Raw genomic sequence first — 54,374 nt, 5'->3', positions numbered from 1 at the left:
CTAGACTTGGACTATTCGAATCCGATACTATTCAGCTGGTGCTTACCTCATATCTCATGATTGAGCAGTATGGCCAAAACCTGGTCTTGATGGAGGGGACGGGTACACACTCACCTTTCGTCCGAGGAGCGGTTGATCCATATGCCGGAAGGCACCGCGGGAAACGTTATCGTCATGTACCGAAATACCGCTCGTGAAATCAGAACAGCGATAACCGCGCTTGAGCGTATCGCAGCGAACTAATGCCACTCTACCAACTTTCTTCACCCTTCCCCGCTATACCCTCCCCATGACCTGTTTTTTTGAGCCCAGGCCATTGAACTTCCCTGCGCCGCAAAGTGTTGTATGGTGCGACGGGAGTACCTCCTAAGGCGAGATACAGCATGGTGATCGTTTATCCTGTGGCGGCTTTGATCGGCGGCCTTATCGGCTGCGCCCTGCTCTGGCCCTATGGTGCGGTCATCGCCGTTATCAGCATGCCCTTCATCGGCAGCTTGTTCGCCCTCTTCGTCGCTGTCTTGATTTACGTGAGATCCTCCGGCGAGGGGCAGGTGAACAAGGATCGACCAACCGATGTCGATCCATTCCAATCGTCCCAGGCTGCCGATAGCTACCGGTAAGCCGCCACGTAAACTGTAAATTGATCCAGTCTGTGGCATCGGGAGATATGACCTACTCCCGCGACACCACCGCCATCTCCGAACTCACCGGCCAACCCGTCAGCACCTGGTCTGAGGAATGACGGACTCCATAAGGCGCATTTCGCGCAAGTCGACATCGCGATCACTGCGCGCGAAGCTGAAGCGGAGCCTGTGAGCCTCCATAGAGATGAAGGGACACAGGATCGGCCATACGGTATGATGCTGTGGTGGGGCTGGGACACCTGCACGGGAGGCGATCATGCCTGCACCGACGTCCTACACCTTCTACGGGGTGGTTGAGGATCCATTCGCCAATGACTTTATCACCGTCGATCCGGCAGCGTTCGGCTACACGGCTAGGCAGAAGATCACCGGAAGCCTGACTCTCTCGGGCGCGATTGCGGCTCTCTGGGCAAGCGGCTCGGAGGAGCGCAACCTGTCGACCCAGGATTTCTCGGAAGTCGGGTTCTTCTTCGACCAGGCGGCCACCGGGAACTGGACACAGGCTGACTTCACCACTGATCTGCTGCTGTCATCAAGTGACGACCAGCGGCCACTCGACCAACTCCGCTCCACCCTGTTCCATTCCGCTGATCCGGATGGCCCGACCCTTCGCCTGGACCAGATGCAATATGGAGGGGCGCTGCTGACCAACGACGATGACCGCTCGGCCTTCGTCTACGGTGCCTGGGGTCCGGCAGGCGGGATCCCAAACCTTGTCTATGGCACCAATAACGAGGACAGGCTGGTGCTGCGGGGCGACGTGTCTCTGGCCTGGGGCGGATTGGGGGAGGATACCATCCGCGTGAGGAGCGGTGCAGCCTTCGTCTGGGGCCAGCAGGGCGATGACCGCATCTCAGGAGGGCGTGAACGTGACATGCTGTTCGGCGGGGTGAGCGATGACACGATCAGCGGTGCAGGCGGAGCCGACTTCCTGAGCGGCGACTATGGGGACGACACAATCTCGGGCGGCGCGGGTGATGACCGGGTGGAGGGCGGCCTTGGCAACGATCTGATCCGGGGCAACGACGGCAGGGACATCCTGGATGCCGGTGGCGGCGTGGACAAGGTCTTTGGCGGCTCTGGCAATGACGTGATCTTCTCCGGGACAGGGCAGTTTGACGAGAACTTTGAGTTGGAGCGTTCGATCAGCGATGGCGGCTCGGGCGATGACGTCATCTTTGCCCGCTTTGATGCCATCCTGACTGGCGGGCGAGGAGCCGACATTTTCGCACTGGGCAACCCGTTCGGCACCCTGGACAACCTCGGCGGGCTAACTGTGAAGGACTTCCGGCCCGGGACTGACAAGTTGGTCATCTTTGCTGGAGAGCCTGGCCAGTATGACACCTTTGAGGAGATCATGGCGCGAGCCCAGCAGCTCGGGGACGACGTGGTGTTCGACTTCTTCCCCACCAGCGTCAAAGACCTGCCATCGCTGGTGCTGGAAGATGTGAGAAAGAGCCAATTGACAGCCGGAGATTTCCTGTTCGGGGATTTCTGACACGGCCATATTGCAAAAGGGGTTCCGCGTAATTCTTCGCCTCCCGAGCAGATCATGGAGACGATGCGGCAGCTGCAAGAGACTCGTAACCAGTGCAAGTGAGCTCCCGTTCCATCAACCCCTTTTTGCGAATCGCACCGCCCCATACGCGACTTTAGAAGCCCAAAAGAGACATGATAAGTCTGGGCGCAATCTGCTAAACCGCTCATTATGACACCTACGGGATCCTTCCGCTGGCTCGCATGGTTGCTCGTCTGCGCTATTGCGGTCTTCACCCTTGCGCCGATTAGGTTGCGGCCTGTTACTGCGGCTCCGGTCAGTTTGGAGCGGTTTGCTGCATTTGCCGCTGTTGGAGTCGCGTTCTGCCTCGGCTATCCGAAACACCGCCTCCACATTCTTGTGGTGCTGATAGGGATTGTCGGGCTTCTTGAAGTCGCCCAAAACCATGTTCCAGGCCGCCATGGGCGTCTTCCGGATGGTATTGTGAAGGCGTCAGGCGCTCTCCTCGGAGCCGCATTTGCCGCGTTCATGACCCGTCGGAGGCCTGTTCCATAAAGGCACCTTTTCCGAAACTCTCGGCTTGCCGAGGAGATCATAGAGACCGCGCTGGCTGCAAAGCCAAGAAGTAGACCTGGCCAAGTCCACCTTTAGCGGTGTCAAAGCCGGTGGAACTCTGCGATGATGCCAGCTGCGGCCGCAGGAGACGCAATCCAAATGAGTGGAAACATCCCAGGCCTCTTCACCTATATCCTTCTGGCTCTCGTTTGCGTCGGACTGCTCTTGTCTCCGTATATCGTAGATCTCATCCCACAATAGAGCTGTTAGCTGAGGCGATTATGGGAACGGTAAGGCAGTTGCAGGAAGTCCGCAGCCAGCGCGGATAGCCGCCACCTAATCGCGGGTAGAAGCCAGTTCCCTCACATTGCGGGACTGTTCGAGACGCAGCCTCCACCGGCCACAAGACACCTGAGCTGGTACTGTGGGTGTGCGCGCACAGGATCATGCGGGTGTACACGCCCGTGGGCGGCAGCTGGCTTAACATGGCCGAGTCGATCCAGCGCGTGCTCAAGCGCCGCGCGCTCGCCCGGCAGCATCCGCATAGTCCTGCCGAGATCGGGAGCTGGTTCGAGCAGACGGCACGAAGCTGGAATGCCCAGCCGACGCCGTTCGTCTGGAACGGCAAACGCCGACAGCGGCGACGGCGCTGTGCGAAGGAGCAGATCTATCGCGTTGCCGGCTCCGGAGCCTGCACCGGCCAACCGCTTCCTCAGCCGAGATCACAAGTGCAAGCAGAATGCCAGATTCGACGGCAGACGACCCACTAGCGGATCAGCCCCATCCGCTCCGCTATGCTCTCCTCCACGTGTTCGTGAGGGCGGATCTCTACCATATGACAGCCATCGTCTCGGGTGTAAGATTTGCGGGGCTTGAAGAGCGTAGGATGGTTAAGCCTTGCCAAACCGAGTATTCCGGAGCCATTCATAAAACGGGACGTACGCTGGCGTCCTCAGTATGGAGAACGGACGTGTTTCGTGCGGTATTCGCTACAACAGTGCTTGCAGCCGGTGTTATGTTTGGGGCGGTACCGGAGGCTCAAGCGCAGAACCTGGTCCCCTGTGCCCAAGAAGGCGGCTTCTGCCGTGTTCCCTACCCGACACGGGTGATCTATGGCAGTCAGGGACGAAACGTTGAGGTTTTTGTCAGAGGAGGAGGTATCCCCTGTTCTAACCGGGCGTTCGGCGATCCTGCACCTGGTAGAGCCAAGCGCTGCGCCTTTGTGGCACGCGGTGGCAGAGGATGGGACGGCGACCGTCGTGGGCCTCCGCGCGGATATGGCCGTGATCGTGGCTTCCTAGACGATGATCGTTTCGATGCACCGCCTCGTGGTCGTGATCGTGGGTTCAGGGACGACAACGGTTTTGGCGGGCCTTCCCGTTCTCCTAATGTCTACTGATCCGGTACGGCCACCAAAAAGCCCCGCGCGATCATCTTGCCGGGACACCCTTACCAAAGCTAACGCAGTACTTGCGGCTTCAATCTTACAATCCGAGCGCTGCCTTGTGTTGATCTGGGAATGACTGTTGAGACCCTCAATGGGACCTATGGCCACCACCATGCCGATTTCCAAAGGCAAGCAGCTGATAACATTGTGAGAAAAGCATGATGAGCGGTAGACAGGTTCACGATGACAGAACGTGAGCATTCGACGTCGGCCACGACTGAAAAACACCAGAAAATAAGGGGTTTCACAGTCGCGCACCGCGTTCGGGACGTGGGGGTCGCAGGTTCAAATCCTGCCACTCCGACCATTCTTCTCCCGCAAAATCAACGGTAGCATTTCCGTATAGGTCATCGGGCAAACCAAGCCCGGGGCTGCTGTGCCCATCGAGCTCGGCTCGGCCTTTTGATGCTTTAATGCGTCGAGAAGCGGCCGTCTTCCTGATAGGTCTCGTAGTGCAGGGTCTGGGCCGGTATGGCCTCGAGCTGGCGTGGCGCCCTCGGCCAATCCTGCGGAACCTCGTTGGTCTGGGGCATGTAGCGGGGGCGGAAGCGCAGGTCGACAAGGCTGCGTAATTCGGGAGCAGCGAGATCCAGAACATTGGCATCCCGCCAGCGGCGGTGCAGCTTGGCCCTGCCCGTCATGCGCCCCCAGAGACCCGCGACCTCTTCCTCGACTTGCAATACAATGCGCCCGGTCCAAGTCTTGCGCAGATTAAAACGCCCTGTCAGAGCCATTTCACGCTCCTCAACTCTTTCTATCACTTCAAAATCTGAACGCCAAAGCCGCGACTGCTTATGCTATCAAGCCTGGCAATTCGCGGGCCCGGCGCTCGGCTGAATCCATTCCTTTAGCCAATGCCTTTGCGAACCAAGGGTTCCGGCCCACACATCCATCAGCCACAGATGTCACATCCAGGATGTGCGTCAGGGCACGAGCGGCCGCTTGTGAAAGTAAATAATTAAGCTTTGCAAGAATTCAGGAGATGGGACGATTAATATGGAGGGAGAAAAATAGCAGTTGGTTCTTTGAAAAGATCCCGTGAAATCGGAAAGATTTCCGAATGGTTTTGTCAGCCCCGGCGCGGCTTTGACGTGAGATCGAGGGTGACGAGTTGCCCGGTTTTCGGATCGAGGATGGTCATGAAGGCCCCCTGTTCTGTTGGCATAGGAGAAACGCCGCAAGACCTGAACGGATCAAACGCTCTTCGGAACGTGGTAAGCAATTCGTTACTGCAAGCTTTGCTTTAAGGGCTGGGAACGGTCCGCCTGAGCTTGTATCCGGTTGCTCCCTCCTCGGCTGATCGGCACCGCCGATCGCCCCTCCCCACAATCCGGAGACTGACCGATGAACACAGCTCATCTCGAGACCGTTTGGGCGCCACGCCTTCTCAGCATCCTGCGCATCGTCGCAGCGCTCATCTTCATGGCACACGGAACGCAGAAGCTCCTCGGCTTTCCTGCCTCTCCCAATCCTGCTCCGGCGGCTTTCACCCTGCCCTGGATCGCCGGTGTGCTCGAGCTTGTCGGCGGCGCGCTGCTGATCCCGGGTCTCTTTGTCCGGCCCGTGGCGTTCGTCCTCTCCGGCCTGATGGCGTTTGCCTATTGGCTCGCCCATGCGCCGCGCAGCCCCTACCCCGTGTTGAACGGCGGCGATGCTGCAATCCTCTACTGCTTCGTGTTCCTGTTCCTCGCTGCCGCCGGCGGCGGTGCATGGAGCCTGGATCGCACATTGCGCAAGGCTTGATGCCACTGAGTAGGTGAGAGGCTACAGCCTCTCACCTACTCAGGTTTCGTGCCGGTGGGGCGACGCAGGCGCTCGTCCTCCACCTCAACATGGAGCGTGTGGTCGTTCCCATCCTCGTCGCTGTCGTCGAGCGGAATCGGCATCAGATCCGTGATGAGCCCGGTTGTGGTCGAGGCTGCGGCACCGATGGGTGGAGCCGGCGCCTCGTCGAGGCGCCTCTTCTCGTCACCCGACTCGACCTCACCCTCGTCATCGAGAATGTTGACCACCCTGTCCATCTGAGCGTCATCGACCTTCACGGTCACGAGCGCCCCACCGCGGCGCACGCCGTCCGCATAGGCATGCGCCTCCTCATCGCTGAGGCCGGCATCGGCCAGCGCACCCGCAAGACCACCCACCGCCGCGCCCGCACCGGCACCGACCAAGGTCGAGACGATCCAGCCGGCTGCGATCACCGGTCCAAAGCCTGGAATGGCGACCGTTCCGAGGCCTGCCAGAAGACCCGCGCCAGCTCCCGCGACTGTTCCGGCTGCCGCCGTGGCTCCGGCGAAGGGATGTGAGGATCCATCCGGCTCGAAAGACTGCGACGCATGATGCGAGTAGGCATCGTTGAAGTTGTTGGACACGAGACTGATCTCGAAATCCGGCATGCGGGCTGCCTCGAGCCGCTGCACCGCCCGTGCGGCCTCCTCATAGGTGTCGAAGAAGGCGGTAATCCTGCGCTCGGCCATGAGAGCCCTCCGGTCGTTCTGCCTGTGCGAAGCTAATGAGCGGCCTCAGATGCGGTTCCCTGCGCGGCCATGACACCTTTCAGCCGGCTCAACTCCCTGGTAAGTTCAAGCAAAAGGTGCCCGAAAAGGGTGACTTGGGGGCTTCCCGTGATGAGACACATTCACCTCGACGATGGCTTGCGGCTGCGTTTTCCCGGCCGCAGCGAAGATTTCGACCAGGGCGTCGAGATCGGCATGATTGCCGTTCTGATGGACCAGGCTTCTCCTGAGTTCTCGCGCTGGATCGCCCGCTCCAACCTCAGCCAGGTTCAGGCCATCGCCAAGCAGATGGGCTACCGCATCGAGGAAGGCAGCGGCGACGAGGAATGGGTGGACGTCACCTTCCTGCACAGCAGCGTCAAGGCTCGTCCGAAGCTCAAGCTCGTTCATTCGGTCGGCTGAACGCCACCAATCCCAGTCTCTTAAATCCTGAAAAAGAAGAAGCCGCCCGGAGGCGGCCTCTGAAGTCTCTTGCCTGAAGGCTGGATCAAGCCTTGCCACCGCGACGGGTCACGGACCAGGCGGCCTGCATGAGGGCCACGGCCAGGGCTGTCTTGACGATGGTAGCGGCCACGAACGGGGCGGCGCCGACCGTCCAGGCCTTCGCGAAGGGCATCACCAGGGACAGCTGAGACAGGCCGAAGGCGAAGATCACCGCGTGGCCGATGCTCATCATTACGATAACGCGCAGGAGCGAACGGTCCCAGCCGCGCTCGGCCATGAAGCCCATCACGAGAGCAGCGGCCAGGAAGCCGAACAGGAAGCCGCCGGTGGGGCTCATGAAGTAGCCGATACCAGCCGCCAAGGGAGGGGTGTTGGCGAAAACCGGCATGCCCATGGCGCCCTCGGCCAGATAGAGAGCCACGGTCGCGCCCCCGAGGCGCCAGCCATAGGTTGCGCCGATCATCAGCACGACTAGGGTCTGCAGCGTCATCGGGACGTAAGGCAGCGGCACCTGAACCTTTGCGGAAACGGTGAGAAGCGCGGTGCCGACAACCATCAGCACGATGGCACGGAGCGCAACGAAGCGGGCATCATCCCGCGACGGCCAGAGGAGGCCGACGAGGGTCGAGGGCGAAGACAGCGAAGGGGCGCTGGTCGTCATACGGGCAATCTCCAGATCATTCCGCCATGCGCGCGGCGGCTCATGAAGCCTTATAGGAGGGTCCGGCCCCTGCCTCAAGCCGCCGTCTTGAGCATTCGCCGCGGCTGTGGACACCCTTTAGTTCAAGACAGGGTGCGGAAAACAGGGTCCTCTTTTCCGCCCGATGCGCTAGGAACGGGCGATGTCCTGACGGCAGTTGCAAGGATCTCCCATGGCAGACGACCTCACCTTCGACACAAGCCCCCCGGCCGTGGCCGAGGAATGCGTGCGTGTGAGCCCGCTCGTCCGCCGGGTCGTCGCTAACAATCCGGGGCCCATCACCTTCACGGGCACCTGCAGCTACATCGTCGGCACCGGGAATGTCGCCATCATTGATCCCGGGCCAGACATGCCGGATCATGTGGAAGCGATTCTCCACGCCGTGCGGGGCGAGACGGTCACCCACATCCTCGTCACCCACACCCACAAGGATCATTCGCCGGCGGCTGCCGCCATCAAGGCCGCCACGGGAGCCCCCATCGTCGGCTGCGCCCCCCATCATAGCGCCCGCCCCCTGTTCACCGGCGAGGTCAATACCTTGGAGGCGAGTTCCGACAAGGATTACGCGCCCGATCAGGAACTGAGCGAGGGCGATGCGATCGAGGGCGCCAGTTGGACCCTGGAGGCACTCGCCACACCCGGCCATATGGCCAACCACCTCGCGTTCGTGCTGCCCGAGGAGAAGGCGCTGTTCTCCGGCGATCACGTCATGGCCTGGTCCACCACGGTGGTCGCTCCGCCCGACGGCTCCATGAGCGCGTTCATGGCCTCCCTAGACAAGCTTAGGGGCCGAAAGGAATCCCTCTACTGGCCGGGCCATGGCGGACCGGTGCTGGAGCCGCAGCGCTTCGTGCGCGCTCTGACCCATCATCGCCGCCAGCGGGAGGCCTCGATCCTCAACAGGCTGAGGGCCGGCGACCGGACGATTCCTGAGATCGTGGCCGCCATCTATCAGGGCCTGAACCCGGCGCTGGTCGGCGCCGCCGGCCTGTCGGTGTTCGCCCATCTGGAGGATCTGGTGGCCAAAGGACAGGCTGCCGTCGATGGCCTTCCCGCCCTCGACAGCGAGTATCGCCCCGCCTGATCAGCGAACGGCGATTGCCAGGTTGGAGGTTTCTTCGAGGAAGTCGCGGATGTGTTCCGCGTTGGCGCCCAGATCATGATTGCCGAAGCGGGAGGCCGAGCGGAGGTCGATGCGTGTGCCGTCGACACGCGGGCGGACCCGCACCGTGATGTCGGAGGGGACCCGAAGGATGAGCGATCGGTCGACTGCCTCCAAGCGCCCGAGACCGGCGCGTCCCCCCGGCGGAACGGCTTCGATCACGCGCCACCCGAGATTGTCCGCCGCCTTGCGCACGAGGGCAAAGGCCTCGTCTGGGCCAATGTCGAGGGTGAGCGGCGCGATCTGAACATAGGAGGCCCGCTGCATCTCCCGCATCTCTGGTGCCGCATCTGTGGGAACGCGCCCATCGCGTGCCTCGAGCGCTGCCCGGGAGCGGGAAAAGGCGGGCGGATCGTCCGTGTCGGTGGTCGCATCGGTGATCGCCGGCAGGGTGACGGCCTTGAGCGCCATGAAGCCGGGATAGGCGAGCACCAGCAATGCTATGATCAATCCCTTGATCGCGCTTCCCAGCCCCTGTCGTCCCTCCTGCCAGATGCGAATGAACCCGGCCAGAGCGCACAGAACCGCCACGAGAGCGATCGCGATGCCTGCCCCGAGGGCGATGAAGCCGGATTGGTAATCGATCCGGCCGAAGCGGATCAGCAGCACCGCCAGGATGGTCACGGCGAGCGCGAACCAGGCCAGCGTGGGCGACCACTTCGCCGGCCGCGAGTAGGGTTCTTCGATGATGAGGCGACGCATCAGGTGGTCTTACAAATCTCTTTGAGCGCGCGCCACTGCTCATCTGAGAGCAGAGGCGCGCCGGGACGGGACGGCACCTGATTTTCCAAAGCTTTCAGCCGTTGATCGGTGACGGGGTGGGTGGAGAGAAAAGCCGGGACCTCGAAATCGTTCCCGTCGTCGTCCTCATGCTCGTCCTCGATCCGCTTGAGCAGCAGGGCCATAGGATGGGCGGGACGCCCGAGGGCCGTCATGGCACTCCCCGCAAAATCATCGGCCGCCACCTCCGCCTCCCGGGAATATGCGCTGTCCACCAGGTAGCGGCTGACGACCACGATGGCGCCGCCTCCGGTGACATCGCCCAGCAACAGACCGAGGAGATAGGATGTGCCGCCTGCTTGGATCAACTTGCGCAGCCCATCCCGGTGGGCCACATGGCCGATCTCGTGGGCCAGCACGCCGGCGATCTCGTCAACGGATTGTGCCTCATCGAGAAGCGCCTTGAACAGATAGATCCGCCCTCCCGGCAGGGCGACGGCGTTCGGCACTTTCGATTCCAGCACCAGCACATCGACATCGACCTGCGAGCCCTGTGCTCCGCGCAATTGTGCGACGAGGCCTTCGAGCGCCGCGAGCCCCCGTGGTTCCTTGCAGATCTTGCCGCTGAAGATCGTGCGGATCTGGTTGTCGACCGCCGTGCCGAGGCGGCGCTCGTACGACGCCGGAATGAGCGGCGTCAGCCGCTCGGCCACAATGGGAAGCAGGACGAAGACGCAGAGCAGGATCGACACAGCCGCCGCCGCGGACCAGAACAGGATCCGGCCCGGCCTCTCCCGGTGAACAGTATCATCGAGATGCCTGCAATGCTGCCTGATGGCCGCCTGCGTTTCCGCATCCGCGACGTCGAGGCGAACCAGGGAGGGCGCTCCTTCGCGCGTCAGCCGCAGAATGCCGTCAGGAGCGTCGCGCCTTCTGACCTCGCCGACAGGCCAGGAGGCGACCCATTCAGGCCCTTCCTGAAGATCGATGGACGATGGGGTGATCTTGATCGAAACCGTTCTGCGACGGGCGCTCTCGCCGTCATAGAACACCGCATCCGCCATCGCTCACCTCATATGCCGACGTTGAAATCGAGTGCGTCGGCCAATCCTTCTCCGAGAACGCCCGCCGGCTGCCCGGCCGCCACCACGGCATCCATCGCCTGCAGGTTGGTCACCGTCGTGGAGGTCACGATCGCAGCCCACAGGCCCCGTCCGAGGAAGTAGCGTTGAAGGACGCCGAGACCGAGCAAGGCAACCAGATATCCGAGGACCGCCAGAACGCCAATGCCAAACCCCGTCCAGGAAAACTCCTCCATCTCTGCGGCAACATTGGCCAAGGAGGAGGAGAAGCCGAAAACGACGAGTCCTGCCAGAAGCCCGAATGCGATAAGGAAACCAAGGGAGGAAAAGATTAGCTTGAAGAACAGGCCGTAATATGTGCCAGCCCGAAAATTGCTGGTCGCGGTCACTTCGCCGAAGCGCAAACCATCGATGTGCCACCGGGTGCAAATCGCCATCGCCAACGGCACAAGCACCACGATAAGCAGACCGATGAGAACCGCGATGCCCCGCAAGGCGGGCTTACCGCTGCCTGTGGCAATGTCGGAGGCGACGAAGAGGAAAAAGGTGAGGGCCAGAAGAATGAGCCCGAGCGCCCAAACCCACCATCCGCGCTTGAACAGGGACCAACCGGTTCCGACGAAGCCGCCTTGGATGCTGCCGATATAGGTGTGGCGCATCCGGTAGCGCTCGAGGGAGGCCATGGCCCATGGCAGTGCAAGGCCGAGCGTGAGAAGGGTCGCGAGATCCCACAGGATGGCCCGCACGGCATAGGCCCAGCCCGCGCCCTTCATCCAGAAGCGAACGCCCCGGAAGATCGTTCGGCTCGCACGGTACTTGCGGGCGCGATAGGTGCCGAAATGAGCCAGCACATACATGATGACCACGAGCGGCACACTGGCGAAGGCAACCTGTTCTTCGAGGATGATGCCCAGGATGCCATAGGCGATGTAGAGGGGGACGAGAACGGCCAGGGCGACGAGGAAGCCGATCAGCAGCTCCTTCGCCGTGCCGGTATATTCGAAAGCCTCCCCGTCGATCTGCGTGTTCGCCCAGAGATGCCGCCGCAGCTTCGTGATCAGCCAGAAGCGGTAGAAGCCGAAAGTCGGGATCTGGAACAGGCTTCCGGTGATCAGAAGCCTGAGGAAGTCCCCGCCTCTGCCCGAGAAGGACATGGACGTGTTCTGCGAGGGCGGCGGTGTCAGGGGCAGATTGGTGGCAAGAGAGGCGATCATGGGGTGAGGCTCACTGCTGGTCGCTCAAGATCTACCACAATTGTGAAATATTAGAACGCCATGCGATCAGCCACCCCCTTTGCTCCACTGGAAAGGCGCTGGAGAGACCCCGGATGCCATGGCGCAAGGGGTGACGAGGTGAATGGTCTCGCTGTAAACTATCCGTCTTGTACCTGGAGTTAGAAGCTTTGACGTTCCCCTCTTCCGCCTCTGCCGAGATCGAAGCTGCCGATCCTCTGAGGATCTGGTTCCGGATCATTCGCCTGAACCGGCGAGCAACGAATGCAGTGGCGGCGGAACTCAAGGCGCTCGGGCTGTCGATTCCTCAATTCGACCTGCTGTCCACTCTCACTGAGCGCGAGGGCTCGAGCCAGCAGGAGCTGGCGGAACGGCTCTATGTCACCAAAGGCAATGTCTCGGGCCTGCTCGACCGCATGGTCGAAGCCGGCCTCGTGGAGCGACGCGCAATTCCCGGCGACCGGCGATCCAATGCTCTCTATCTCACGGCGAAAGGGCGCGACCTCGCCAACCAGGGGATTGCGGCCCAGCGCTCCTATGTGATGCGGACCCTCGGAATGCTCCCGCGGCAGGATCTCGTCGAGTTGGAGCGGCTCGTCCTGGCCTGGCGCGACCGGGCACGGGCCGATGAGGATGCTTCGCCCACCCAGGAGCGGTAGAGGCACCGATGTTCGATGCCGTGGCATTCGCGGGCGGCGGCAACCGCTGCCACTGGCAAGGAGGCTTCTGGGAGGCCGCGGCGCCGCTGCTCGGATTGAAGCCGGAGATGGTCGTCGGCGTGAGCGCAGGCGCCTGGTCCGCCTGCTACAGCCTTCTCGGCCTCGGACGGAAGGTCAACGAGATGGTGGCCGACGGCTGCAGCCTCGGGCGCCGCAATTTCGAATGGCGTGCCTGGCGCAGCGAGGGCTCTCCCTGGCCCGTCTCGCTCATGTATCGCAGCCTCATCGAGAGCATCATCGACGAGGCTGCCCTGGAGCGCCTGAAGCAAGGCCCCAATGTCCTGATCGGCCTTGCGCGCAAGCCGCGCCGCCTGCCCCTGTCGCTCGCCGTTCCGCTGGGGATCGCCACTTACCAGATCGAGAAGAAATGGCGCTCCCCGATGCACCCGAGAGGCGGCCGCGCCCTGGGCTTTCGCCCGGAATTCGTCCGTGTGCAGGATCTTGCGTCCCCGGCGGAGCTCTCGGCAGCCCTGATGGCCAGCGCCAGCGTGCCGCCCTTCATGCCGGTCGGTCGCATCGGCGGAATGGCGGCCCTCGATGGCGGCCTTGTCGACAACGTGCCGACGGACCCCCTGCTTCCCGTCGAGGAGCAGGGCGGCAAGACCCTGGTGATCCTCTCCCGGCTCTACCGGTCTTATCCTGCAGTGCGGGGCCGCACCTACATCCAGCCTTCCCAGCCGGTCCCGATCGGACAGTTCGACATCACCAATCCGGCTGGAATCCGCAAGGCCTATGAGATGGGCCTGGGGGACGGCGAGAGCTTTGCAAAAGGTGTGGCTGCGCACAGCTTCTGAAGAAGCGTCGCTTTAGAACATCCGAAGGTGACGCAACGACAAGATGGGCAGTATTCACGCTGCAGATGGCGAGAAAACTGCACCGTTAAGTGTTGATTCACCTTGAGGCATGCATCTGCAGCCAAGCCAACACATGATCACCGGTCTGCCCCAAAGCGGTCACAGCCCTGGAGATCATAAAGGCAGGTTGCAGAGACAGCCTGTGTTTTCCAGAGAGGATCCATGACCCAGAACGCTTCAAGCCGAGACATCCGTTCAGGCCAGCAGAATGCCGCGCAGTCCATTCCGGCCTTCAAGGACGTCGCCCTGCCGGCTCTCGCAGCCGCCGTTCAGGCCGCCAAGCTGCAGCAGAACCGTCCGAAGGTCTCCGAGCTTCCCGCGTTCCTGCGCAAGGAAGCCGTGCTGGGCCAGTGATCCCAAACAACCGATCCAAAACAAAAGAGCGCCCGAGGGCGCTCTTTTCATGTCAGGTTTCGGGCTGCGCTCCGGTCTTACCGGACGATGACTTTCGTGTTCACCGGCACGCGGTTGTAGAGGTCGATTACGTCGATGTTGCGCATCCGGATGCAGCCCGACGAGACGGCAAAGCCGATCTTCTCCGGCTCGTTGGTGCCGTGGATGCGGTAGAGGGTGTCCTTGTTGCCCTCGTAGAGGTACAGCGCCCGTGCTCCAAGCGGGTTGCTCGGTCCGCCCTTGGTGTATTGGACATGCGTCCAGCGCGCCTTCATCTCGGCCGGCGGGTTCCAGTCCGGCCACTCGGCCTTGCGGGCAATGGTGGAGGTGCCAGTCCAGCCATAGGCCTCGTCGCCGACCGCCACGCCGTAGCGGATCGCCTTCCGGTTGGGCTGCACGAGATAGAGCTGGCGCTCCTTCGTATCGACCACGATGGTCCCGGGCGCCTCGCCTGTCGGATCGTCGATGAGGTAGCGGCCGAAGCGCGGATCTTCCTCGGCTTTCGGGATCTGCGCTATCCACTCGGCATCCCGCGCTGAGACCTGCGGATCAGGCACGCCTTTGTAGTTGCAGCCCGCCAGGGCCATCATTGCCAAAAGAAGGGGCAGACTCAAAAGGCGCATCGTGCAAAGCTCTGAAGACTCAGCGGAACTGAGGTGAAGGGTGGTTTCGGGCGGGTTTATAGACCGGACGGTCGTCAACGCGAATCGAAACACACCATGGCACGGCTCCGCTTTCAAAGGTGTTGCATCGCAACAACATAGACAGACCCATGTGACGCTGCGAAATTCAGCAGCGTTCCTTACTCAAGAAAATCCATGTCCACGCTTTACATTGCCCACCCGGCCTGCCTCGACCATCAGACGCCGTTCGGTCATCCCGAGCGCCCCGATCGCATCCGCGCCATCGAGCGTGCCCTGGAGAAGGAGCGGTTCACATCGCTCATCCGCGAGCAGGCGCCGATGGCTGAGATGGACTCTCTCGCCCTCGCCCATCCGGAGGACCACATCGTCCGCCTTCGCGACATGAGCCCCCGGGAAGGGATCGTTCGCATCGACGAGGATACGGTGATGTCGCCCGGCACCTATGAGGCGGCCCTGCGGGGCGCCGGCGGTGCGGTGCTGGCCGTTGACGAGGTGATGAGCGGCAAGGTGAGGAATGCCTTCGTGGCCATGCGCCCGCCGGGGCACCATGCCGAGCGCGTCCGTGCCATGGGTTTCTGCTTCTTCAACAACGCGGCGATCGCAGCCCGTCATGCTCAGAAGAAGCACGGTGCCGAACGCGTGGCGATCTTTGACTGGGACGTGCACCACGGCAACGGCACCCAGGACATCTTCTGGTCGGACGGAACCGTGCTCTATTGCTCGACCCACGAGGCGCCGCTCTATCCCGGCACCGGCGCGCTCTCCGAGACGGGCGATCACGGCACCATCGTCAATGCGCCCCTGAACGCCGGCGACGGGAGCGAGGCCTTCCGCGAAGCGGTGGACAATGTCATCGCGCCGCGCATCGACAGCTTCGCGCCCGATCTCATCATCATCTCGGCGGGCTTCGACGCCCATTGGCGCGATCCGCTCGCCAGCCTTAATCTGACCGAGTCGGATTTCGCCTGGGCGACGCAGAAGCTCATGGATCTCGCCGACCGCCATTGCGGGCAGCGGATCGTGTCGGTTCTCGAAGGCGGCTACGACTTGGAGGGCCTCGCGAAGTCTGCGGCCTTTCATCTCGATGCGTTGATGGGGCGCGAGACGGGGACCTAGGCTTAGGTCCTACTCACTGTCATTCCGGGGCCGCGCAGCGGAGCCCGGAATCCATAAACGCTGACAGTGCAAGGAATGTTGTGACGCAGATCGTTTTTACTTCATGCGTCGTGGTTATGGATTCCGGGCTCGACCTGCGGTCGCCCCGGAATGACAAGAAGGAAGCCGATCACCCCTCGATCGGCTCCTGCCCCAGAAGCTCGATGCCGAAGCCGGAGAGGCCCACGTAGGAGCGGCTCGAGGTCGCGAGGTTGCGGATGGACACGACGCCAAGATCCTTCAGGATCTGAGCCCCGAGGCCGATCTCGCGCCACTGGCTCGAGCGCATGGCCTCCGATTCCGTCTCCTCGGTTTCAGCAAAGGACGTGGTCGGCACGCCCGCCGTGCCGTCGCGCAGGTAGACGAGAACGCCCCTGCCCTCCTTCACGAAACGCTGCAGGGAGGCGTTCACCGCCTTGCCGCCCTCGAACACGTCGGTGAGCGCGTTGGCCCGGTGCAGGCGCACGGGGATGTTGGTGCCGTCGCCGATGCGGCCATGCACGAGGGCGATGTGCTGCACGCTGTCGAACGGCGTCGAATAGGCATAGCCGGTGAACGAACCCCATTGCGTCTCAACCGGGAAGGTGGCGATACGCTCGACGAGCTTTTCCCGCGCCTGGCGATAGGCGATGAGGTCCGCGACCGAGATGCGCTTGAGGTTGTGGGTCTCGGCGAAGGCATCAATCTGCCGGCCCTTCATCACCGTGCCGTCGTCGTTGGCCAGCTCGCAGATCACGCCCACCGGCGGCAGGTCGGCGAGCTTGCACAGGTCAACGGCGGCTTCCGTATGACCCGAGCGCATGAGCACCCCGCCGTCCTTGGCAATCAGTGGGAAGACGTGGCCTGGCCGCACGAAGTCGGTCGCGCCCATGTTGTTGTTGGCGAGCGCCCGCACCGTATTCGAGCGCTGCTCGGCAGAGATGCCGGTGGTGAGCCCGTGCTTCACGTCGACCGTGACCGTAAAGGCCGTGCCGAGCGGCGCATCGTTCGAGGCCACCATCGGATCGAGCCGCAGACGGCGGGCTTCGGCGGCGGTGACGGGCGCGCAGACGATGCCGCAGGTGTTGCGGATGATGAAGGCCATCTTCTCCGGCGTGCAGAGGGAGGCGGCAACGATCAGGTCGCCCTCGTTCTCGCGGTCGTCGTCGTCCGTGACGATGACGATCTCGCCGCGGGCGAAAGCCTCGATGGCATCGGTGACGGAATTGGGCATCAGGGCCTCCTTGGCGGCCGGGGGCAGGAAGTCGTTGGGCGTGACAGCTCCACGGGTTTCACGGGCGATCAAATCCGCCGTATCCCGCGAGAGCCAAGCCTGTTCGGAATTGCACATCTGGGTGATGGCGCCGGGCGTGACGCCTATCCGCCGCGCGAATTCCACACGCGAGACGCCGTTGCGGATGAGCCAATCAGCCAGTTTCATGAGAATGGCTTAGCCGATGGCGGGATTTTAGTAAAACTAAAATCTGCCGACAAGCCTTTGCATAAATGCTTTGTCCTCACCCTGAGGACTGCGTGTGATCGTCTGCTATGGCCTCAGCCCTGAAACGGCCAGGCCGCGCTCTGCCCCACCTGCCCCCGGTGACGGAGCACGTGGTCGGCCAGAACACAGGCGACCATGGCCTCGCCCACCGGCACGGCACGGATACCGACGCAGGGGTCGTGCCGGCCCTTGGTCATCACCTCGGCCTCAGCGCCTGAGCGGGTCACGCTGGCGCGGGGCGTGAGGATCGAGGAGGTGGGCTTCACGGCAAAGCGGCTGACCAAAGGCTGGCCCGTGGAGATGCCTCCGAGCACGCCGCCGGCATGGTTCGACAGGAAGGTCGGCACACCGCCATTGCCCGGACGCATCTCGTCGGCATTCTCCTCGCCGCGAAGAGCCGCTGCGGCGAAGCCGTCGCCGATCTCCACGCCCTTGACGGCATTGATCGACATGAGCGCGGAGGCGAGGTCCGAATCGAGCTTGCCATAGATCGGGGCGCCAAGGCCCGGCGGCACGCCCTCGGCCACGATCTCGATGACGGCACCGATGGAGGAGCCGGCCTTGCGCAGGCTGTCGAGATACTCCTCATAAAACGCCGCTGCCTTGGCATCCGGGCAGAAGAACGGATTGCGGGCGACCTCGTCCCAGTCCCAGTTGCCCCGGTCGATGACGTGCGGCCCCATCTGCACGAGGGCGCCGCGGATCGTGATGCCGGCGAGCACCTTGCGGGCAACGGCGCCTGCGGCCACGCGGGCTGCCGTCTCACGGGCCGAGGAGCGGCCGCCGCCGCGATAATCGCGGATGCCGTACTTCACGTCATAGGTGAAATCGGCGTGGCCTGGGCGGTAGGAATTCTTGATCTCGGAGTAGTCCTTGGAGCGCTGGTCCACGTTCTCGATCATGAGCGCGATCGGCGTGCCGGTGGTCACCTGCCGGCCCGTGCGCTCGTCCGTGAACACGCCCGAGAGGATTTTGACCTGATCCGGCTCCTGGCGCTGGGTGGTGAAGCGCGATTGCCCCGGTCGGCGCCGGTCGAGCTCCGCCTGGATCTCGTCCGCCTCCAGCGGGATCATGGGCGGGCAGCCATCGATCACGCAGCCGAGGGCCGGCCCGTGGCTTTCGCCGAAGGTGGTGACGCGAAACAGGTGACCGAAGGTGTTGTGGGACATGGCGCTTCTTCAGGGTTCACGGCGTCATAAGACCAAAGCGCGCGAGTGTCACGTCCGGCCCGAGCCGACTGCCATCCCAGACGGCGGAGCCGACACAGGATCGCGGGCAGGATAAGGTGTTGGATCCTCGCCGGTGTCATCCCCGCGCAGGTGGGGATCCATAACCACGACGTTTCAGAATAGAGCGAACAGCGTCGCGCCTCGTTCTGCACCGTCAGCGGTTATGGATCCCGGGCTCTGCTGCGCAGCCCTGGGATGACGGTGCTTTACTCGTCGTACGATCCCGGATCAGCCTTGCCGTCCGGGATGACGCGGGTGGGGTGGCAAAGAGCCAGCACCTTGGGGCCCGCAGCGGGTGCTGCGAGCCTGAAGGGTGATCGAGGGTGGCGCTCCGGGCAGCCCAGCTCGATGGTTGATGTTGAATGGAAGAGCCAGACTACTCTTGGCGCACGGTTTGTTTCAGCGGACCTGGAACAAGCCAGGATCGGCCACCCGCGATCACAGGGGTGCGAGCCCTGCGGCGGGACCGTGCCTGCTCCCACACTGCGACACCTCGCGAGCGCGCCCCTCACAGGAGCAGGTCTACACAACGATATAGCCGAGCTTAGAGCAACCGTCAAGAACAAAGTGAGAACAAACTCTCAACCTCCTTCCCTCTCCCCTATGCGGGAGAGGGTGGCCTGCGCAGCAGGTCGGGAGAGGGGCCGCGCTCAACCGGATTGCCCCTCTCCCGGCTCACCCCGTTCGCTACCCCCCGCAGGGGGAGGATTCGCGCACCATTCTTGCCCACGCCTCGCTCTAATCCTGAGAGACTGGCTCATAAAGAGGAACACGCCTCGGCTTTCGTCATGGCCGGCCTTGTGCCGGCCATCCCGATGCTGAAAAGCACGGCGCTTCAAGCCATCGGGATCACCGGCACAAGGCCGGTGATCCCGTCAGGAGTGTTGCCGGTCCTTTATGAGCCAGCCTCTGAGGAGGTCACGCAGTGACCGTCTCGAAGGAGGCTCCAGAGAGCACTGGACGATCCTTCGAGACGCAGCCTGACGGCTGCTCCTCAGGATGAGGGCGGAGTGGTGGACAGCAAACACGGGGATCCCCCACCAAGTCCGGGGATGACGTAGAAGGCGATCACGGGCGACCATCCGTGAACTGAACGAGGTCCCACAGATTGCGGTAGAGATCCCTGAACACGGCGACGATGCCGTAATCCGCCTGCTTGGGCTCCCGAACGAATGTGATGCCGGCCTCGACCATGGCGGCATGGTCGCGCCGGAAATCGTCGGTTCGCAGGAACAGGAAGATACGGCCGCCGGCCTGGTTGCCGATGAAGCTCTCCTGATGAGCATTGGACGCGCGTGCCAGCAGCAGGGATGCGCTCCCCTGGCCCCGCGGCCTGACGACAACCCAGCGCTTGTCCTGCTCCGGCTGGTATGTGTCCTCGACCAGTTCGAACCGCAGCTTGTTCACATAGAAGTCGATGGCCTCATCGTAGTCCCGGACCACAAGGGCGACATGAGCAATCCCTTGATTCACGGCGGTCTCCTGCGTGGTCGGAGGAAGCGGGCAACCCGGCAGGGGCAGTTCCCTTGGGGTCGATGATCGACCTTATTCCAAGCGGATCCGATCCGTACAGGGCATGGGCGTCTGGGGCCTTAGCGATACGGGTAGCAACGGCTTCGGTCGAGCGTCAGGCCGAAATGCTCGCCGAGCTTGGCGATGGCCTCATCGTGCTGGAGGTATGGATCCCGGTTTTCGGGACCGACGATGATGGTCCGAAAGCTTGGTTCATGGCGCCCGCCCGGCGGCAACATGGCCGTGACGAGCGCCTGCCCCTCCGCATCGCGCAGGGTCAGGAACAGGGGCATGACGCGCTGAATGTGGGCCTTGAGGCCGATATTCTTCTCGACGAAGGAACTCGAGGTAGAACGGTAGCTCTGAGCGGCGGCCTCCCAGGCCAGACGGAAGTGCTTCTCGACCGCATGGTGCATGGCATCGGATTCGAGCGCAGCCTCCCCTTCGGTTTCGATGAGAAACCAAGTCGTCGAGTCCGGAGCGTCGCAGATGTATTGCATATTCTTCAACGCGGGAGCGCGGCGATGGTTGTCGTGGTGAAGCCGTCACACCCAGCGGTAACTGCGCCCTTCGATCATGAGGATCTTACCCTGCCAGATGTCCATGCTGGCGGCTTGGCGGGCGTTGACGCCGCAGGCGATGGCGAGGAAAGCGCGGGCGACGCCGCCATGGGCCACCACCACCGTGTCGCGGGTGACGTCATCGAGGAACGGGCGGATGCGGTCGACCAGCATGGCGTAGCTCTCGCCGCCGCCGGGCGGTGCGTAGTGCCACTTGTCCTGCTCGCGCAGGGCCGCCAAGGATGGCTCGGCCTTACGCACTTCCTTCCAGGTCATGCCTTCCCAGATGCCGAAGGTCAGCTCCACGAGGCGCTCGTCCAGCTTGTAGGATTCCGGGTGCAGGCCCAGGGTCCCCCGCAGAATCTCCATGGTCTCGCGGGTGCGGGTCATGGGGCTCGCCACATAGGCGAGGTCCTCGACATGAGGCGCGAGGGCCTTCAGCTTGCGGCCCGCCTCGTCGGCCTGGACACGTCCGACATCGTTGAGCGGAATGTCCTTCTGCCCCTGAAGGCGCCCTTCTAGGTTCCAGTCCGTTTCGCCATGGCGAATGAAGTAGATCGTGTGGCGGGACGGGGTCACGGGAGAATCCGGTTACGCGTTGACTTAAGGCTCAGTCTTTATCGAGGGAGAGATCCGGGGCTTCCGGGTTCTTCATGCCGACCACGTGGTAGCCCGCATCCACGTGCAGGATTTCGCCGGTCATGCCGCGGGACATGTCGGACACGAGATAGGCGGCGGTCTCGCCCACCTCCTCGATGGTGACCGTGCGCCGGAGCGGCGAGTTGTACTCGTTCCACTTCAGGATATAGCGGAAGTCGCCGATGCCGGAGGCGGCGAGCGTCTTGATAGGGCCCGCCGAGATGGCGTTGACGCGGATGTTCTTGGGGCCGAGATCGGCCGCCAGATAGCGCACGGACGCCTCGAGCGCTGCCTTCGCCACGCCCATGACGTTGTAGTGCGGCATCCACTTCTCGGCGCCGTAATAGGTGAGCGTGAGGAGCGAGCCGCCCTCGTTCATCAGCTTCTCGGCGCGCTGCGCGATGGCCGTGAAGGAATAGCAGGAGATCAGCAGAGACTTGGTGAAGTTGCCCTCGGAGGTCTCGACGTATCGGCCCGTCAGCTCGTCCTTGTCCGAGAAGGCGATGCAGTGGATCACGAAGTCGATGGAACCCAAGAGGCGCTTCACCTCCTCGAACACCGCATCGATGGTGGCGCCGTCCGTTACGTCGCAATGGCCGACCACATGGGCATCGAGCTCCTTCGCCAGGGGCTCCACGCGCTTCTTCAAGGCATCGCCCTGATAGGTGAAGGCGAGTTCCGCCCCGTGCTGGCGGGCCGCCTGCGCAATGCCCCAGGCGATGGAACGGTTGTTCGCCACGCCCATCACCAAGCCACGCTTGCCGGCCAGAATGCCGGTGGCCTTTGTCTCCGCCATGATTCACCTAGATCGTCGCTGGATCGTTCAAATAAGAACGGCCTCTTTAACCGACCCGGCAGCCACGGGGAAGCCCTCTTGAGGCGGCTTGGGCAATCTGGTGCTTGGGGGCTGTTCCGAATGCCATTCCCACTGTCATTCCGGGGCGCCGAAGGCGAGCCCGGAATCCATAACCGCTCACGATACAGAACGACGTGCGACGCTTATTATCTCTTCCGGAAGCGTCGTGTTTATGGATTCCGGGCTCCGCTGCGCGGCCCCGGAATAACAGTGGAAAGTTACGCTAGGGGAGATCAGACCCCGCCGAGGACGTGCTTCTACTTCGCCTTCGCCGAGAGGCGCCTGCGGGCGTAGTCCATCAGGTCCTCGTCCACGATCTCCGGCAGCTTGATCTCCGTGGTCACGAGAAGATCGCCATGACCGGTCTTGCCCGGCAGGCCCTTGCCGCGCAGACGGAAGGTGCGGCCGGAATTGGTGAGAGGCGGGATCTTCATCTCCACCGAGCCGGTGAGCGTCGGCACCCGCACCGACCCGCCGAGGACGGCCTCCTCGATTTCGACCGGCAGCCGCAGCCGCAGGTTGGAGCCTTCCGGGGTGAAGCGCTCATGGGGCGCGAACGCGATGGTGAGCAGTGCATCGCCCGGATCGATCCCGGGAGCGCCCTGCCCTAAGCCGCGCAGGCGGATCACCTGGCCGTCGGCGACGCCTTTCGGGATGACCACGTCCACGTCCCGGCCCGTGGGGAGCCGGACCCGCTTCTTCGCCTCGGCGGCGACCTCTTCAAGCGTCACCGTGAGCGTGGCCTCGACGTCCTCGCCTTTCTGCTTGGGATGGCTGCGGGCCTGACGCGGGCTCTCGCCCCCCTGCCGGAAGGCGTTCTCGAAGATTTGGGAAAAGAAATCCTCGCCCGGATCGGCCCCGAAGCCGCTCCTGCTGCGCCGTCCGCCGAATGGATTGCCTCCCCCAAAGCCGGAGAAACCCTCAGCCCCGCCCCGGCTGCCGCCGAAACCCTCGAAGCCGGAAAAGCGCGGCTTGCCCTCGGCGTCGATCTCGCCCCGGTCGAACTGGGCTCGCTTGGCTGCATCGCCCAGGATCTCGTAGGCCGAATTGGCTTCGGCGAACTTGTCCTTGGCCTTGGGGTCGTTCGTGTTGCTGTCGGGATGATAGGTCTTGGCGAGCTTGCGGAACGCCTTCTTGATGTCCGCTTCGCTCGCAGAGCGGGACACGCCGAGAACGTCATAGGGGTTTCGCATCGTGGAATCCTGAACCGTCGGATTGGGAGCCTAAAGGCTCAAAGGTTTGACGGTCATATGGGCAAAGTGTTGCCCCTTTGCAACGCCTCAACCGGACAGGGCTAGACTTTGGCCGAGCCCTTCAGCGGCTTGACCTCCTTGAGCGTCCATTCGCTTCCCGAGGGCCGGCAGGCCGTGCCCTGCAGGGCGCTCACGGATGGGCCGCTCAGATGGGCCGAGAAGCTGCGGCAGATTTCGTCGTTCTTGACGAAGGGCGCTCCCACCGGGGTGAAGGTGCCCTTGCGGGTGGTCGCCGGGTTGTCCCAGGAGACCTGGGTGCCGGGCCCCTGCGGGTCGAGGGCGACGGCCAGCGCCGCCTTGGCCCGGCGCCAGTCCTCCTCGTCCAGATAGGCCGAGAGGGTGATGTCGCTCTTGGAGGCGATTGCGCCCGTTGCCTTGGGTCCATCCTCGTCCAGGGCCGACAATCCCAGGGACATGCCGCAGGCGCCCGTTGACAGGGCGATCAGCCCAGCCGCAAGCACTTTCAGCGCTTCGCTGATACGAGCATCTGATCTATAACGGCGCGGATCGATCCACGTCACGCGTTGGGTCCCCCAGAACCAAAAGTCACATAACGAGATAAAACAGTGAGCGGGTTAATAACTGGTGACTTCACGGAGTCGGACGAGCCCTTCGCCCTCTTCCAGGCCTGGTTGAAGGAGGCGGAAGCCTCCGAGCCGAACGATCCCAACGCCATGGCGCTCGCCACCGTGGACGAGACCGGGCTGCCGAACGTGCGCATGGTTCTGCTGAAGGGCTTCGACGAGAACGGCTTCGTATTCTACACCAACACGGAATCCAACAAGGGCCGCGAGCTCCTGGGCCAGCAGAAGGCCGCCATCGTGCTGCATTGGAAGAGCCTGCGCCGGCAGGTGCGCGCCCGCGGCCCCGTGACGCTGGTGAGCGACCAGGAGGCCGACGCCTATTTCCAGAGCCGCCCCCGCGACAGCCGCATCGGCGCCTGGGCGAGCCAGCAATCCCGCCCGCTGGAGAGCCGCTTCGCGCTCGAGAAGGCCGTGGCCCTGAACACCGCAAAATTCGCCGTGGGCGAGATCCCGCGCCCGCCCCACTGGACGGGTTTTCGGATCGCCCCCGTTTCCATCGAGTTCTGGCAGGACAAGCCGTTCCGGCTCCACGACCGCGTGGTGTTCAGCCGCGACGGCGACGGCTGGCGGAAGGTGCGGCTCTACCCTTGATCGATATTCTTGGCCGTAGACCCTGACCCTGAACAGGTCTAAGGGTCGGCACCCTCTCACGAGAGATCTCCCGATGTCCTCTTCGCCCAGCAGTTCCCGCCGCATCATGCTGCTCACCGGCGCGAGCCGCGGCATCGGGCATGCCACGGTCAAGCGCTTCTCCGCGGCCGGGTGGCGGGTGATCACCTGCTCGCGGCACGGTTTCCCCGAGAACTGCCCGTGGGAGATGGGGCCGGAGGACCACCTGCAGGTCGATCTCGCCGATGCCCAGGACACCCGCCGGGCCATCGCCGAGGTGAAGGAGCGTCTGGCCGTCGAGGGCGGCTGCCTGCACGCGCTCGTCAACAATGCGGGCATCTCGCCCAAGGGCGAAGGCGGCTCGCGGATGGGAACCCTCGATACCCGCTACGAGGACTGGCTGCGGGTGTTCCAGGTGAACTTCTTCGCCTCGATCATGCTGGCCCGGGGCCTCCAGGACGAACTCACCAAGGCCAAGGGCTCGGTGGTCAACGTGACCTCCATCGCGGGTTCGCGCGTCCATCCCTTCGCGGGCGCCGCCTATGCCACCTCCAAGGCAGCACTGGCCTCCCTGACCCGCGAGATGGCGGGTGATTTCGGCCCGCTGGGCGTGCGCGTGAATGCCATCTCGCCGGGCGAGATCGACACCGCGATCCTGTCGCCGGGCACGGACAAGATCGTCGAGCAATTGCCGATGCGCCGTCTCGGCACCCCGGACGAGGTGGCAAAAGCCATCTACTTCCTCTGCACGGACGCGAGCTCCTACGTGACCGGCGCGGAGCTTCACATCAACGGCGGCCAGCACGTCTAAAGCCTCGGACCCAAAAGTGGACTTGCACTTTTGGGACAAATCCGATGCTTTCTTCTTGAATGAGAGCATCGTGTGACCGGACCCAGCGGGCCGCGCTAGCGAAAACCGAATCCACTTTTCACTGGCGTGGCCCGCTGGGTCCGCACGATGCTCTAGAGGTGATTCATGCCCCGACGCCGGATGCAGAGCCTTGTCATGGCGTCGCTGATGATCGGCTCAGTGACGGGAGCGTCGGGCCAGGAAGCCCCTGACAGAACCCCCTTCGCCGATCCCGACATGCACCCCTCCTATCGGGCGCAATGCCATGAGGTGCGGGAGCTGACGAAGGATCGCGAGACCGGCGAGACCCGCGTGGATTTCAGCGTGACGGGCGCCCTCGCCCTCGTGCATTTCGACGGGACGCTGGCCTATCTCGGCCTGTGCGGCACCGCGCCCGCCCCGAAGGTGCTCTGCGTCACCTACCAGACCAACGACATGAAGGTGGGCGACGTGGTGACGGTGGCCGGCGGCTACAGCCGCCCGAACCCGGATTTCATCGTCCTCGATCCGTGCTTGGCTCAGCGTCCGGACGAGACGGCGCAGTAGGGAGCGCCACGCCGCCCGCGCGGGCCGGGCTATGCCCCATCACGACGGCAGACCGCGCCGCTCTCTCTAGAAGGAGAGTGGGGTGGAGCATCCAGCAGGCACTCGGCTTACCATGACGGCTTTCATGATGCCGCCCAGCAGGAGCCGTTGTTCTCAAAGGTTACAAGTCTCCCATGACCCACTTCCGCGGCACCACCGCCATCTCCGATCTCAATAGCGTATGGAAATTGCACGGCGATAGATCTCGGCGTGATTGGGTCTTGGATTAGGACAGCGGTGTTCCGGGAGGTGCTTCCTTGAAGCAGCGGCACAGGTGCTTCTCGCAGCCAAGATTGGTGTCGATTAGGACCTGAGAGGCCTTGTGCTCGACGCATCTTGCCTCAACCAACATCTCGACGAAATTCACGGCCGAGTAGCGTTCTGCAAAGCCCCCAACAAACTCATCGTTGCAGAAAATCAGCCAGGCGCCATTGTTGTCGATGAGTTTGTAAGTTGCGTAGGAAGAGGACAACGACAACATCAAACTTGCTCCGCGCCGTTTTTGACGCTGCTAGACATATCATCTGTCGCTCGCTCAAACTAGATGGCGCTGCTCACTACTCCCGAAGGGGAATAGCAATTTTTCCGCCGGCAAGAGACAAATATTAACGACGGGTTAATCCCGTTGAAGGGGGAAGCAATGGCCAAGTTGGACACCCAAGCTGTCCATGCCGCGACAGACGAAACACTCTTGGCGGCAAACCAAAATCACGTTCCAAACCGGTCGCTCACTGATCCAGAGGCCCAAATCCTCCTCCTGATCGCAGCAGGCAGGCAAATCACCGAAATCTCTGTTGCCGTTGAAGCGGACCAGGCTGCTGTGAAGCAACACATCAAATCGATCTTACGGAAGGCTATGGCCTCCAGGCGCGTAGCCAACCGTGCAACGACGAATGATCTCCGCCCCTCAGAGTTGGCATGTGAGATGGCGAGCCCCTTCATCGCGTAGTGCGAGGCAGTGCTCACCCTCTCTTCACCCGTCCCTGCTATAGCCCTCCCCACGGATTCTTTTACTGAACGGAGATCGGCCTTATACTCAGCCTCACCCTGACCTTAGGGATAAGAGGGTCTGCTCAGGCAGATGGCATTGCTGGGCCCGGCAATGCATCAGGGGCGATCGTCATTTCTAACGGCCGCCCTGCTTTGGGGTGGCTACAACCAACGCAGGGCGTAACGACCTCCGACTTTCTCAGTTCTCCAGCCACGCTCGCCAGGGCTTAGGTGGGGGACGCACATGTTGGATCCAGGTTGCGACGACAGGCAGTGCGGTGAGCTTGTCCTGGTCCCTCTCGCTTGGAGAGATGTCGGGCTTCGGCGGGCACGGGACACTCCCTCTCCTAGTCCCATGACACTGCGACAACCCTTCGTGACAATCCCTCAAAATGGCACGCTGGATTAAGCCGCCGTTAATCGGATCAGGCGGAGACTCGGGCATCATCTGGAGGAAACCAGAATGGTCTCCGCTTCCCGTTCCAAGGCCACAATCCTTGTTGTCGAAGATGATGCGCTCACCCGAGAACTCCTGACTCAGCTGCTCCGTGCAGGTGGCTTCGATGTCATCGCTGTACCGGCAGGAGATCGGGCTTTGCTGATTCTTTGCCAGTTGGGCGAAGAGATCGACTGGCTCGTGAGCAAGGTCAGCTTGCCTGGACTCGTCTGCGGATGGATCCTCGCGGACGAGTACCATGAGCATCACCCCCATCGGCCTGCCCTTCTGCTCTCGGATCTGGACCCGGCAGACAAGCCGTTTGCGCACGCGGTCTTCATCCCGCCGCTGGCGCCCATGAGGGTTCTTGAGGTGCTGCAGGCTCTGAAGAATCCTGAACCCGCTCAGGTGCTCCCGTTCCCGATCACACAGGCAGCATGATCTAGTCCCGCGGCACCCCGGCCGTCTCCGAGATCACCGGCCTGCCATTGCCCGAAATTGCCCTCTCCAATCGCCAAGCTAGCGTGCTAGCGTCGCTTGATCGGCTTCAGATGCAATGACAACCAAGAGGCGAGATGATGGATCAGGGTTCGGGAGACAGAGCACTCGTCCGGCGGGCTGGCGAAGGCACCCACAATCAAACCTTCGATCTGCAGCGCACCTTCCTGGTTCGCTCCGATGAATCCAAGGGGGCCTTTTCCCATTGGATTGAAAACGTTCCGGCCGGGGCTGGTCCGCCGATGCATGTGCATCACAGGGAGCAGGAGATGTTCCGCGTCCTCGCCGGCCAATTCCGTTTCTGGTGCACGGGCGAGGTTCAGGACCTGACGGACGGTGACACCGTCCTGATCCCGAAGGGGGCTCCGCACACCTTCAAGAACATCGGCCCCGGCGAGGGGCAACTGCTGATCACCTTGACCCCTGGTGAAGGGGACGGCTTCTTCCTCGAGGTCGAGCGGCTCGGCCTCACCCCGTCGCGGGACATGCCGCAGATTGTGGAGATTGCAGGCCGCTACGGCGTTGAGTTCCTCGGACCGCCGCCCGCGTGAGGGAGGGACAGTCGGCAGGATCACTTCAGCGCTTGCTGTTGGCCTGCGCTCCACTGGAGTTGCGGATAGCGTCCACCGGCAAAGCCACTGGCGAAGATGCCTATTGCGGCGAAGCTCACTGCACAGAATACCGTGAAGGCCAACACGAAGGCTGCCCCTTGCCTTTGCATCCGCCATAAGGACGGGACGAACGGAGCCAAAAGCAGGGATCCAAATATCAGGAGCAGCAGGAAGAAGGCTTGGAGATCCGGGTCGCCGTAGATGAGATCCACCTGCACGCCTTTTTCGCGTGGCGGCTCACCAAGGAAGAATCGAGCGAGTACCTCGAACATCGCATTGCCCCGAGCGGGGTTATTTGGGTTTGCTGTCGAAACGACAGATGTGCACCAGAACCACCCCCGTTGGTCCTAACGCCCGCCCTCACCATGCAGGAAGGTTGTGACGCATCTAACACGGCCGCTTAAAAATTGGCCATATCCTCGTTAGTTGAACGCAAGTAGCCGCTGCTGGAAAGCCAAAGCGGTCCTGAGCACCTTCCTGAACATTGGGCTTTCGTACACCACCGACCAGACCCAGCCCGTCGGCAATCGGCCTAGACTGGCGGATCCAGACCGAGGCCCGGACCCTCCTCAAGAATTTGCCCCTGCTCGCCGCCGATGTCACGACCCTGCGGGTGATCGCGAACTCGTCCGGCGGTTCGCCCAGCATCGATGGGCCGCCGGCCGTGATGGAACGGGCCTATGGACTGCCCCTGGGTGCCGCGTTTACGCTCTTCGCAATCGGGCGCACGGCCGAAGGAGCCGGTGCAATAGAGCCGATCAGGCCGCTTTTGCAGGCCAAGCTCCCACATAGCGCGATTGCGGCCGGATGATGCGGCCCGTGCGGGTCTGCTCGATGGCATGGGCCACCCAGCCCGCCGAGCGGCCTGCCGCGAAGAGCGGGGTGAAGCCCTCGCGCGGGACGCCGAGTGCATCGAGCAGGATGGCTGTGTAGAACTCCACATTTGTGTCGAGCCTGCGCCCGGGCTTGCGGCGCTCCAGTACCGTGAGGGCCGTAGCCTCGACGGCCTCCGCAAAGGCAATGCGGTTGCTCTTTCCCTTCAGCCGTCCTGCGGCCGCTTTCAGCACGTCCGCCCGCGGGTCGCGAACCCGGTAGATGCGGTGGCCGAAGCCCATGAGGCGCTCGCCTCGAGCCATGGCGTCGTCGAGCCAGGCATCCGCGTTCTCGATGGTGCCGATGGCGTCCAGCATGTCGAGCACGGGACCCGGCGCCCCACCGTGCAACGGACCTTTGAGAGCGCACAGCCCGGCCACGACGGACGAGAGGGTGCCCGCCTGCGTCGAGGCGACGACCCGCGCCGTGAAGGTGGAGGCATTGAGGCCGTGGTCGATGACGGTCACAAGATAGGTGTCGAGGCCCTGCGCCTCCTCCGCCGAGACGGGCGTATCGCGCATCATGCGCAGGATATCTGCTGCATGGCCCAGAAGTGAATCGGGCGCGACCGGCGCGAGGCCCTGGGCTCCCCGCACCGCCATGGCGGCTGCGACGCCCGCTGCCCCAACCGCAAGAGCCGCATGATCCCTCTCCGCATCGGGCAGGCTCGCCAGGAGCAGGCGCATGCCCTCCACAGGTGTGAGGTTGGCAAGCCGGGAGCTGAGAGGTGCGAGATGGACATAAGCCCTCTGCCGCGCTGCGCTCAGGAGGGCCTTCGTGTCAGCTGCGGCGTCTGGAACGAAGCCCTCCCAGAGCATCGCCGCCACATCCTCGAAGGATACCCGCCCGGCCAGTTCCTCAAGATCATGCCCGGCGATGATCAGGCGGCCCGCCTCACCGTCCACATGGCTCAAGCTGGTCTCGGCCGCGACCACGTCGTCCAGTCCGATCATCATGAATGCTCTCCTTGGTTGAGGGGAGCTTCGCGCCGGCCTTGCAGAACCGTCAATCTTGAATCAACATATCAACATATGGGCGCCGCATCCCTTGATCTCACCTCGGCCGAAGAGGCCTCGTCCCGCCTGGGCATCAGCCGCGCGAGCCTCTACGCCTATGTGAGCCGCGGCCTGATCCGCTCGTTCTCCTCGCCGCACGATCCGCGCCAGCGCCTCTACGCCCTCGACGACGTGGAGGCCTTGGTAGAGCGCAAGGCGCGCTTCCGCCGCCCGACAGTCGCGGCCGCGACTGCCCTCGATTGGGGTCTGCCGGTGCTGGAGACAGGCATCACCCAGATCAGGGACGGGCGGCTGTTCTACCGTGGGCAGGATGCCATCGCTCTTTCGCAGACCGCCAATCTCGAGGATGTTGCGCACCTCCTGATCGGCGCCCTCGACGAGGACACGTTCAACCGCCCTTCCCCTATGCCGCCATCCCTGCCCGGCCCTGCCTTCGGGCCTCATGGCTTCGTGGCACAGGCCATCCGCCTCCTGTCGGAGCCCGCCGGAAGAGAGACCCGGGCGACCGAGGTTGCGGCGATCCTGCGCATGACGGCGGTGGCCGCGAGCGGCACCAATCCTGGCACGGAACCGCTCCACCGGCATCTGGCCTCAGCCTGGAAGGCGCCGCCGCAGGCGGCCGGCGCGATCCGGCGCGGACTCGTTCTCTGCGCCGATCACGAGCTCAGCTCCTCGGCCTTCGCGGTTCGGGTCACGGCCTCGACCGGCGCCTCCCTGCGCAATGCGGTCATCGCGGGTCTCGCGGCCCTGAGCGGTCCCTATCACGGGGGCATGACCGAGCGGATCCGGGCTTTTCTCGATTCCCCCGGAACGGCACCCCACCCTGGCTTCCGCCATCGCCTTTATCCGGAAGGCGATCCTCGGGCTCGGGCCCTGCTGGAGAACGTGCCCCTGCTCGCCTCGGACGCCACGACCCTGCGGATGATCGCGAACACCTCCGGTGGCCTGCCCAGCATCGACGTGGCACTGGTCATGATGGAAAGGGCCTATGGACTGCCGGTGGGTGCCGCCTTTACGCTCTTTGCCATCGGGCGCACGGCCGGGTGGCTCGCCCATGCCATCGAGCAGCGCACCCAAGCGACCCTCATCCGCCCCCGCGCCCGCTATGTTGCGGCTGGCGGCCTCTCCGAGCAGCTCTCCTCATGACCAATGACCGCTTCTATCCCGCCCGCCCCGTTCTCGCCGCCTCCGTGGCCGTGATCCGCGAGGGGCGCATCCTGCTCGCCGCCAGGGGCAAGCCGCCGAGCGAGGGGCTGTTTTCGCTTCCCGGGGGCATGGTGGAGGTGGGAGAGACGCTCGCCGAGACGGCCTTGCGGGAACTTCGCGAGGAGGTCGGTGTTGAGGCCAAGCTTATTGGCCTGATCGCCCCGGTCGAATTCATTGAAAGGGACGAGAAAGGCCATATAAGGCATCATGTCGTCATCGCCGCCCATGCGGCCCACTGGGCTTCGGGCGAACCCCAGACAGGTCCGGAAGCAAAGGAAATCCGTTGGGTTACGGAACGGGACATCGCCGATCTGCCGCTGACGGCAGGACTGGCCGGCATTCTGGAGCAGGCTTTCAGGATCGCGCGCGAGGACCGCGTGGCGTGAAACGCCTGGGCCTGATCCTCGCCGTGCCCGCAATGCTGCTCGGCGCCCCCGGTTCCGCGGCAGCCCAGGGTTTTTTCGACCGCTTGTTCGGCCCTCCGCCGGGCCAGCAGCAGCCGGGCGTTCCGCCGCAATACCGGCAGCAGCCGGGGTATCGCCCCCTGCCGCAGCCCGGGCCGCAATATCGTCAGCAGCCTGCTCCTCAGCAGCAGCGGAGGCCGCAGCCGCAAACGCAGCGTCCGGCCCCTCAGCAACCTCAACAGCAGCCCCCGCAGCAGCAGGCGGAACCCGCGCCCGCAGTCGAGCCGCCGCCAGCGCCCTACGAGAAGGAATTGCTGCGGCTGGCCGAGATCATAGGGTCGCTCGCCATGCTGCGCCCGCTCTGCAGCGCCCCCGATGCCACCGAATGGGGCCGGCGCATGCAGGTTCTGCTCGAGGCCGAAGGCTCGACGCCGGGACGCAAGGAGCGGCTCGCCGGCGCCTATAACAAGGGCTATCAGGCCTATGCCCTCACCTACCGGGTCTGCACACCGTCGGCCCAGGAAGCCTCGGTGCGCTTTCTGGCGGAAGGCGAGCAGCTCGCCCGCAGCATCACCGGGCGCTACGGCGGCTGATCGGAGGGCAGGCCCCTCTGTCCGGAGGTGTTGCAGCCGCGCCTCTTATCCACATTTTTCAGCCGATGACCTCTCGCGTTAACCTCCTTGCAAGGTGATGCTGGCGGCGGGTCGGCGCGATGTCTAAGACTAATTCAACCGAACTCGCGCGCTGCCCCCCAAGGGGCCTGGATCATGAACGACAACGACGTCCTTCTCGACGAATCGCCCAATCTCAGCGCCCTCAAGCAGGCGGCCCTGAGCTATGTGACCGAGGCCTTCGCCGAGGCCGAGCTCGACGGGCTCGACGGCGACTGCATGGCCCAGGCCGCCCTCTTCGCAGCCTTCACCGAGCTCGTCACCACCTATGGCGAGGATGCCGTCGCCGAATACGCCGCCACCCTGCCGGACAAGATCCGCAGCGGTGCATTCTCGATGGCGATATCGCTGAAGCATTGAGACGGATGAGCGTCTCGTGACGGGCATCAAGCTCCGCGTGGTCAGGCCCACGAGCCGACTTGAAGAAGTCATACGTTTCTACAGCGATGGCCTGGGTTTCGAGCTCATCGCTGCCTTCGATGATCACGACAGGTTTTCCGGCAGAATCCTGGGTCATCCGCAGGCACCGTGGCATCTCGCATTCACGTATTACCGCAACTTTCCAGCGGGGCGAGCGCCAACGCAAGACAACCTGCTGGTCTTCTACCTTCCCGATCGTGCCGAATGGGAGACCTCCGTCGAGCGGATGCGAATCTACGGATACTCATCTGTCCCATCGTTCAATCCCTACTGGGATCGGGACGGCGCGACCTTCGAGGATCCAGACGGTTACCGCGTCGTGCTGCAGACCACAGCCTGGGCGAAGTAGAGTTCCCATGCCGAACATCAAAGCGAGATATGCGCATGAGAGACCTTAAACTCCGGGTGGCGCGGCCCACAGATGAGCTTGAGGCTGTTGTGCGCTTCTACCGCGATGGCCTTGGCTTCCAGGTCATCGCCTCGTTCGACGAAACCGGCGGCTTCGAGGGTAGGATGCTGGGGCATCCGCAGGCCATGTGGCACCTGGAGTTCACATCCCTGCGTGGCCACAAGTCCGGTCGTGCCCCGACCGAAGACAACCTGCTCGTCTTCTACCTGCCGGATCGCAGCGAGTGGGAAGCCGCGGTGCAGCGCATGCGCGACAACGGACATTCTCCGGTGACATCGTTCAATCCGTATTGGGATGACCTGGGCGTGACATTCGAGGATCCGGATGGCTATCGTGTCGTGCTGCAGAACATGGCTTGGGTGAAGTAACGCACTGTCATTCCGGGGCGAGCGTGAGCGAGAGCCCGGAATCCATAACCGCTAACCCTGCAGAAAGAAGCACAACGTCGATCGCCATTCCTTGGCACGGCGTGTTTATGGATTCCGGGTTCCGCTACGCGGCCCCGGAATGACAGTGTCTGTTGGCGCAGGAGTGGTGACCATTCACGAACGCAAAGTCTCCTCGAACCGCACCACCTCGCCTTGTGACGGCGCCTCGAGCGATCCGTCCCACATCACCACGTTACCGCGCACGACCGTGCCGACAGGCCAGCCGGTGACCTTTTTGCCGTCGTAGGGCGTCCACTGAGACTTCGAGGCGATCCAGTCGTTGGTGATGGTCTCGGTGCGCTTCAGATCGACCACGGTGAAATCCGCATCGTAGCCCACCGCGATGCGACCCTTGCCGGCGATGCCGAACAGGCGCTTGGGGCCGGCGCTCGTCATGTCGACGAAGCGCTCGAGCGTGAGGCGGCTGGCGTTCACGTGGTCGAGCATGATCGGCACGAGGGTCTGCACGCCGGTCATGCCGGAGGGCGTGTTGGGATAGGTCTTGTCCTTTTCCGCGCGCGTATGCGGCGCGTGGTCGGAGCCGAGGATGTCGGCGATGCCTTCATCGAGGCCCTGCCAGAGCGCGGCGCGATGGAGTTCGTCGCGCACGGGCGGGTTCATCTGGATGTAGGTGCCGAGGCGCTCGTAATCCTCCGGTCCCGTGAGCGTCAGGTGATGCGGCGTCACCTCCACGGATACGAGATCCTTGTGGTCCTTCAGGAGCGCCATCTCCTCGGCGGTGGTGATGTGCAGCACGTGGATGCGCGCGCCGGTGTCCCGCGCAATGCGCACGAGGCGCTGCGTGCAGGCGAGCGCCACTTCGGCCGAGCGCCACACGGGATGCGAGCGCGGGTCGCCTTCGACGCGCAAGTTCTTGCGCGAACGCAGCATCGCCTCGTCCTCGGAGTGGAACGCGGCGCGGCGGCGGGTGCGGCGCAGGATATTGGCGATGCCTTCGTCGTCCTCGACGAGCAGCGAGCCGGTGGACGAGCCCATGAACACCTTGATGCCGGCTGCTCCGGCTAAGCGCTCCAGCTCAGGCAGATCAGCGGCGTTCTCGTGGGTGCCGCCGACCCAGAAGGCGAAGTCGCAATGCATGCGGTGATGGCCGCGCCGCACCTTGTCGGCCAGCGCCTCGGGTGTCGTGGTCTGCGGGTCGGTGTTGGGCATCTCGAACACCGCCGTGACGCCGCCCATGACGGCCGCGCGGGAGCCCGATTCCAGATCTTCCTTGTGGTCGAGGCCTGGCTCGCGGAAGTGCACCTGCGTGTCGATGACTCCCGGCAGGATATGCAGCCCCCGGCATTCGATCTCCCGTGCGGCTGAGGCCTGCGACAGGTCGCCGATGGCGGCGATCTTTCCGCCGCGCACGCCGATGTCGCGCTCCACGCGTCCATCGTGATTGACGACGATACCGCCTTTGAGGATCAGGTCGAAGGTCTGGGGCATGGCAATCTCATCCCTTGAGGCCTTAGCGGAAGGGGCATATGTCACAGCTCTATCAGGATAAGGAGCGGGGCATATGCCGTCAGTCCATCTGGCCGACCGGGGCGTGGTAAGGGTTTCGGGCGAGGACGCCAAGACTTTTCTCGACAACCTCATCACCTGCGACCTGGACCGTGTGTCACCGCACGCGGCGCGCTTCGGCGCCCTGCTGACGCCCCAGGGCAAGATCCTGTTCGACTTCCTGGTCTTCCAGGCGCCGGAGGAGATCGGCGGCGCCTATTACCTCGATGTCCTGAAGGTCTACGCACCCGACTTCGCCAAACGCCTCGGCTTCTACAAGCTCAGGGCGAAGGTCGTGGTGGAGGACCTGTCCGATTCGCTCAGCCTTGTGGCCGGCTGGGATGCGCCGCGGCCGGACGACGAGGCCGGCCTCGTCGTCGAGGACCCACGCCTGGCTGCTCTGGGCTGGCGCGCCATCGTGGCGGCCGAGGACTCAGCCGAATTCGCCAAGGACCCGGCGGAGGCTTATCACGCCCATCGCATCTCCCTCGGCGTGCCCGAAGGCGGGCGCGATTTCCTGTTCGGGGATGCCTTCCCGCACGAGGCCCTGATGGATCAGCTGAACGGCGTCGATTTCGACAAAGGCTGCTATGTGGGCCAGGAGGTGGTCTCCCGCATGCAGCATCGCGGCACGGCCCGCACCAGGATCGTGCCGGCCGTCTACGAGGGCGGCTTCGCGGCGGATCTCGGTGTCGAGGTCACGGCCGGAGAGAAAGTTCTGGGCAAGACCGGCACCGGCGCCGAGGGGCGCGGGCTCCTGATGATCCGCCTCGACCGGGCCGAGGATGCCCTCAAAGCCGGCGATCCGATCAGGGCCGGTGGCATCCCGGTGCGGCTGGAAAAGCCCACCTGGGCGAGGTTTGCTTTCCCGGGCGAGGCAGGCGCCGTTTCCTGAGCTGGGAAAAAGCCAAGCTTCAAGGGGAACGAAGTCCTCACAAAAGTGTTACAGCTAATCGACCTGAGAACGGACTGAATCAAGAGCCGGCCCGGGTCTGCTGGGGAATTCTGATGAACGCCATGCAAGGGACCGGCTCGAAGTCCCAGGAGGGACGCTTTCAGCTCCTGGTCGATGCGGTCACCGATTATGCCATCTACATGCTCGATCCGAAGGGCATCGTGTCCAGCTGGAATGCCGGCGCCCAGCGCTTCAAAGGCTACACGCAGGACGAGATCCTGGGGGAGCATTTCTCCCGCTTCTACACCGATGAGGACAAGGCAACCGAGCTGCCCCGCCGCGCGCTGGAGACCGCCGCTCGCGAAGGCAAGTTCGAGGCCGAGGGCTGGCGCCTGCGGAAAGACGGAACCCGCTTCTGGGCTCATGTGGTCATCGACCCGATCCGGGACACCCAGGGCGATCTGATCGGCTTCGCCAAGATCACCCGCGATTTGACGGAGCGGAAGAAGACGCAGGAAGCCCTGAAGGAAAGCGAGGAGCGTTTTCGCCTGCTGGTCCAGGGTGTCACCGACTATGCCATCTACATGCTCGACCCGCAGGGCCGGGTGACGAACTGGAATGCGGGAGCCCAGCGCATCAAGGGCTACACACAGGACGAGATCCTGGGGGAGCATTTCTCCCGCTTCTACACCGATGAGGATAAGGCTACCGAGCTGCCCCGGCGCGCGTTGGAGACGGCTGTCCGCGAGGGCAAGTTCGAGGCTGAGGGCTGGCGCCTGCGCAAAGACGGAACCCGCTTCTGGGCGAGTGTCGTCATCGATCCCATCCGAAACGACATGGGCGATCTGATCGGCTTCGCCAAGATCACCCGCGACATCACCGAGCGCCGGCAGGCGCAGGAAGCCCTGGCCCAGGCTCAGGCGGCCCTGTTCCAGGCGCAGAAGATGGAGGCGGTCGGGCAGCTCACGGGCGGCGTCGCGCACGATTTCAACAATCTGCTGACCGTCATCGTCAACAGCCTGGATCTTCTCACCCGCAACGCCCGCGATACCCGCGACATGCGGCTGATCGAGAGCGCACAGCGCGCGGCGGAGCGCGGCGCGAAGCTGACGCAGCAATTGCTGGCCTTCTCGCGCCGTCAACCCTTGCAGCCGGCCCTGCACAACCCGAACACCCTTATCGGCGGCTTCGAGTCGATCCTGCGCCGGGCCTGCGGCGAACTGGTCAAGCTGCAGCTTGCGCTTGCCCCGGGCGTCCGGTCGATCTCCGTCGACGCGCCGCAATTCGAAGCGGCCCTCCTGAACCTCATCGTCAATGCGCGGGACGCGATGCCGGATGGCGGATCGCTGAGAATTGCGACCGGCAATGTGACCATTGCCGAGAGCGAGCACGCGGCCGCCGAGTTGGAGCCCGGCCCCTATGTGTCGGTTACCGTGGCGGACACCGGCTCGGGCATGGCGCCCGAAATTCTTGACCGCGTCTTCGAACCCTTCTTCACCACCAAGGAGATCGGCAAGGGCACCGGCCTGGGATTGAGTCAGGTTTATGGTTTCGTCACGCAGTCGGGCGGGCATGTGAAGGTGGACAGCGCTCCGGACCGGGGAACGACCATCACCATGCTGCTGCCGGCCCAAGACAACGGGGAAGAGGCCGTGGAAGACGAAGACGGGACGGAACGTCCGGCGCAGGAGAGCGCGGGCACCGTGCTGATCGTCGAGGACGAGCCGGCCGTGCTGGAAGTGGCGAGCGACATCTTCGACAGCCTGGGCTACGACGTGCTGACCGCGACCGATGCCCAGAAGGCGATTGCCGTTCTGGAAAGCGACGCCGCAATCGACGTGATGTTCAGCGACGTGATCATGCCCAACGGCATGAACGGCGTCGAACTCTCCCGCAAGGCGCGCGAGATGCGCCCCAGCCTCAGGATCCTGCTGGCCTCGGGCTATCCCATGTCGGCCCTGCCCTCCGAAGGCCTGGGCGCGGGCGTCTCCTTCATCAGCAAGCCCTACCGCTGGACGGAACTCGCCGACAAGCTGCGGATGCTGCGCTCCTGAGCATGAAGGCCCATCGCCATGGGTGATGGACGGCATCGGCAATTTTGATTGGTGCCGGGAAAGGCTTCCCGCTAGCATCCCGGCCAAATCGGATCGGGAATGCCATGTATCAGCCGCCCCACTTTCGTGAGGACAATCGCGAGGTTCAGCACGCCCTCATCAGGGCTCACCCGCTCGGGCTTCTGGTGACCCTGGGCAGTGTGGGGCTCGTGGCCAATCCCATTCCCTTCGTGCTCGACGCCTCCGCCTCGCCCCATGGAATCCTCAAGGCGCATCTCTCGCGGGCGAACACCCAGTGGCAGGATTTCGACGCCTCGCAGGATGCTCTCGTCGTCTTCCAGGGGCCGGAAACCTACATCACCCGGTCCTGGTATGCGGCCAAGCGCGAACACGGAAAGGTGGTGCCGACTTGGAACTACGCCATCGTGCAGGCCTATGGCCGCATGCGGGTGATCGACGATCCGGATTGGCTCCTCCGGCAGATCACGGCCATGACGGAGGTGCAGGAGGTCGCTCGTCCCGAGCCGTGGAATGTGGGCGATGCGCCGGCTCCTTTCGTAGCGGCGCAACTCAAGGGAATCGTCGGCATCGAGATCGAGATCACCCGGATCGAGGGCAAGTGGAAGGTGAGCCAGAACCGCTCGGATGCCGACCGCCAGGGCGTGGCGGAGGGCCTGCGCCTTGGCGAGGACGATGCCTCGCGGAACATGGCGGATCTGGTCGATGCGCGGGGAGCCTTGTCCGGTGGCCGACAATCTTGAACCGCGCGTCGAGCCCTGCATGCTGCAGACGCTCGAAGAATGGGTTGCCCTGCGGCATGCCCTGTGGCCCGAGGGACCGAAGGACGAGCATCGCGCCGAGGCGCAGGCCATGCTCTGGGAGCAGAAGGAAGCCATCGCGCTTCTTGTGCGCCTGCCCGACGGCACGCCGGCGGGCTTTGCCGAAGCGGCGTTGCGCCACGACTACGTGAATGGCTGCGCCACCTCGCCGGTGGCCTTCCTCGAAGGGATCTACGTGCAGCCGGAGCACCGCGGGAGGGGCCTCGCCCGGCTGCTGTGCCGGGCCGTCGAGCGATGGGCGCGAAGCCACGGCTGCAGCGAATTCGCCTCCGACGTGCTGCTCGACAACACGGCATCGCAAAGCATGCACAAGGCGCTCGGCTTCGAGGAGACGGAGCGGGTCGTCTATTACCGGAAGCGGCTATCCTCCTGACACTCTGGCCCACAAGCCGTGCTTCCACCCACCGACCTCATCCTGAGGAGCAGCCGTCAGGCTGCGTCTCGAAGGAGGATCCAGTGCTCTCTGGAAGCTCCTTCGAGACGCCTGCTGCGCAGGCTCCTCAGGATGAGGGCGGAGATTGATGAATCTGCCTCCTGCCGTCAGGGGCGCATCTTTCCGTTTCCCTGCACTCCCGCTACACAGGCTGCATGAGCGACGGACTGATCCTGCATCCCGACAACAAATCCCGCTGCTGGTGGCCCGGCACGGATCCCTTCTATGTGGAATACCACGACACGGAATGGGGCGTACCTGAGTTCGACGACCGGGCGCTGTTCGAGAAACTCATTCTCGACGGGTTTCAGGCGGGCCTGTCGTGGATCACGATCCTGCGCAAGCGCGAGAATTTCCGCCGCGCTTTTGCCGGCTTCGATCCGGCCGTGATCGCCCGGTTCGATCAGGCCCAGGTGGAAGCGCTGATGCTCGATCCCGGCATCGTGCGCAACCGCGCCAAGATTGAGGCGACGATTGCGGGCGCCCGCGCCTGGCTGGTGATTCAGGAGCGCGGCGGCTTCTCACGCTTCCTGTGGGACTTCGTCGACGGACGGCCGCTCCAGACGAATGCGAAAGCCCGCAAGGACGTGCCAACCGAGACCGAGGTCTCGCGCAAGATTTCGAAGGCCCTGAAGGCGGAAGGCTTCAACTTCGTCGGCCCCACCATCGTCTATGCCTTCATGCAGGCGGTGGGCATGACGAACGACCATCTCACCGGTTGCTTCCGCCATGCGGAATGCGCGGCATTGGCTGAGATGCGCTGATGGCCAAGGAACCGCGCGTCTGGCAGCGGATGCTCTCCGGCCGGCGCCTCAACCTGCTCGACCCCTCGCCTCTCGATGTGGAGCTCGACGACATCGCGCATGGGCTTGCCCGTGTCGCGCGCTGGAACGGGCAGACGATCGGCGGGCACATCTTTTCTGTGGCGCAGCATTCGCTTCTCGTTGAGGCGATTGCCGCCCATATCAATCCGGAGATGTCCCGCGAATGGCGCTTGGCGGTGCTCCTGCACGATGCGCCCGAATACGTGATCGGCGACATCATCTCGCCCTTCAAGGCCGTGATCGGCGACGCCTACAAGGCCATTGAGGCGGGCCTGCTCGGTGCCATCCACCTGCATTTCGGCCTGCCTGCGCAGCCCCCTGCGGCCCTCAAGCGCTTCATCAAGCAGGCGGACCGGCAGGCCGCCTTCTTGGAGGCGACGCACCTCGCCGGGTTTGCCCGCGAGGAGGCGATCAAGTTCTTCGGACGTCCCGATCCCCTGCCCCGCCCGGTGCTGGCTCTTCTGGAGCCCTGGCCTGTGGCGCAGGCCGAGGAGCGTTATCACGGGAAGGTCACGGCGGCGCTGGCAAAGGTTTGAACTCACGCCTCTCATTCACAAAATGGCGCTGAAGCCCTCCTCCCCCTTGTGGGGAGGAGTTGGAGGTGGGGGTGCCAACGCAGGACTGGTTCAAGGTTGGCGCTCACACCCCCACCCCGACCCTCCCCACAAGGGGGAGGGAGATACTGCCTGCGCCTCGAAGCGTCGCCCGAATCGTGTAAGCCTCGTTACCACTTCCGAGATCAAGCCATGCCAACCCTCCACGTCTGCCCCCTCTCCCGCCTGCACGACACCGTGGCCGCAACCCGCGCCAGCCATGTGGTGAGCCTCATGGGTGTCGGCGCCGAGGTGCCTCGCCTCACGGGCATCGCAGCGGAGCGGCATCTCTTCATCGGCGCCAGCGACATCTTGGAGCCGCTCGATGGCCATGTGCTCGCAGGCGCGGAACACATGGAGCAGCTGCTCGCCTTCATCCGTATGTGGGGCCGGGAGAGCCCTCTCGTGCTCCATTGCTGGGCCGGGATCAGCCGCTCGACGGCCGGCGCCTACATCGCAGCCTGCGCGCTGGCGCCGGAACGGAACGAGGCAGACATCGCCCTGGCCCTGCGCAAGGCTTCCCCCAGCGCCACCCCGAACGCCCGATTCGTCGCTCTCGCCGATGATCTTCTCGGACGGCAGGGCCGGATGGTGGATGCGATCCGGTCGATCGGGCGTGGAGCCGACGCTATGGAGGGGACGCCCTTCATGTTACAGCTTAACGGAAACTAGGCGATTCCGCTTCGGACAATCAGCCTGTCACGAACACTGAGGCCATTCCTTGGAGATCCCGTTCCTCGCCCTGCTGGCCCTCAGCATCCCGGTCTGCGCCATCGCGGGCCTGGTTCTCGGCCTCTCGGCCCGCAGCAAGCTGACCCTCCTGCAGAGACGCGTCGCGGCTCTGGAGGGCGAATTGCGGCTGGTCCGGGCTCAGGCGGGACCGGCAGCGTTCACGACGGACCAGCAGGCTCCGGTGTCTGCTCCGGACGCTCCGGCAGAAGAGGCCCCCGCACCGGATCTGCTCCCGGAGCCGGAAGCCGAAGCGTCCCGCCCGGCCGGATCAGTGCCAGCCATCCAGAGTGCGCCGCCGCAGCCTGCGCCTCCCGGCCGGGATTTCGAGGAGGCCCTCGGCTCCCGCTGGGCCGTCTGGGTCGGCGGCGTCGCGCTCGCCCTCGGGGGAATCTTTCTCGTCCGCTACTCCATCGAGCAGAACCTGCTGAGCCCGGCCACCCGCATCATGCTCGGCGCGCTGTTCGCCCTTGCGTTGATTGGAGCCGGCGAATGGCTGCGCCGCCGGGAGAGCGGCATCGCCCTGCCGGGTGTTCCCAACGCGAATGTGCCCAGCATCCTCACGGCGGCAGGAACCTGCGGGGCTTTTGCGGCCGCCTACGCGGCTTACGCGCTCTATGGCCTGATCAGCCCTGCCACCGCCTTCGTGACCTTAGGCCTGATCGCGGTCCTCACCATGGTCGCGTCCACCCTGCACGGGCCCATCCTGGCGGCGCTCGGCCTGCTCGGCGCCATGGGAAGCCCGCTCCTCGTCTCGTCGGACGAGCCGCAGCCCTGGGCGCTCGTGATCTACCTCGCCTTCGTGGTGCTGCCCGCCTATGGCGTCGCGCGCCTGCGCCTATGGCGCTGGCTTGCGCTCGCGGCTGCAAGCGGCGTGCTGATCTGGACCCTCCTGATCTTCATCCTGGACGCGCAGGATGCCCTGCCGGCCATGGTGCATCTGGTGCTTCAGACCGGCTTGGCCGCTCCCGTCCTGGTGGCTCTGCCCTACCGCCATGTGTCCGATGCCGAGTGCGGGATTGATCGGGCCGCCAGCATCGTCCTCCTGGTCTTCGCATTTGCCGCTGTTGTGGTGTCGGGCACGGTTGCGGCGGGCGACGGGCGCGCGATCTTCGTTGCCGCCATGGTCCTCCTCATGCTGGCGACCGGCATCCGCTTCACCCCGGCGGCTCCGGCGGTTGCCTGGGCGGCCCTGACCAGCGTCGGCGCGCTCCTGATCTGGCCCATCCGGGCGGATCTCGGCGGCACGCCTGAAAACCTCTTCTACCAAAGCGGCGATCTCTTCGCGGTGCGCCCGTACGCGGTCGAGGTCTATCTCGGCCTCGCACTCCTCGCCCCTGGAATTATCGCCGGAGCCGCTCTCCTCCGAGTGGCGCGCTCGCCGGACCTGCGCCTTCCCGCGGTCGCCTGGTACGCGGGAGCAGCCACCATCGGCCCGCTCCTGGCCCTTGTGGCAGCCTATTGGCGGGTCGCGGACTTGGAGCGGAGCCTGTCCTTCGCGCTCATCGCCGGCCTCCTCGCCCTCGCCTTCATCGCGGCCGTCCGGTGGCTCGGCCGCCGGGATGGCGCGGAAGGCACCCCGATTCGTTTGGCCCTCGGAGCCGCCGCCTCGGCCGCCCTGGCGGCGCTTGCCCTCGGGCTGACCTTCGCCCTCGACAGGGGCATGCTGACGGTGGCCTTCGCCCTTACCGCCTTGGGAACGGCCTGGGTGTCCGAGCGGACTGGCCTGCCTGCCCTGCGCTACGCGGTCGGCGCCATCGGGTTGATCGTTCTGGGGCGGCTGATTGCCAACCCGACCATCGTGGACGGCGATCCCGGCCCGGTCCTGATCAACTGGCTTCTCTGGGGCTACGGCGTCCCGGCCGTGGCCTTTCTCGCAGCGAGCAGGCTGCTGGAGCGCTCCGGACGCGACAGGATCGTGCAACTGACGGAGAGCTTAGGCATCGTCTTCGCGGCCTTCCTGGTCTTCTTCGAGATCCGCCATGCCCTTCACGCTGGAGACCCGCTCGCCCAGGACTTCAGCCTCCTGGAGGCGGGCCTGCTGGCAACGGAGAGCCTCGTCTTCGCCATCCTCCTGACGCGCCTGGACCTCAGACGCGGTGACCCGGTCTATCGCTGGGGCTCCCTGATCTTCAAAATCGCCTCGCTCGCCCTCTGCGCCGGGGGCCTCCTTCTGGTCGAGAACCCACTGCTGACGGATGACACCATCCCCGGCGGGCCGGTGTTCAATGCCCTGGTCCCGGCTTATCTGCTGCCGTCTCTGCTGGCCGCCGGCCTGGCCCTGGTCGAGCGGCGCGCTCGCCCCCGCTTCTACAGCCTGTCCTCGGCCATCTTGAGCCTGCTCCTGTTCTCCGCCTATGTGGGTCTGGAGATCCGGCGGCTCTTCGCCGGCCCCGAACTGGCACTGTGGCGCGACTTCACCCAAGGCGAGCATTGGGCCTACTCAGTTGCCCTGCTGGTCACGGGCATCCTGCTTCTCGGCTTGGGGCTCGCCCGCAACAACCGCTTTGCCCGCTTGGCGTCTGCGGCCTATCTCGTGCTGGCGGTGCTGAAGGTGTTCATCGTCGACCTGGCCAATCTGGAGGGCGTTATGCGTGCCCTGTCATTTATTGGCCTCGGCCTTGTTCTCATCGGCATCGGTCTCGTCTATCAGAGACTTCTCGCCCATCGACCCAGCAATGCCGCAATCCCATCGTGACATTGCCTAGACCGAAGAATTGACGGACAGCCGCATGACCGACACCGCCTCCATCAAGACCCTCCCCTTCGAGAAGGCCCTGGCCGAACTCGAGGAGATCGTGCGGCGCCTCGAGCGCGGTGACGTGCCCCTGGAGGACTCGATTGCGATCTATGAGCGCGGCGAGGCCCTGAAAAAGCATTGCGAGCAATTGCTGAAGAAGGCCGAGGCCCGGATCGAGAAGATCACCATCGGCCCCGACGGCGCCGCCTCGGGCACGGCCCCGTTGGACGTGGACAACTAGCGCATTCTGCAGAATGTCAGGCGGCGCGGTTCCGCTCGATGGCCGCGTCGACGTCCTGGAGCACGGCCTTGGGATCGATGGCGAAGGCCTGCTTCTGTCCCTCGACCCCGCCGATCACCGGCTCGTAATCGGCACCCGCTTCGGCGGCCCAATGCAGGCCCGTGCTCTTGCGCCCGTTCTGCGCCATCAGCTCGATGAGCAGGGGCTGGCGCTGCGCCCAGAGAATGTTGGCAAGGCCTGCCCCATGAACTCCCATAACAATCTGGGCTTCGCCAAACCATTGCATCTGCTCGTGATGGTTCGACCAGGATGCCTGGACAATCCGGAACCCGCGCTGGCGCAGCCCCTCCATCAAGGCGGCCTCTCCATCCACCCGTCGCAGGCGCGTGTCGCCCCGGGTCAGATAAATGCGTGGCGCAGGCTCAGGGAGCTGGCGGTCCTGATAGGCAGCCTCGAAAACCGAGCGGGCGAAACCGATCGCCTCGGGCGTCGCGAAAAGCCTCTCGACATTGCAGCAATGGGTGCGCGCGTAGAGGTACGAATCCGTCTGGATCCGCTCCCAGGGCGCGAGCCTTACATGATCGATAGAAAGGCCTTTGCGGCGCAGGCCGTCGATGAAGCTTGAGACCAGCGGATTGACCGAGCGTGCCGTGGCTATGGTGAGGGTCTCCCCTGAGGCCACTGCACCCTGGTCGAGGGCATGGCACAGCGGCATCAGCACGTCGGTGAGCAGATGGCCGTAATGGGAGTAAGGCGGGATCGCAGCAACGATTCCGCCCGCGCGGCGCGTGTGGAACGCGGCAGGCGCCGGATGGGCGAAGTTCCAGTTGCTGTCCGATGTCGTGTCGAAGGACAGCTGCCGCCCCGTGGCCGCGTCCACGGGGGTCAGGGTATGGCCAGGGACCAGGATGCCTAACAGCAGAGCCACCACACGATGGGCGGAATCCGGATCCGTGAACCGGCAGGATGGCTTCATCACGTCGACATTGTGCTGGCTGACGAAAGCACGCTGCCGGTCATACCGGCTCTGCATCAGGCGGAAGGGATGAACGCTATCCTCGAGGAGCCTCACCTTTGCGTCGTCCGGCCAACCGAAATCGGGAAAGAACGAAACGGCCTTCCGCAACGTCGCACTGGAACCCGTGAGCCCCTTCATCACGCGGAACGCGATGGGCTTGAGATCAAAGGTCCGGCGAAGGGCGGAATGGTGTCGGGCCATCGCGATCCGTTAAATGCGCTGGGCGATGCCGGGCACAGGAGCCACAGACGTCGCCTTGACGTTAAATGAAGACCTATTGCGCGCCAGAACGAGCAGGATAGGAAACCACATAAAGAGATAATGCGTGTTGAAGAACGCGTACGGATTCGGCAGATCGGCTCCCATATAGCCGAAGGCGAAGATCAGCGACGCAAGGCCGAAGAAGCGCAATGTCTCGTCCGTTCCGCGGGTCAGGCATCGTGCATAGCCTGCAGCCATGAGGCCTGATGCGGCAAGGCCGCCGAGCCCGAAATACAAGGCAATTCCAAAGAGGCCATTGTGGGCATGGCTCAACCACTCGTACGGAAACCGGAATTCCGGCCCGCTGCCCAGAATGGGATGAAGCGCGATCTGATCGCGAACCCGCTCCCATACCTCACCGCGATTTGAGGGCCGGCACCAATCGATATTGCTGCCGCAGATGATGGCTTTGATGTTCGGCTCGAAAATCACCAGGCCTGTTACGATGAGCCAACTCGCCAGGCAGGTCATGAGCACGAGAAGCATGCCGCGCCGTTCGAACAGGAAAGCAAGCGGCAAGGCCAAGCAGAGGGCAACGATCGGCCCACGGCTCTGGGTCAGGACGAGGCCAGCCACGAGCGGCATCGCCAGCATCAGGAGGATGGCCATGGTCCTCCGATCCCTGCCCTTCTCATCCCTCCATAGCGCAACAGTGGCGATGAGGGCGCAGGCGAGCGCTCCGGCACCGGGAATGGGATTGCCGCCTCGCCCGAGGGGGATCATGCGGTCCATGAGATCCGGGGCTGTCACAACATGAACGATGATCGACAGGAAGGCGCTTGCGGCTCCGATGCCGGCAATGATCCAGAGGATTTGCCGGGTGTTTAGAACCCGAGACGCCTGTGCGGTGAAAAGGAAGAAAGCGGCCAGCAATCCGATTTTGGAGAAGTCGGAGATCGGTCGCGGCATATCTCCAAACAGGGCCCCCGCAGCCTGCCATGCCAGCAGGAAGCCGAACGAGAGCCAGAGCCACATATTTCTCTGAAACGTCTCCGCAGCGGCTCCGCTGGCGAAGGCCAAGAGTGCCCCGGCGAAAATGGGCGCGACGGACAGGCCCGGAGCCTTTCCGCCCCTGGCGAAGAAGATGGCGGCGACAAAGAGAACGAAGGCCGCGGCGCTCAGCACACGAATTCGCCTATGATCGGCAAGGTGCTTACGGATCAGGATGGCGGGGGAGGTCAGCTGGGAAGTGTCGAACGTCATCAGAATGGGCAGACTTTGTCCCCATAAGGGCTTCGAACAATATTTCGAGAATGTTCGCCGTCTAGCACTTCGATTCCGTGTTTTCAACTAACCGCGATCCGGCAGAGGCCCGCAAACCAAGTGGATCAAAGGTTTTTTGTCCCTTTGCGATAGCCGAATGGGAAAGATTACATGTGAACCATGCCTGCAAGTCACTGAATAAGAGAGACTTGCCTATGTACATTCCGAAACGTCCTTCGGCTCCGTTGATGCCCGGTGCGACAGCTTGCCCCCACCTCGGCGGCAGTTGGCTTGCTCTGCCTGGGACGGAGCGAACGAAGTTTCTGATTTGACCCTCTCCAGTTAAGCCCCTATCTCCTTTATCTGGCCTTCGGTCGAAGCTTGGCGAGTAAAACGTTGTCCACACCTCTCCTCGACACCCTCAAGACCCCAGACGATCTGCGTCAGTTGCCCGAGAGCCAGCTCCGCCAGGTGGCGGATGAGCTGCGGACGGAGACGATCAGCGCGGTCTCCGTCACGGGCGGTCACCTCGGGGCAGGCTTGGGCGTGGTCGAGCTCACGGTGGCGCTGCACTACGTCTTCGATACCCCCCGCGACCGGGTGATCTGGGACGTGGGCCACCAGGCCTACCCGCATAAGATCCTGACCGGCCGCCGCGACCGGATCCGTACCCTGCGCCAGGCGGACGGCCTTTCGGGCTTCACCAAGCGCCAGGAGAGCGAATACGACCCCTTCGGGGCCGCCCATTCCTCCACGTCGATCTCGGCAGGCCTCGGCATGGCCGTGGCGCGGGACCTGGAGGGGGGCAAGAACAACGTCATCGCGGTGATCGGCGACGGGGCCATGTCGGCCGGCATGGCCTATGAGGCCATGAACAATGCCGGCGCCATGCATTCGCGCCTCATCGTCATCCTCAACGACAACGACATGTCGATCGCGCCGCCCACCGGCGCCATGTCGTCCTATCTCGCCCGCCTCGTCTCCGGCGGCGCCTACCGGGGCCTGCGCGAGACGGCCAAGCAGTTGGCCAAGAAGCTGCCGAAGTTCATCTACGAGAAGGCGCAGCGCGCCGAGGAATTCGCCCGCGGGTTCTGGACCGGCGGCACCATGTTCGAGGAGCTGGGCTTCTACTATGTGGGCCCCATCGACGGCCACAACCTCGACCACCTGCTGCCGATCCTGAAGAACGTGCGCGATTCCGAGACCGGCCCGATCCTCGTCCATGTGGTCACGAAGAAGGGCAAGGGCTACGCGCCGGCCGAGGAAGCGGCCGACAAGTATCACGGCGTCGTCACCTTCGACGTGGTGACGGGCGCGCAGACCAAGGCCAAGGCCAATGCGCCGGCCTACACCAAGGTCTTCGGCGAGAGCCTGGCGAAGGAAGCGCGGAACGACGACAAGATCGTCGCCGTCACGGCCGCCATGCCGACCGGCACGGGCATCGACCTCTTCGGCAAGGAATTCCCCACCCGCACCTTCGACGTGGGCATCGCCGAGCAGCACGCGGTGACATTCGCGGCCGGCATGGCCACGGAAGGCTACAAGCCGTTCTGCGCCATCTATTCCACCTTCCTGCAGCGCGCCTACGACCAGGTGGTGCACGATGTGGCGATCCAGAACCTGCCCGTGCGCTTCGCCCTCGACCGGGCGGGCCTTGTGGGCGCGGACGGCCCCACCCATGCGGGTTCCTTCGACGTCGCCTATCTTGGCTGCCTGCCGAACATGGTGGTGATGGCGGCGGCCGACGAGGCCGAACTTGTCCACATGGTGGCGACTGCCGCGGCTTATGATTCAGGCCCCATCGCCTTCCGCTATCCGCGCGGAGAAGGCGTGGGTGTCGACATGCCCGAGCAGGGCGTGCCGCTTGCCATCGGTCGGGGTCGTGTGGTGAAGGAGGGCAGCCGCATCGCCATCCTGTCGCTCGGCACCCGGTTGAGCGAGGCCTTGAAGGCGGCCGAAGAGCTGGAAGCGCGGGGCCTCTCCACCACCGTGGCCGATGCCCGCTTCGCCAAGCCTCTGGACGAGGAGCTGATCCTGCGGCTTGCACGCGACCATGAGGTGCTCATCACCGTGGAGGAAGGCTCCATCGGCGGCTTCGGCTCCTACGTGCTGCAGCTTTTGGCCGACAAGGGCGCCCTCGACCGCGGCACCCTGAAGGCGCGCTCTCTGGTCCTACCTGACCTGTACATCGATCAGGATAAGCCGGATCGCATGTATGCCAAGGCCGGTCTCGATGCGGCGGGCATCGTGACCAAGGTCTTCGAGGCGCTTGGGCAGGAAGAGACCCGGAAGGTTCGGGCTTAAGGTATTTCTCGCACCATCGTCATCCCCGGACTTTTTCCGGGGATCCACGTCTTAAAATCGCTCAAAGACGTGGATGGCCGGGACAAGCCCGGCCATGACGGCTGTTTAAATCGTCAGCGTACCGGCCTTCGCCGCCGCGTAGCGCTCGCCGATCCGGTTCCAGTCGAGCACGTTCCACCATGCCTTCAGGTAGTCCGGCCGGCGGTTCTGGTATTTGAGGTAATAGGCGTGCTCCCACACGTCGTTGCCCATGAGAACCCGCTGCCCGTCCATGAGGGGCGTGTCCTGGTTGGGCTTGGTCACGAGGCCGAGCTTGCCGTCGCGGGCGACGGTCACGAAGACCCAGCCGGATCCGAACTGCCGCGTGCCGGCTGCATTGAAATCCTCCTGGAACTTCGCAAAGCCGCCGAGATCGCGGTCGATGGCCCTCTTGAGCTCGCCCGAGGGCTCGCCGCCCTGGCCGCCCATGATCTGCCAGAACATGGTGTGGTTGGCGTGGCCGCCGCCGTTGTTGCGTACCGCCGTGCGGATCGATTCCGGCAGTTCGCCGATCTTCGCCAGCATCTCGTGCAGCGGCATCTTGGCCGCCTCGGCATTCTGGGCAAGTGCCGTGTTGAGGTTGGTCACATAGGCTGCATGGTGCTTGCCATGGTGAAGCTCCATGGTCTGCGCGTCGATATGCGGCTCGTTCTTGGCGGGCGCATAGGGCAAGGGATCGAGCTTGAAGGGACCCGATGGGGCTTGCGCCCAGGCGCGGGGAATGGCAGCGCTGGCAGCAAGCAGGGTAGCGCCTGTCAGAAGATGGCGACGGCTGATCATGGGATCTCCATTGGCTATGAGAGACTTGTGAACGGAAGATGATCTAGGGCCGGGCCTGGTTCCTGGCCATGAAAGGATCGTGAACGCACATGGATGTGAGACCTCGATGACCCGCAAGCGTGCCGATGTGGCTCTCCTTGAGCGCGGATTCTTTGCAAGCCGCGCCCGGGCCCAGGAGGCGATCGCCGCCGGCCTCGTGACCGTGAACGGCGCCGTGGTCCGCAAGGCGTCCGATTTGGTGACGGAGGAGGCGGTGATCACGGCCGAGCAGCCGCACCCTTACGTCTCCCGCGGCGGCGTGAAGCTGGCAGCCGCCCTCGACGTGTTCCAGATCGACCCGAAGGACAAAGTCTGTCTCGACATCGGAGCCTCCACCGGAGGTTTCACGGAGGTGCTGACCAACCGAGGGGCAGCGCATGTGTATGCGGTGGATGTGGGACACGGCCAGTTGCACCCCTCCGTCGCCGGCCATGCGCGCGTGACCAACCTCGAAGGGACGGATGCCCGCGCGCTGAATGCAGATCTAATCCCACAACGGGCGGATCTTCTCGTTTCGGATGTGAGCTTCATTTCGCTCAAGCTCGTTCTGCCGGCCGCTGTCGCCCTGCTGAACCGCCAAGCGGAACTCGCCGTTCTCGTGAAACCGCAATTCGAAGCAGGGCGTGATCACGTCAAGAAGGGAATCGTGCGCGATGAAGCCGTGCATCGCGCCGTGTGCGAGGATATGAGAGCTTTTGTGGCTTCCCTCGGCTTCGAGGTTATGGGGCTTATCCCCTCACCCATCGCGGGCGGGGATGGAAATCGCGAATTTTTGTTGGGAGCCCGTATTGGCTGAACAGGTCATCATCAGACGCCTCGGCGCGAAAGCCGACGGCATTGCCGAGAGCGCCTCCGATTCCGTCTTCGTGCCGAAGGTGCTGCCCGGCGAGACCGTCACGGTCGAGCGCGACGGATCGCATGCGCGGCTTGTCAGCGTCGATGTTCCCTCGCCCGAGCGCGAGACGCCGTTCTGCCCCTATTTCGACGCCTGCGGCGGCTGCGCCACGCAGCACATGAGGCACGGCTTCTATCAGAACTGGAAGCAGGAGATCCTCGCCCACACCTTAAACCAGGCGCGGATCGAGACGCCCATCGCGCCGCTCATCGACGCCCATGGCGAGGGCCGTCGCCGCGTGACGCTGCACGTGCGCTTTCCCGACCGCGCCATGCATGTGGGCTACATGGCGCCACGCAGCCACCAGATCATTGAGATCGCATTCTGTCCGATTACGGAGCCAGGTTTGAAGGACGAGGCGCCGAAAATCGCCCGTGCCATCGGCGAGCACCTGAAGGGTCCACGCAAGCCGCTCGATATCCAGATCACGCAGACGCAGACCGGCTTCGATGTGGACGTGCGCGGGCATGGCCCCATGAAGGATGCGGAACGCCTGAGTCTCATCGACCTTGCGGGCCGGCTCGATCTCTCGCGGTTGTCGATTCACGGTGACGTGGTCGTGGAGCGCCGTCCGCCTGCGATCCTCATGGGCCGCGCCTCCGTGGTTCCGCCTGCGGGCTCGTTCCTGCAGGCGACGCGTCTCGGCGAGGAGGTGCTTGCCGGACTGGTGACGGAAGCCTGCGCGAAGGCCAAGCGCGTGGCCGATCTTTTCGCCGGATCCGGTCCCTTCTCCCTGCGCCTCGCGCAAAAGGCGGAGGTCCATGCGGTCGAGTTCGACAAGGGATCGATGGCGGCCCTCGACAAGGCGTTCCGCGCCACGCCGGGCCTTCGGCGGATCTCGACGGAGGCCCGCGATCTCTTCCGCCGTCCGCTGCTCACGCCGGAACTGAATGCCTTCGACGCGGTGGTGCTCGATCCGCCGCGCGCGGGCGCGGAGGCACAGGTGAAGCAGATCGCCGTATCGAAAGTGCCGCTCGTGGTGAGCGTCTCCTGCGACCCCGCCACCTTCGCCCGCGACGCAGCCATCCTGATGGCCGGCGGATACCGCTTGGAGCGCGTGACTCCCGTCGACCAGTTCAAGCACTCGCCGCACCTGGAAGTCGTCGGCATTCTGCGAAAAGAGGTGGCGAAGAAGCGGCGGTAAGTCGATCAGCGTCATCCCGGACGGAGCGGAGCGGAGATCCGGGATCGGGTGCAGGACATCGCGATTGATCCTCAACGTTGTCATTCCCGCGCAGGCGGGAATCCATAACCGCTGACGGCGCCGAACTGGTCTCAAGTCGTGGTTATGGATTCCGGGCTCGGCCCATGGCCGCCCCGGAATGACAGTGTCCTATTCTGCACGCGATCCCGGATCGGCTGCACCGTCCGGGATGACCGCACTGGAAGTCAGAATAAGCTCCCCTGCTCGTCCTCGTCGCTGGAGAGCGGCTTCTTCGCCTTCGGCTTCTTCTCCGCCACAGGCGCAGGCTCCGGCTTGGACAGAGCCTCCAACAGACCCGGATCATCGTTCTCGACCTTGTTCACGCGGCTCGAGACCGGCACCATGTCGAGCCAATCGTCCGGACACGGCCGCACCAGGCGCATCACGTCGGCGCGCTCGTCGCGCACATCGAGCCAGGCTCCGATGTCATCGGGCGAAAGGATCACCGGCATGCGGTCATGCACGGCGGACAATGTGCCGTTGGCATCCGTGGTGACGATGGCGGCGGTGTCGATCTCGCCGCCGTCAGGGCTGCTGTAGGTCTCCCACAGGCCTGCGAGCGGCATCGGACTGCGGTCGCGCGGGCGGATCAGGAACGGCGTCTTCTCTTTCCCCTCCCGCCGCCATTCATAGAAGCCGTCCGTGAGGAAGATGCAGCGTCGGCGCTTCAGGGCATTCCTGAAGGTCGGCTTCGTCTCTAGCGTTTCGCCACGGGCGTTGATGACCAGCGGAAAGTCCTTCGGGTCCTTCACCCAGGAGGGCAGGAAGCCCCAGCGCACCAGCATGAAATGCCGCTCGCCGCGATCCTCCAGCACGATGGGCACAGGCTGGATGGGCGCCACGTTGTAGCGCGGAGGAAAGTTCGGCTGTTCCGAATAGCCGTAGAACTCCCGGTAGGTTTCGGGTGGGAGCGTGATCGCATAGCGCCCGCACATGATATCCTCCTCTCGCGGCGTTTACCCGCCACCTCATTCCGGGGCGGCTCGAACGAGCCGAGCCCGGACAGCCCGTATATCAAAGCCACCGCTTCCAGCGGAAATAGAGATAGGGCAGCGCGGCTGCGAGGATCATGAGGGTGATGGCCCAGGCATAGCCGAAGTCCCATTCAAGCTCGGGCATCACCTTGAAGTTCATGCCGTAGAGCGATGACACAAGGGTCGGCGGCAGGAAGATCACCGACATGACCGAGAAGATCTTGATGATGTCGTTCTGCTCGATGGTGACGAGGCCCAGCGTTGCATCGAGCAGGAACTGGATCTTGTTGGACAGGAACGTGGCGTGCTCCTCGATGGACTGCACGTCGCGCAGGGCCGTGCGCCATTCGGACTGATAGCCCGAGGTCTTCTGCGGCCGCGGCATGCTGGCAGACAAGAACAGCAGCATGCGCTCCACCGAGACCATGCTCTCGCGCACGTTGGAGATGATGTCGCCCTTGCGGCCGATGGACTTCAGCGCCGCGCGGTAGGATGCAGCGCGCTTGGCGCCCTGCCGCTCGTTCTCGAAGATTGCCTGCGAGAGGCGGTCGATGCGCGAGCCGACCGTGCCGAGGATCTCGGCCGCGCGATCGATGATGGTCTCGATGAGACCATCGAGCACGGCCTCCGGCTGGTGGCGGCACCCGCCGGGCTTTCCTGCGCGGGCCATGAACATGCTGAAGGAGCGCGGCTCCCCATAGCGCACGGTCACAAGCGCCCGCTCGGTGAGGATGAACGACACGTCGATGAGCTTCGGCGCATCGGTCTCCGAACTGCACAGGACGCGCGCCGTCATGTAGCGCGCGTTGTTCTCGTGATAGAGGATCTCGGACGGCTCGATATCGGCCATCTCCTCGCGGGTCGGGATCTCGATGCTGAGATGGGCCTCGACGAGCTTGTCCTCCTCCCGGGTCGGCTCGAT

The 54,374-nt window shown here is 63.9% G+C and carries 59 protein-coding genes (1 of these 59 cut by a window edge); 35 read left to right on the top strand and 24 right to left on the bottom strand.

Annotated elements, in window-relative coordinates:
* The first annotated feature begins 383 nt into the window (after window positions 1-383).
* The 3 genes from IC232_RS11305 to IC232_RS11295 all read left to right on the top strand — a co-directional run bounded on the left by IC232_RS11305 (window position 384) and on the right by IC232_RS11295 (window position 3,467).
* A complete protein-coding gene (locus IC232_RS11305) occupies window positions 384-620 on the top strand; it encodes a hypothetical protein (RefSeq protein ID WP_190845014.1) in 237 nt (78 codons plus the stop codon).
* 280 nt (window positions 621-900) lie between these two features.
* A complete protein-coding gene (locus IC232_RS11300; RefSeq protein WP_190845013.1) occupies window positions 901-2,142 on the top strand; it encodes a calcium-binding protein in 1,242 nt (413 codons plus the stop codon).
* 1,001 nt (window positions 2,143-3,143) lie between these two features.
* A complete protein-coding gene (locus IC232_RS11295; protein WP_190845012.1) occupies window positions 3,144-3,467 on the top strand; it encodes a hypothetical protein in 324 nt (107 codons plus the stop codon).
* Between the two features lie 1,087 nt (window positions 3,468-4,554).
* Here the strand turns inward: IC232_RS11295 and IC232_RS11290 are convergent.
* Window positions 4,555-4,878, bottom strand: coding sequence for a hypothetical protein (locus IC232_RS11290; protein WP_190845011.1), 324 nt, complete (start codon window positions 4,876-4,878; stop codon window positions 4,555-4,557).
* A gap of 610 nt (window positions 4,879-5,488) precedes the next feature.
* Here IC232_RS11290 and IC232_RS11285 point away from each other — a divergent pair.
* Window positions 5,489-5,887: a DoxX family protein gene (locus IC232_RS11285; protein ID WP_190845010.1), complete on the top strand. Its 399-nt coding sequence runs from the start codon at window positions 5,489-5,491 to the stop codon at window positions 5,885-5,887.
* 35 nt (window positions 5,888-5,922) lie between these two features.
* On the opposite strand, the gene IC232_RS11280 is transcribed toward IC232_RS11285, so the two are convergent.
* Complete coding sequence (locus IC232_RS11280; RefSeq protein WP_190845009.1) at window positions 5,923-6,618, bottom strand: DUF1269 domain-containing protein; 696 nt, start codon at window positions 6,616-6,618, stop codon at window positions 5,923-5,925.
* A gap of 150 nt (window positions 6,619-6,768) precedes the next feature.
* Here IC232_RS11280 and IC232_RS11275 point away from each other — a divergent pair, with 150 nt between their 5' ends.
* Window positions 6,769-7,059 (top strand): hypothetical protein, encoded by a 291-nt coding sequence (locus tag IC232_RS11275; protein ID WP_190845008.1) that lies wholly within the window; start codon window positions 6,769-6,771, stop codon window positions 7,057-7,059.
* A gap of 85 nt (window positions 7,060-7,144) precedes the next feature.
* Here IC232_RS11275 and IC232_RS11270 read toward each other — a convergent pair whose 3' ends face one another.
* A complete protein-coding gene (locus IC232_RS11270; protein WP_190845007.1) occupies window positions 7,145-7,762 on the bottom strand; it encodes a biotin transporter BioY in 618 nt (205 codons plus the stop codon).
* 211 nt (window positions 7,763-7,973) lie between these two features.
* Between IC232_RS11270 and IC232_RS11265 the strand changes: the two genes are divergently transcribed.
* Window positions 7,974-8,885, top strand: a complete 912-nt coding sequence (locus tag IC232_RS11265) for an MBL fold metallo-hydrolase (RefSeq protein WP_190845006.1) — start codon at window positions 7,974-7,976, stop codon at window positions 8,883-8,885.
* Here the strand turns inward: IC232_RS11265 and IC232_RS11260 are convergent, their stop codons facing one another.
* From IC232_RS11260 to IC232_RS11250, 3 genes are read right to left on the bottom strand one after another with little or no spacing between them, the layout of a single operon-like run.
* Window positions 8,886-9,665, bottom strand: a complete 780-nt coding sequence (locus IC232_RS11260) for a DUF1499 domain-containing protein (protein ID WP_190845005.1) — start codon at window positions 9,663-9,665, stop codon at window positions 8,886-8,888.
* Window positions 9,665-10,747: a M48 family metallopeptidase gene (locus IC232_RS11255; RefSeq protein WP_190845004.1), complete on the bottom strand. Its 1,083-nt coding sequence runs from the start codon at window positions 10,745-10,747 to the stop codon at window positions 9,665-9,667. Before IC232_RS11255 ends, IC232_RS11260 begins: the two co-directional genes overlap by 1 nt.
* An 8-nt stretch (window positions 10,748-10,755) precedes the next feature.
* Entirely contained in the window at window positions 10,756-11,979 is a 1,224-nt protein-coding gene (locus tag IC232_RS11250) for a YjgN family protein (protein WP_246812150.1), read from the bottom strand.
* A gap of 188 nt (window positions 11,980-12,167) precedes the next feature.
* Here IC232_RS11250 and IC232_RS11245 point away from each other — a divergent pair, with 188 nt between their 5' ends.
* The 3 genes from IC232_RS11245 (at window position 12,168) to IC232_RS11235 (ending at window position 13,924) form a co-directional block, all read left to right on the top strand.
* The gene (locus tag IC232_RS11245; RefSeq protein WP_246812149.1) at window positions 12,168-12,656 is read left to right on the top strand and encodes a MarR family winged helix-turn-helix transcriptional regulator; all 489 of its coding nucleotides are present in this window, start codon (window positions 12,168-12,170) and stop codon (window positions 12,654-12,656) included.
* Window positions 12,657-12,664: 8 nt separating this feature from the next.
* Window positions 12,665-13,510 (top strand): patatin-like phospholipase family protein, encoded by an 846-nt coding sequence (locus IC232_RS11240; protein ID WP_190845003.1) that lies wholly within the window; start codon window positions 12,665-12,667, stop codon window positions 13,508-13,510.
* 222 nt (window positions 13,511-13,732) lie between these two features.
* Window positions 13,733-13,924 (top strand): hypothetical protein, encoded by a 192-nt coding sequence (locus tag IC232_RS11235; protein ID WP_190845002.1) that lies wholly within the window; start codon window positions 13,733-13,735, stop codon window positions 13,922-13,924.
* A gap of 77 nt (window positions 13,925-14,001) precedes the next feature.
* Here IC232_RS11235 and IC232_RS11230 read toward each other — a convergent pair whose 3' ends face one another.
* Window positions 14,002-14,586 carry a L,D-transpeptidase gene (locus IC232_RS11230; RefSeq protein WP_190845001.1) on the bottom strand — a complete coding sequence of 195 codons (585 nt, stop codon included), beginning with the start codon at window positions 14,584-14,586 and terminating at the stop codon, window positions 14,002-14,004.
* Between the two features lie 195 nt (window positions 14,587-14,781).
* Here IC232_RS11230 and IC232_RS11225 point away from each other — a divergent pair, with 195 nt between their 5' ends.
* Window positions 14,782-15,723, top strand: a complete 942-nt coding sequence (locus IC232_RS11225) for a histone deacetylase family protein (protein ID WP_190845000.1) — start codon at window positions 14,782-14,784, stop codon at window positions 15,721-15,723.
* A gap of 169 nt (window positions 15,724-15,892) precedes the next feature.
* Here IC232_RS11225 and ribB read toward each other — a convergent pair whose 3' ends face one another.
* The 8 genes from ribB to IC232_RS11185 all read right to left on the bottom strand — a co-directional run bounded on the left by ribB (window position 15,893) and on the right by IC232_RS11185 (window position 23,812).
* The gene (gene ribB, locus IC232_RS11220) at window positions 15,893-17,182 is read right to left on the bottom strand and encodes a 3,4-dihydroxy-2-butanone-4-phosphate synthase (protein WP_190844999.1); all 1,290 of its coding nucleotides are present in this window, start codon (window positions 17,180-17,182) and stop codon (window positions 15,893-15,895) included.
* Between the two features lie 113 nt (window positions 17,183-17,295).
* Window positions 17,296-18,411 carry a chorismate synthase gene (gene aroC, locus IC232_RS11215; RefSeq protein ID WP_190844998.1) on the bottom strand — a complete coding sequence of 372 codons (1,116 nt, stop codon included), beginning with the start codon at window positions 18,409-18,411 and terminating at the stop codon, window positions 17,296-17,298.
* A gap of 1,128 nt (window positions 18,412-19,539) precedes the next feature.
* On the bottom strand, window positions 19,540-19,944 hold the full coding sequence (locus tag IC232_RS11210) for a VOC family protein (protein WP_190844997.1): 405 nt from the start codon (window positions 19,942-19,944) through the stop codon (window positions 19,540-19,542).
* A gap of 119 nt (window positions 19,945-20,063) precedes the next feature.
* Complete coding sequence (locus tag IC232_RS11205) at window positions 20,064-20,483, bottom strand: hypothetical protein (protein ID WP_190844996.1); 420 nt, start codon at window positions 20,481-20,483, stop codon at window positions 20,064-20,066.
* Window positions 20,484-20,528: 45 nt separating this feature from the next.
* Window positions 20,529-21,122 carry a histidine phosphatase family protein gene (locus IC232_RS11200; RefSeq protein ID WP_190844995.1) on the bottom strand — a complete coding sequence of 198 codons (594 nt, stop codon included), beginning with the start codon at window positions 21,120-21,122 and terminating at the stop codon, window positions 20,529-20,531.
* Window positions 21,123-21,153: 31 nt separating this feature from the next.
* Entirely contained in the window at window positions 21,154-21,978 is an 825-nt protein-coding gene (gene fabI, locus IC232_RS11195) for an enoyl-ACP reductase FabI (RefSeq protein WP_190844994.1), read from the bottom strand.
* A 317-nt stretch (window positions 21,979-22,295) separates the two neighbouring features.
* Window positions 22,296-23,231: a DnaJ C-terminal domain-containing protein gene (locus IC232_RS11190; protein WP_190844993.1), complete on the bottom strand. Its 936-nt coding sequence runs from the start codon at window positions 23,229-23,231 to the stop codon at window positions 22,296-22,298.
* A 101-nt stretch (window positions 23,232-23,332) separates the two neighbouring features.
* Window positions 23,333-23,812 (bottom strand): RT0821/Lpp0805 family surface protein, encoded by a 480-nt coding sequence (locus IC232_RS11185; protein ID WP_312895150.1) that lies wholly within the window; start codon window positions 23,810-23,812, stop codon window positions 23,333-23,335.
* A 45-nt stretch (window positions 23,813-23,857) separates the two neighbouring features.
* Between IC232_RS11185 and pdxH the strand changes: the two genes are divergently transcribed.
* The 3 genes from pdxH (at window position 23,858) to IC232_RS11170 (ending at window position 25,880) form a co-directional block, all read left to right on the top strand.
* Window positions 23,858-24,466 carry a pyridoxamine 5'-phosphate oxidase gene (pdxH, locus tag IC232_RS11180; RefSeq protein WP_190844992.1) on the top strand — a complete coding sequence of 203 codons (609 nt, stop codon included), beginning with the start codon at window positions 23,858-23,860 and terminating at the stop codon, window positions 24,464-24,466.
* Window positions 24,467-24,572: 106 nt separating this feature from the next.
* Window positions 24,573-25,295: an SDR family oxidoreductase gene (locus IC232_RS11175; protein ID WP_190845068.1), complete on the top strand. Its 723-nt coding sequence runs from the start codon at window positions 24,573-24,575 to the stop codon at window positions 25,293-25,295.
* Between the two features lie 165 nt (window positions 25,296-25,460).
* A complete protein-coding gene (locus IC232_RS11170) occupies window positions 25,461-25,880 on the top strand; it encodes a hypothetical protein (RefSeq protein ID WP_190844991.1) in 420 nt (139 codons plus the stop codon).
* A gap of 265 nt (window positions 25,881-26,145) precedes the next feature.
* Here IC232_RS11170 and IC232_RS11165 read toward each other — a convergent pair whose 3' ends face one another.
* Window positions 26,146-26,400: a hypothetical protein gene (locus IC232_RS11165; RefSeq protein WP_190844990.1), complete on the bottom strand. Its 255-nt coding sequence runs from the start codon at window positions 26,398-26,400 to the stop codon at window positions 26,146-26,148.
* Between the two features lie 159 nt (window positions 26,401-26,559).
* On the opposite strand from IC232_RS11165, the gene IC232_RS11160 reads away from it, so the two are divergent.
* The 3 genes from IC232_RS11160 to IC232_RS11150 all read left to right on the top strand — a co-directional run bounded on the left by IC232_RS11160 (window position 26,560) and on the right by IC232_RS11150 (window position 28,394).
* Window positions 26,560-26,868, top strand: coding sequence for a LuxR C-terminal-related transcriptional regulator (locus IC232_RS11160; RefSeq protein WP_190844989.1), 309 nt, complete (start codon window positions 26,560-26,562; stop codon window positions 26,866-26,868).
* 504 nt (window positions 26,869-27,372) lie between these two features.
* Window positions 27,373-27,786, top strand: coding sequence for a response regulator (locus IC232_RS11155; RefSeq protein ID WP_190844988.1), 414 nt, complete (start codon window positions 27,373-27,375; stop codon window positions 27,784-27,786).
* Between the two features lie 134 nt (window positions 27,787-27,920).
* Window positions 27,921-28,394, top strand: coding sequence for a cupin domain-containing protein (locus tag IC232_RS11150; RefSeq protein WP_190844987.1), 474 nt, complete (start codon window positions 27,921-27,923; stop codon window positions 28,392-28,394).
* Window positions 28,395-28,414: 20 nt separating this feature from the next.
* Here the strand turns inward: IC232_RS11150 and IC232_RS11145 are convergent, their stop codons facing one another.
* Window positions 28,415-28,726: a hypothetical protein gene (locus IC232_RS11145; RefSeq protein ID WP_190844986.1), complete on the bottom strand. Its 312-nt coding sequence runs from the start codon at window positions 28,724-28,726 to the stop codon at window positions 28,415-28,417.
* 212 nt (window positions 28,727-28,938) lie between these two features.
* Here IC232_RS11145 and IC232_RS11140 point away from each other — a divergent pair, with 212 nt between their 5' ends.
* Complete coding sequence (locus IC232_RS11140; protein WP_190844985.1) at window positions 28,939-29,265, top strand: hypothetical protein; 327 nt, start codon at window positions 28,939-28,941, stop codon at window positions 29,263-29,265.
* Here IC232_RS11140 and IC232_RS11135 read toward each other — a convergent pair.
* On the bottom strand, window positions 29,213-30,283 hold the full coding sequence (locus IC232_RS11135) for a citrate synthase/methylcitrate synthase (RefSeq protein ID WP_190844984.1): 1,071 nt from the start codon (window positions 30,281-30,283) through the stop codon (window positions 29,213-29,215). The two genes, IC232_RS11140 and IC232_RS11135, sit on opposite strands and share 53 nt — an antisense overlap.
* 75 nt (window positions 30,284-30,358) lie before the next feature.
* On the opposite strand from IC232_RS11135, the gene IC232_RS11130 reads away from it, so the two are divergent.
* From IC232_RS11130 to IC232_RS11105, 6 genes are all read left to right on the top strand, one after another.
* Entirely contained in the window at window positions 30,359-31,489 is a 1,131-nt protein-coding gene (locus IC232_RS11130; RefSeq protein WP_190844983.1) for a citrate synthase family protein, read from the top strand.
* Window positions 31,486-31,935 carry an NUDIX hydrolase gene (locus tag IC232_RS11125; RefSeq protein ID WP_190844982.1) on the top strand — a complete coding sequence of 150 codons (450 nt, stop codon included), beginning with the start codon at window positions 31,486-31,488 and terminating at the stop codon, window positions 31,933-31,935. The genes IC232_RS11130 and IC232_RS11125 overlap by 4 nt, the downstream gene beginning before the upstream one ends.
* Window positions 31,932-32,546, top strand: coding sequence for a TIGR02301 family protein (locus IC232_RS11120; protein ID WP_312895149.1), 615 nt, complete (start codon window positions 31,932-31,934; stop codon window positions 32,544-32,546). Before IC232_RS11125 ends, IC232_RS11120 begins: the two co-directional genes overlap by 4 nt.
* Window positions 32,547-32,720: 174 nt before the next feature.
* Window positions 32,721-32,984 carry a hypothetical protein gene (locus tag IC232_RS11115; RefSeq protein WP_190844981.1) on the top strand — a complete coding sequence of 88 codons (264 nt, stop codon included), beginning with the start codon at window positions 32,721-32,723 and terminating at the stop codon, window positions 32,982-32,984.
* Between the two features lie 16 nt (window positions 32,985-33,000).
* The gene (locus IC232_RS11110) at window positions 33,001-33,393 is read left to right on the top strand and encodes a VOC family protein (RefSeq protein ID WP_190844980.1); all 393 of its coding nucleotides are present in this window, start codon (window positions 33,001-33,003) and stop codon (window positions 33,391-33,393) included.
* Window positions 33,394-33,428: 35 nt separating this feature from the next.
* On the top strand, window positions 33,429-33,821 hold the full coding sequence (locus tag IC232_RS11105) for a VOC family protein (RefSeq protein WP_190844979.1): 393 nt from the start codon (window positions 33,429-33,431) through the stop codon (window positions 33,819-33,821).
* Between the two features lie 174 nt (window positions 33,822-33,995).
* Here IC232_RS11105 and IC232_RS11100 read toward each other — a convergent pair whose 3' ends face one another.
* Window positions 33,996-35,330, bottom strand: a complete 1,335-nt coding sequence (locus IC232_RS11100; protein ID WP_190844978.1) for a dihydroorotase — start codon at window positions 35,328-35,330, stop codon at window positions 33,996-33,998.
* Window positions 35,331-35,403: 73 nt separating this feature from the next.
* On the opposite strand from IC232_RS11100, the gene IC232_RS11095 reads away from it, so the two are divergent.
* The 9 genes from IC232_RS11095 to IC232_RS11055 all read left to right on the top strand — a co-directional run bounded on the left by IC232_RS11095 (window position 35,404) and on the right by IC232_RS11055 (window position 44,735).
* A complete protein-coding gene (locus IC232_RS11095; protein ID WP_190844977.1) occupies window positions 35,404-36,282 on the top strand; it encodes a YgfZ/GcvT domain-containing protein in 879 nt (292 codons plus the stop codon).
* A gap of 113 nt (window positions 36,283-36,395) precedes the next feature.
* On the top strand, window positions 36,396-38,336 hold the full coding sequence (locus IC232_RS11090; RefSeq protein ID WP_190844976.1) for a PAS domain-containing sensor histidine kinase: 1,941 nt from the start codon (window positions 36,396-36,398) through the stop codon (window positions 38,334-38,336).
* Window positions 38,337-38,440: 104 nt separating this feature from the next.
* Window positions 38,441-39,097 carry an FMN-binding negative transcriptional regulator gene (locus IC232_RS11085; RefSeq protein ID WP_190844975.1) on the top strand — a complete coding sequence of 219 codons (657 nt, stop codon included), beginning with the start codon at window positions 38,441-38,443 and terminating at the stop codon, window positions 39,095-39,097.
* The gene (aac(6'), locus tag IC232_RS11080; protein ID WP_210335314.1) at window positions 39,060-39,548 is read left to right on the top strand and encodes an aminoglycoside 6'-N-acetyltransferase; all 489 of its coding nucleotides are present in this window, start codon (window positions 39,060-39,062) and stop codon (window positions 39,546-39,548) included. Before IC232_RS11085 ends, aac(6') begins: the two co-directional genes overlap by 38 nt.
* A 215-nt stretch (window positions 39,549-39,763) precedes the next feature.
* Window positions 39,764-40,372, top strand: a complete 609-nt coding sequence (locus tag IC232_RS11075; protein ID WP_190844974.1) for a DNA-3-methyladenine glycosylase I — start codon at window positions 39,764-39,766, stop codon at window positions 40,370-40,372.
* Window positions 40,372-40,968: an HD domain-containing protein gene (locus tag IC232_RS11070; protein WP_190844973.1), complete on the top strand. Its 597-nt coding sequence runs from the start codon at window positions 40,372-40,374 to the stop codon at window positions 40,966-40,968. Before IC232_RS11075 ends, IC232_RS11070 begins: the two co-directional genes overlap by 1 nt.
* A gap of 210 nt (window positions 40,969-41,178) precedes the next feature.
* The gene (locus IC232_RS11065) at window positions 41,179-41,697 is read left to right on the top strand and encodes a tyrosine phosphatase family protein (RefSeq protein WP_190844972.1); all 519 of its coding nucleotides are present in this window, start codon (window positions 41,179-41,181) and stop codon (window positions 41,695-41,697) included.
* 49 nt (window positions 41,698-41,746) lie between these two features.
* Window positions 41,747-44,452 (top strand): DUF2339 domain-containing protein, encoded by a 2,706-nt coding sequence (locus IC232_RS11060; protein WP_190844971.1) that lies wholly within the window; start codon window positions 41,747-41,749, stop codon window positions 44,450-44,452.
* A 34-nt stretch (window positions 44,453-44,486) separates the two neighbouring features.
* Window positions 44,487-44,735, top strand: a complete 249-nt coding sequence (locus tag IC232_RS11055; protein ID WP_190844970.1) for an exodeoxyribonuclease VII small subunit — start codon at window positions 44,487-44,489, stop codon at window positions 44,733-44,735.
* Window positions 44,736-44,751: 16 nt separating this feature from the next.
* Here IC232_RS11055 and IC232_RS11050 read toward each other — a convergent pair whose 3' ends face one another.
* Both IC232_RS11050 and IC232_RS11045 read right to left on the bottom strand, forming a co-directional pair.
* Window positions 44,752-45,954 carry a glycosyltransferase family 61 protein gene (locus tag IC232_RS11050; protein WP_190844969.1) on the bottom strand — a complete coding sequence of 401 codons (1,203 nt, stop codon included), beginning with the start codon at window positions 45,952-45,954 and terminating at the stop codon, window positions 44,752-44,754.
* Window positions 45,955-45,963: 9 nt separating this feature from the next.
* A complete protein-coding gene (locus tag IC232_RS11045; RefSeq protein WP_190844968.1) occupies window positions 45,964-47,217 on the bottom strand; it encodes an O-antigen ligase family protein in 1,254 nt (417 codons plus the stop codon).
* Between the two features lie 396 nt (window positions 47,218-47,613).
* On the opposite strand from IC232_RS11045, the gene dxs reads away from it, so the two are divergent.
* A complete protein-coding gene (gene dxs, locus IC232_RS11040; protein ID WP_190844967.1) occupies window positions 47,614-49,521 on the top strand; it encodes a 1-deoxy-D-xylulose-5-phosphate synthase in 1,908 nt (635 codons plus the stop codon).
* Window positions 49,522-49,626: 105 nt separating this feature from the next.
* On the opposite strand, the gene IC232_RS11035 is transcribed toward dxs, so the two are convergent.
* Window positions 49,627-50,340, bottom strand: coding sequence for a superoxide dismutase (locus tag IC232_RS11035; RefSeq protein WP_190844966.1), 714 nt, complete (start codon window positions 50,338-50,340; stop codon window positions 49,627-49,629).
* 106 nt (window positions 50,341-50,446) lie between these two features.
* On the opposite strand from IC232_RS11035, the gene IC232_RS11030 reads away from it, so the two are divergent.
* Together IC232_RS11030 and IC232_RS11025 are read left to right on the top strand one after the other, a co-directional pair.
* Window positions 50,447-51,175 (top strand): TlyA family RNA methyltransferase, encoded by a 729-nt coding sequence (locus IC232_RS11030; protein ID WP_190844965.1) that lies wholly within the window; start codon window positions 50,447-50,449, stop codon window positions 51,173-51,175.
* A complete protein-coding gene (locus tag IC232_RS11025) occupies window positions 51,135-52,418 on the top strand; it encodes a class I SAM-dependent RNA methyltransferase (RefSeq protein WP_190844964.1) in 1,284 nt (427 codons plus the stop codon). The genes IC232_RS11030 and IC232_RS11025 overlap by 41 nt, the downstream gene beginning before the upstream one ends.
* Before the next feature lie 245 nt (window positions 52,419-52,663).
* On the opposite strand, the gene IC232_RS11020 is transcribed toward IC232_RS11025, so the two are convergent.
* The gene (locus IC232_RS11020; protein ID WP_190844963.1) at window positions 52,664-53,413 is read right to left on the bottom strand and encodes an SOS response-associated peptidase; all 750 of its coding nucleotides are present in this window, start codon (window positions 53,411-53,413) and stop codon (window positions 52,664-52,666) included.
* A gap of 79 nt (window positions 53,414-53,492) precedes the next feature.
* Window positions 53,493-54,374: the 3' portion of a magnesium transporter CorA family protein gene (locus tag IC232_RS11015; RefSeq protein ID WP_190844962.1), read on the bottom strand. 114 nt of this gene lie beyond the right edge of the window; the window shows 882 of its 996 coding nt (coding positions 115-996); the start codon falls outside the window, past its right edge — the gene reads right to left on this strand; the stop codon is at window positions 53,493-53,495.

This window comes from Microvirga sp., from assembly GCF_014699075.1.
In the GTDB taxonomy this organism is placed as follows: domain Bacteria; phylum Pseudomonadota; class Alphaproteobacteria; order Rhizobiales; family Beijerinckiaceae; genus Microvirga.
Note: the sequence above shows the minus strand (reverse complement) of the source record. Positions and strands in the feature narration are given on the sequence as shown.

What these genes read in the sequence shown, in the direction of transcription:
- IC232_RS11305 (WP_190845014.1), top strand. Translation starts at nt 384, where the DNA reads ATGGTGATCGTTTATCCTGTGGCGGCTTTGATCGGCGGCCTTATCGGC.
- IC232_RS11300 (WP_190845013.1), top strand. Translation starts at nt 901, where the DNA reads ATGCCTGCACCGACGTCCTACACCTTCTACGGGGTGGTTGAGGATCCA.
- IC232_RS11295 (WP_190845012.1), top strand. Translation starts at nt 3,144, where the DNA reads ATGCGGGTGTACACGCCCGTGGGCGGCAGCTGGCTTAACATGGCCGAG.
- IC232_RS11290 (WP_190845011.1), bottom strand. Translation starts at nt 4,878, where the DNA reads ATGGCTCTGACAGGGCGTTTTAATCTGCGCAAGACTTGGACCGGGCGC.
- IC232_RS11285 (WP_190845010.1), top strand. Translation starts at nt 5,489, where the DNA reads ATGAACACAGCTCATCTCGAGACCGTTTGGGCGCCACGCCTTCTCAGC.
- IC232_RS11280 (WP_190845009.1), bottom strand. Translation starts at nt 6,618, where the DNA reads ATGGCCGAGCGCAGGATTACCGCCTTCTTCGACACCTATGAGGAGGCC.
- IC232_RS11275 (WP_190845008.1), top strand. Translation starts at nt 6,769, where the DNA reads ATGAGACACATTCACCTCGACGATGGCTTGCGGCTGCGTTTTCCCGGC.
- IC232_RS11270 (WP_190845007.1), bottom strand. Translation starts at nt 7,762, where the DNA reads ATGACGACCAGCGCCCCTTCGCTGTCTTCGCCCTCGACCCTCGTCGGC.
- IC232_RS11265 (WP_190845006.1), top strand. Translation starts at nt 7,974, where the DNA reads ATGGCAGACGACCTCACCTTCGACACAAGCCCCCCGGCCGTGGCCGAG.
- IC232_RS11260 (WP_190845005.1), bottom strand. Translation starts at nt 9,665, where the DNA reads ATGCGTCGCCTCATCATCGAAGAACCCTACTCGCGGCCGGCGAAGTGG.
- IC232_RS11255 (WP_190845004.1), bottom strand. Translation starts at nt 10,747, where the DNA reads ATGGCGGATGCGGTGTTCTATGACGGCGAGAGCGCCCGTCGCAGAACG.
- IC232_RS11250 (WP_246812150.1), bottom strand. Translation starts at nt 11,979, where the DNA reads ATGATCGCCTCTCTTGCCACCAATCTGCCCCTGACACCGCCGCCCTCG.
- IC232_RS11240 (WP_190845003.1), top strand. Translation starts at nt 12,665, where the DNA reads ATGTTCGATGCCGTGGCATTCGCGGGCGGCGGCAACCGCTGCCACTGG.
- IC232_RS11235 (WP_190845002.1), top strand. Translation starts at nt 13,733, where the DNA reads ATGACCCAGAACGCTTCAAGCCGAGACATCCGTTCAGGCCAGCAGAAT.
- IC232_RS11230 (WP_190845001.1), bottom strand. Translation starts at nt 14,586, where the DNA reads ATGCGCCTTTTGAGTCTGCCCCTTCTTTTGGCAATGATGGCCCTGGCG.
- IC232_RS11225 (WP_190845000.1), top strand. Translation starts at nt 14,782, where the DNA reads ATGTCCACGCTTTACATTGCCCACCCGGCCTGCCTCGACCATCAGACG.
- ribB (WP_190844999.1), bottom strand. Translation starts at nt 17,182, where the DNA reads ATGAAACTGGCTGATTGGCTCATCCGCAACGGCGTCTCGCGTGTGGAA.
- aroC (WP_190844998.1), bottom strand. Translation starts at nt 18,411, where the DNA reads ATGTCCCACAACACCTTCGGTCACCTGTTTCGCGTCACCACCTTCGGC.
- IC232_RS11205 (WP_190844996.1), bottom strand. Translation starts at nt 20,483, where the DNA reads ATGCAATACATCTGCGACGCTCCGGACTCGACGACTTGGTTTCTCATC.
- fabI (WP_190844994.1), bottom strand. Translation starts at nt 21,978, where the DNA reads ATGGCGGAGACAAAGGCCACCGGCATTCTGGCCGGCAAGCGTGGCTTG.
- IC232_RS11190 (WP_190844993.1), bottom strand. Translation starts at nt 23,231, where the DNA reads ATGCGAAACCCCTATGACGTTCTCGGCGTGTCCCGCTCTGCGAGCGAA.
- IC232_RS11175 (WP_190845068.1), top strand. Translation starts at nt 24,573, where the DNA reads ATGCTGCTCACCGGCGCGAGCCGCGGCATCGGGCATGCCACGGTCAAG.
- IC232_RS11170 (WP_190844991.1), top strand. Translation starts at nt 25,461, where the DNA reads ATGCCCCGACGCCGGATGCAGAGCCTTGTCATGGCGTCGCTGATGATC.
- IC232_RS11165 (WP_190844990.1), bottom strand. Translation starts at nt 26,400, where the DNA reads ATGTTGTCGTTGTCCTCTTCCTACGCAACTTACAAACTCATCGACAAC.
- IC232_RS11160 (WP_190844989.1), top strand. Translation starts at nt 26,560, where the DNA reads ATGGCCAAGTTGGACACCCAAGCTGTCCATGCCGCGACAGACGAAACA.
- IC232_RS11155 (WP_190844988.1), top strand. Translation starts at nt 27,373, where the DNA reads ATGGTCTCCGCTTCCCGTTCCAAGGCCACAATCCTTGTTGTCGAAGAT.
- IC232_RS11150 (WP_190844987.1), top strand. Translation starts at nt 27,921, where the DNA reads ATGATGGATCAGGGTTCGGGAGACAGAGCACTCGTCCGGCGGGCTGGC.
- IC232_RS11145 (WP_190844986.1), bottom strand. Translation starts at nt 28,726, where the DNA reads ATGTTCGAGGTACTCGCTCGATTCTTCCTTGGTGAGCCGCCACGCGAA.
- IC232_RS11135 (WP_190844984.1), bottom strand. Translation starts at nt 30,283, where the DNA reads ATGATGATCGGACTGGACGACGTGGTCGCGGCCGAGACCAGCTTGAGC.
- IC232_RS11130 (WP_190844983.1), top strand. Translation starts at nt 30,359, where the DNA reads ATGGGCGCCGCATCCCTTGATCTCACCTCGGCCGAAGAGGCCTCGTCC.
- IC232_RS11125 (WP_190844982.1), top strand. Translation starts at nt 31,486, where the DNA reads ATGACCAATGACCGCTTCTATCCCGCCCGCCCCGTTCTCGCCGCCTCC.
- IC232_RS11115 (WP_190844981.1), top strand. Translation starts at nt 32,721, where the DNA reads ATGAACGACAACGACGTCCTTCTCGACGAATCGCCCAATCTCAGCGCC.
- IC232_RS11105 (WP_190844979.1), top strand. Translation starts at nt 33,429, where the DNA reads ATGAGAGACCTTAAACTCCGGGTGGCGCGGCCCACAGATGAGCTTGAG.
- IC232_RS11100 (WP_190844978.1), bottom strand. Translation starts at nt 35,330, where the DNA reads ATGCCCCAGACCTTCGACCTGATCCTCAAAGGCGGTATCGTCGTCAAT.
- IC232_RS11095 (WP_190844977.1), top strand. Translation starts at nt 35,404, where the DNA reads ATGCCGTCAGTCCATCTGGCCGACCGGGGCGTGGTAAGGGTTTCGGGC.
- IC232_RS11090 (WP_190844976.1), top strand. Translation starts at nt 36,396, where the DNA reads ATGAACGCCATGCAAGGGACCGGCTCGAAGTCCCAGGAGGGACGCTTT.
- IC232_RS11085 (WP_190844975.1), top strand. Translation starts at nt 38,441, where the DNA reads ATGTATCAGCCGCCCCACTTTCGTGAGGACAATCGCGAGGTTCAGCAC.
- IC232_RS11075 (WP_190844974.1), top strand. Translation starts at nt 39,764, where the DNA reads ATGAGCGACGGACTGATCCTGCATCCCGACAACAAATCCCGCTGCTGG.
- IC232_RS11070 (WP_190844973.1), top strand. Translation starts at nt 40,372, where the DNA reads ATGGCCAAGGAACCGCGCGTCTGGCAGCGGATGCTCTCCGGCCGGCGC.
- IC232_RS11065 (WP_190844972.1), top strand. Translation starts at nt 41,179, where the DNA reads ATGCCAACCCTCCACGTCTGCCCCCTCTCCCGCCTGCACGACACCGTG.
- IC232_RS11055 (WP_190844970.1), top strand. Translation starts at nt 44,487, where the DNA reads ATGACCGACACCGCCTCCATCAAGACCCTCCCCTTCGAGAAGGCCCTG.
- IC232_RS11050 (WP_190844969.1), bottom strand. Translation starts at nt 45,954, where the DNA reads ATGGCCCGACACCATTCCGCCCTTCGCCGGACCTTTGATCTCAAGCCC.
- IC232_RS11045 (WP_190844968.1), bottom strand. Translation starts at nt 47,217, where the DNA reads ATGACGTTCGACACTTCCCAGCTGACCTCCCCCGCCATCCTGATCCGT.
- IC232_RS11035 (WP_190844966.1), bottom strand. Translation starts at nt 50,340, where the DNA reads ATGATCAGCCGTCGCCATCTTCTGACAGGCGCTACCCTGCTTGCTGCC.
- IC232_RS11030 (WP_190844965.1), top strand. Translation starts at nt 50,447, where the DNA reads ATGACCCGCAAGCGTGCCGATGTGGCTCTCCTTGAGCGCGGATTCTTT.
- IC232_RS11025 (WP_190844964.1), top strand. Translation starts at nt 51,135, where the DNA reads ATGGAAATCGCGAATTTTTGTTGGGAGCCCGTATTGGCTGAACAGGTC.
- IC232_RS11020 (WP_190844963.1), bottom strand. Translation starts at nt 53,413, where the DNA reads ATGTGCGGGCGCTATGCGATCACGCTCCCACCCGAAACCTACCGGGAG.